Origin of the sequence: Halomonas sp. (genome assembly GCF_034520545.1) — a bacterium.
Classification (GTDB): Bacteria; Pseudomonadota; Gammaproteobacteria; order Pseudomonadales; family Halomonadaceae; genus Halomonas.
This window is the reverse complement of sequence record NZ_JAXHNN010000003.1, coordinates 225,747-282,886: the sequence shown is the minus strand read 5'-3', so window position 1 is coordinate 282,886 and position 57,140 is coordinate 225,747. Positions and strand designations below refer to the sequence as shown.

At 63.8% G+C, this 57,140-nt stretch carries 52 protein-coding genes (2 of these 52 cut by a window edge); 14 read left to right on the top strand and 38 right to left on the bottom strand.

All coding sequences use genetic code 11. The annotated features are described in order from the left end of the window. From U5L98_RS03315 to U5L98_RS03270, 10 genes are all read left to right on the top strand, one after another. Nucleotides 1-234 carry the 3' portion of a hypothetical protein gene (locus tag U5L98_RS03315; protein ID WP_322556923.1) on the top strand. The gene continues 207 nt to the left of window position 1, outside the view, so 234 of the gene's 441 nt are visible here — the last part of the coding sequence; its start codon lies off the left edge, out of view; the stop codon is at nucleotides 232-234. Beyond that, nucleotides 231-800, top strand: a complete 570-nt coding sequence (locus U5L98_RS03310) for a cytochrome c oxidase subunit 3 family protein (protein WP_322556922.1) — start codon at nucleotides 231-233, stop codon at nucleotides 798-800. The genes U5L98_RS03315 and U5L98_RS03310 overlap by 4 nt, the downstream gene beginning before the upstream one ends. A 50-nt stretch (nucleotides 801-850) precedes the next feature. Further along, nucleotides 851-1,144: a cytochrome C oxidase subunit IV family protein gene (locus tag U5L98_RS03305; protein WP_322556921.1), complete on the top strand. Its 294-nt coding sequence runs from the start codon at nucleotides 851-853 to the stop codon at nucleotides 1,142-1,144. Between the two features lie 245 nt (nucleotides 1,145-1,389). Beyond that, nucleotides 1,390-2,250, top strand: a complete 861-nt coding sequence (locus tag U5L98_RS03300; protein ID WP_322556920.1) for a cyanophycinase — start codon at nucleotides 1,390-1,392, stop codon at nucleotides 2,248-2,250. Further along, nucleotides 2,247-4,877 carry a cyanophycin synthetase gene (gene cphA / locus U5L98_RS03295; RefSeq protein WP_322556919.1) on the top strand — a complete coding sequence of 877 codons (2,631 nt, stop codon included), beginning with the start codon at nucleotides 2,247-2,249 and terminating at the stop codon, nucleotides 4,875-4,877. Before U5L98_RS03300 ends, cphA begins: the two co-directional genes overlap by 4 nt. A gap of 14 nt (nucleotides 4,878-4,891) precedes the next feature. Further along, the gene (iadA, locus tag U5L98_RS03290; RefSeq protein ID WP_322556918.1) at nucleotides 4,892-6,058 is read left to right on the top strand and encodes a beta-aspartyl-peptidase; all 1,167 of its coding nucleotides are present in this window, start codon (nucleotides 4,892-4,894) and stop codon (nucleotides 6,056-6,058) included. 118 nt (nucleotides 6,059-6,176) lie between these two features. Continuing rightward, nucleotides 6,177-6,854 carry a Cupredoxin gene (locus tag U5L98_RS03285; protein ID WP_322556917.1) on the top strand — a complete coding sequence of 226 codons (678 nt, stop codon included), beginning with the start codon at nucleotides 6,177-6,179 and terminating at the stop codon, nucleotides 6,852-6,854. Beyond that, nucleotides 6,855-9,089 carry a putative bifunctional diguanylate cyclase/phosphodiesterase gene (locus U5L98_RS03280; RefSeq protein WP_322556916.1) on the top strand — a complete coding sequence of 745 codons (2,235 nt, stop codon included), beginning with the start codon at nucleotides 6,855-6,857 and terminating at the stop codon, nucleotides 9,087-9,089. Then, nucleotides 9,086-9,961 carry a DUF3034 family protein gene (locus tag U5L98_RS03275; RefSeq protein WP_322556915.1) on the top strand — a complete coding sequence of 292 codons (876 nt, stop codon included), beginning with the start codon at nucleotides 9,086-9,088 and terminating at the stop codon, nucleotides 9,959-9,961. The genes U5L98_RS03280 and U5L98_RS03275 overlap by 4 nt, the downstream gene beginning before the upstream one ends. 13 nt (nucleotides 9,962-9,974) lie before the next feature. Continuing rightward, nucleotides 9,975-10,415, top strand: coding sequence for a group 1 truncated hemoglobin (locus U5L98_RS03270; RefSeq protein ID WP_322556914.1), 441 nt, complete (start codon nucleotides 9,975-9,977; stop codon nucleotides 10,413-10,415). A gap of 106 nt (nucleotides 10,416-10,521) precedes the next feature. On the opposite strand, the gene U5L98_RS03265 is transcribed toward U5L98_RS03270, so the two are convergent. The 20 genes from U5L98_RS03265 to U5L98_RS03170 form a co-directional block, all read right to left on the bottom strand. Then, nucleotides 10,522-10,728: a hypothetical protein gene (locus U5L98_RS03265; protein ID WP_322556913.1), complete on the bottom strand. Its 207-nt coding sequence runs from the start codon at nucleotides 10,726-10,728 to the stop codon at nucleotides 10,522-10,524. A 23-nt stretch (nucleotides 10,729-10,751) separates the two neighbouring features. Continuing rightward, nucleotides 10,752-12,698, bottom strand: coding sequence for a nitric oxide reductase activation protein NorD (locus U5L98_RS03260; RefSeq protein ID WP_322556912.1), 1,947 nt, complete (start codon nucleotides 12,696-12,698; stop codon nucleotides 10,752-10,754). A 174-nt stretch (nucleotides 12,699-12,872) separates the two neighbouring features. Then, entirely contained in the window at nucleotides 12,873-13,685 is an 813-nt protein-coding gene (locus U5L98_RS03255; protein ID WP_322556911.1) for a CbbQ/NirQ/NorQ/GpvN family protein, read from the bottom strand. Between the two features lie 72 nt (nucleotides 13,686-13,757). Continuing rightward, nucleotides 13,758-15,113 (bottom strand): cbb3-type cytochrome c oxidase subunit I, encoded by a 1,356-nt coding sequence (locus U5L98_RS03250; RefSeq protein ID WP_322556910.1) that lies wholly within the window; start codon nucleotides 15,111-15,113, stop codon nucleotides 13,758-13,760. A gap of 28 nt (nucleotides 15,114-15,141) precedes the next feature. After that, nucleotides 15,142-15,594: a cytochrome c gene (locus tag U5L98_RS03245; protein ID WP_322556909.1), complete on the bottom strand. Its 453-nt coding sequence runs from the start codon at nucleotides 15,592-15,594 to the stop codon at nucleotides 15,142-15,144. 189 nt (nucleotides 15,595-15,783) lie between these two features. Continuing rightward, nucleotides 15,784-16,512: an amino acid ABC transporter ATP-binding protein gene (locus U5L98_RS03240; RefSeq protein ID WP_416208170.1), complete on the bottom strand. Its 729-nt coding sequence runs from the start codon at nucleotides 16,510-16,512 to the stop codon at nucleotides 15,784-15,786. A 64-nt stretch (nucleotides 16,513-16,576) separates the two neighbouring features. Beyond that, a complete protein-coding gene (locus U5L98_RS03235; RefSeq protein ID WP_322556907.1) occupies nucleotides 16,577-17,680 on the bottom strand; it encodes an amino acid ABC transporter permease in 1,104 nt (367 codons plus the stop codon). Between the two features lies 1 nt (nucleotide 17,681). Then, entirely contained in the window at nucleotides 17,682-18,860 is a 1,179-nt protein-coding gene (locus U5L98_RS03230) for an amino acid ABC transporter permease (protein WP_322556906.1), read from the bottom strand. An 82-nt stretch (nucleotides 18,861-18,942) separates the two neighbouring features. Beyond that, nucleotides 18,943-19,971, bottom strand: coding sequence for an amino acid ABC transporter substrate-binding protein (locus tag U5L98_RS03225; protein WP_322556905.1), 1,029 nt, complete (start codon nucleotides 19,969-19,971; stop codon nucleotides 18,943-18,945). Nucleotides 19,972-20,099: 128 nt separating this feature from the next. Further along, on the bottom strand, nucleotides 20,100-20,417 hold the full coding sequence (locus tag U5L98_RS03220; RefSeq protein ID WP_322556904.1) for a carboxymuconolactone decarboxylase family protein: 318 nt from the start codon (nucleotides 20,415-20,417) through the stop codon (nucleotides 20,100-20,102). Nucleotides 20,418-20,475: 58 nt separating this feature from the next. Beyond that, nucleotides 20,476-20,865: a SirB2 family protein gene (locus tag U5L98_RS03215; protein ID WP_416208167.1), complete on the bottom strand. Its 390-nt coding sequence runs from the start codon at nucleotides 20,863-20,865 to the stop codon at nucleotides 20,476-20,478. 18 nt (nucleotides 20,866-20,883) lie between these two features. Further along, nucleotides 20,884-22,098 (bottom strand): NnrS family protein, encoded by a 1,215-nt coding sequence (locus tag U5L98_RS03210; RefSeq protein WP_322556903.1) that lies wholly within the window; start codon nucleotides 22,096-22,098, stop codon nucleotides 20,884-20,886. 96 nt (nucleotides 22,099-22,194) lie between these two features. Then, on the bottom strand, nucleotides 22,195-23,766 hold the full coding sequence (locus U5L98_RS03205; RefSeq protein WP_322556902.1) for a cytochrome D1 domain-containing protein: 1,572 nt from the start codon (nucleotides 23,764-23,766) through the stop codon (nucleotides 22,195-22,197). Then, nucleotides 23,763-24,611: a uroporphyrinogen-III C-methyltransferase gene (gene cobA, locus U5L98_RS03200; RefSeq protein WP_322556901.1), complete on the bottom strand. Its 849-nt coding sequence runs from the start codon at nucleotides 24,609-24,611 to the stop codon at nucleotides 23,763-23,765. Before cobA ends, U5L98_RS03205 begins: the two co-directional genes overlap by 4 nt. A gap of 20 nt (nucleotides 24,612-24,631) precedes the next feature. Further along, a complete protein-coding gene (nirJ, locus tag U5L98_RS03195; protein ID WP_322556900.1) occupies nucleotides 24,632-25,834 on the bottom strand; it encodes a heme d1 biosynthesis radical SAM protein NirJ in 1,203 nt (400 codons plus the stop codon). Between the two features lie 36 nt (nucleotides 25,835-25,870). Continuing rightward, on the bottom strand, nucleotides 25,871-26,461 hold the full coding sequence (locus U5L98_RS03190) for an AsnC family transcriptional regulator (protein WP_322556899.1): 591 nt from the start codon (nucleotides 26,459-26,461) through the stop codon (nucleotides 25,871-25,873). Next, nucleotides 26,436-26,894, bottom strand: a complete 459-nt coding sequence (locus U5L98_RS03185; protein ID WP_322556898.1) for an Lrp/AsnC family transcriptional regulator — start codon at nucleotides 26,892-26,894, stop codon at nucleotides 26,436-26,438. The genes U5L98_RS03190 and U5L98_RS03185 overlap by 26 nt, the downstream gene beginning before the upstream one ends. Next, nucleotides 26,891-27,424, bottom strand: coding sequence for an AsnC family protein (locus U5L98_RS03180; RefSeq protein ID WP_322556897.1), 534 nt, complete (start codon nucleotides 27,422-27,424; stop codon nucleotides 26,891-26,893). Before U5L98_RS03180 ends, U5L98_RS03185 begins: the two co-directional genes overlap by 4 nt. Next, entirely contained in the window at nucleotides 27,421-27,921 is a 501-nt protein-coding gene (locus U5L98_RS03175) for an Lrp/AsnC family transcriptional regulator (RefSeq protein WP_322556896.1), read from the bottom strand. The genes U5L98_RS03180 and U5L98_RS03175 overlap by 4 nt, the downstream gene beginning before the upstream one ends. A gap of 56 nt (nucleotides 27,922-27,977) precedes the next feature. Further along, a complete protein-coding gene (locus U5L98_RS03170; protein WP_322556895.1) occupies nucleotides 27,978-29,720 on the bottom strand; it encodes a cytochrome D1 domain-containing protein in 1,743 nt (580 codons plus the stop codon). Nucleotides 29,721-30,082: 362 nt separating this feature from the next. Here U5L98_RS03170 and U5L98_RS03165 point away from each other — a divergent pair, with 362 nt between their 5' ends. Both U5L98_RS03165 and U5L98_RS03160 read left to right on the top strand, forming a co-directional pair. Continuing rightward, nucleotides 30,083-30,415, top strand: a complete 333-nt coding sequence (locus U5L98_RS03165; RefSeq protein ID WP_322556894.1) for a cytochrome c — start codon at nucleotides 30,083-30,085, stop codon at nucleotides 30,413-30,415. A gap of 30 nt (nucleotides 30,416-30,445) precedes the next feature. Continuing rightward, nucleotides 30,446-31,648, top strand: a complete 1,203-nt coding sequence (locus U5L98_RS03160) for a cytochrome D1 domain-containing protein (protein ID WP_322556893.1) — start codon at nucleotides 30,446-30,448, stop codon at nucleotides 31,646-31,648. Nucleotides 31,649-31,652: 4 nt separating this feature from the next. On the opposite strand, the gene U5L98_RS03155 is transcribed toward U5L98_RS03160, so the two are convergent. From U5L98_RS03155 to U5L98_RS03130, 6 genes are all read right to left on the bottom strand, one after another. After that, nucleotides 31,653-32,810 (bottom strand): cytochrome P450, encoded by a 1,158-nt coding sequence (locus tag U5L98_RS03155; protein ID WP_322556892.1) that lies wholly within the window; start codon nucleotides 32,808-32,810, stop codon nucleotides 31,653-31,655. A gap of 370 nt (nucleotides 32,811-33,180) precedes the next feature. Next, complete coding sequence (locus U5L98_RS03150) at nucleotides 33,181-33,348, bottom strand: hypothetical protein (RefSeq protein ID WP_322556891.1); 168 nt, start codon at nucleotides 33,346-33,348, stop codon at nucleotides 33,181-33,183. A 2-nt stretch (nucleotides 33,349-33,350) separates the two neighbouring features. After that, nucleotides 33,351-33,929: an SCO family protein gene (locus U5L98_RS03145; RefSeq protein ID WP_322556890.1), complete on the bottom strand. Its 579-nt coding sequence runs from the start codon at nucleotides 33,927-33,929 to the stop codon at nucleotides 33,351-33,353. A 10-nt stretch (nucleotides 33,930-33,939) separates the two neighbouring features. Continuing rightward, a complete protein-coding gene (locus U5L98_RS03140; protein WP_322556889.1) occupies nucleotides 33,940-34,404 on the bottom strand; it encodes a copper chaperone PCu(A)C in 465 nt (154 codons plus the stop codon). Further along, on the bottom strand, nucleotides 34,382-35,164 hold the full coding sequence (locus U5L98_RS03135) for a cytochrome c oxidase assembly protein (protein ID WP_322556888.1): 783 nt from the start codon (nucleotides 35,162-35,164) through the stop codon (nucleotides 34,382-34,384). Before U5L98_RS03135 ends, U5L98_RS03140 begins: the two co-directional genes overlap by 23 nt. Nucleotides 35,165-35,360: 196 nt before the next feature. Next, nucleotides 35,361-37,565, bottom strand: a complete 2,205-nt coding sequence (locus U5L98_RS03130; RefSeq protein ID WP_322556887.1) for a heavy metal translocating P-type ATPase — start codon at nucleotides 37,563-37,565, stop codon at nucleotides 35,361-35,363. 66 nt (nucleotides 37,566-37,631) lie between these two features. Between U5L98_RS03130 and U5L98_RS03125 the strand changes: the two genes are divergently transcribed. After that, nucleotides 37,632-38,111: a helix-turn-helix domain-containing protein gene (locus U5L98_RS03125; RefSeq protein ID WP_322556886.1), complete on the top strand. Its 480-nt coding sequence runs from the start codon at nucleotides 37,632-37,634 to the stop codon at nucleotides 38,109-38,111. 30 nt (nucleotides 38,112-38,141) lie between these two features. On the opposite strand, the gene U5L98_RS03120 is transcribed toward U5L98_RS03125, so the two are convergent. The 4 genes from U5L98_RS03120 to U5L98_RS03105 all read right to left on the bottom strand — a co-directional run bounded on the left by U5L98_RS03120 (nucleotide 38,142) and on the right by U5L98_RS03105 (nucleotide 40,830). Further along, nucleotides 38,142-38,924, bottom strand: a complete 783-nt coding sequence (locus U5L98_RS03120; RefSeq protein ID WP_322556885.1) for a ZIP family metal transporter — start codon at nucleotides 38,922-38,924, stop codon at nucleotides 38,142-38,144. Between the two features lie 125 nt (nucleotides 38,925-39,049). Continuing rightward, on the bottom strand, nucleotides 39,050-39,337 hold the full coding sequence (locus tag U5L98_RS03115; protein ID WP_322556884.1) for a hypothetical protein: 288 nt from the start codon (nucleotides 39,335-39,337) through the stop codon (nucleotides 39,050-39,052). Nucleotides 39,338-39,364: 27 nt separating this feature from the next. Then, the gene (locus U5L98_RS03110; protein WP_322556883.1) at nucleotides 39,365-40,042 is read right to left on the bottom strand and encodes a DsbA family protein; all 678 of its coding nucleotides are present in this window, start codon (nucleotides 40,040-40,042) and stop codon (nucleotides 39,365-39,367) included. A gap of 386 nt (nucleotides 40,043-40,428) precedes the next feature. Continuing rightward, entirely contained in the window at nucleotides 40,429-40,830 is a 402-nt protein-coding gene (locus tag U5L98_RS03105) for a diguanylate cyclase (RefSeq protein WP_322556882.1), read from the bottom strand. 199 nt (nucleotides 40,831-41,029) lie between these two features. On the opposite strand from U5L98_RS03105, the gene U5L98_RS03100 reads away from it, so the two are divergent. Then, nucleotides 41,030-44,671 (top strand): EAL domain-containing protein, encoded by a 3,642-nt coding sequence (locus U5L98_RS03100; protein ID WP_322556881.1) that lies wholly within the window; start codon nucleotides 41,030-41,032, stop codon nucleotides 44,669-44,671. A 39-nt stretch (nucleotides 44,672-44,710) separates the two neighbouring features. Here the strand turns inward: U5L98_RS03100 and U5L98_RS03095 are convergent, their stop codons facing one another. The 8 genes from U5L98_RS03095 to U5L98_RS03060 form a co-directional block, all read right to left on the bottom strand. Next, complete coding sequence (locus U5L98_RS03095) at nucleotides 44,711-47,533, bottom strand: BPTD_3080 family restriction endonuclease (RefSeq protein ID WP_322556880.1); 2,823 nt, start codon at nucleotides 47,531-47,533, stop codon at nucleotides 44,711-44,713. 398 nt (nucleotides 47,534-47,931) lie between these two features. After that, a complete protein-coding gene (locus U5L98_RS03090) occupies nucleotides 47,932-49,128 on the bottom strand; it encodes an AAA family ATPase (RefSeq protein WP_322556879.1) in 1,197 nt (398 codons plus the stop codon). 8 nt (nucleotides 49,129-49,136) lie between these two features. Further along, nucleotides 49,137-52,478: a site-specific DNA-methyltransferase gene (locus tag U5L98_RS03085; protein WP_322556878.1), complete on the bottom strand. Its 3,342-nt coding sequence runs from the start codon at nucleotides 52,476-52,478 to the stop codon at nucleotides 49,137-49,139. Nucleotides 52,479-53,105: 627 nt separating this feature from the next. Then, nucleotides 53,106-53,909, bottom strand: coding sequence for an ABC transporter ATP-binding protein (locus tag U5L98_RS03080; RefSeq protein WP_322556877.1), 804 nt, complete (start codon nucleotides 53,907-53,909; stop codon nucleotides 53,106-53,108). Then, the gene (locus U5L98_RS03075; protein ID WP_322556876.1) at nucleotides 53,906-54,916 is read right to left on the bottom strand and encodes an iron ABC transporter permease; all 1,011 of its coding nucleotides are present in this window, start codon (nucleotides 54,914-54,916) and stop codon (nucleotides 53,906-53,908) included. Before U5L98_RS03075 ends, U5L98_RS03080 begins: the two co-directional genes overlap by 4 nt. After that, complete coding sequence (locus U5L98_RS03070) at nucleotides 54,913-55,881, bottom strand: iron ABC transporter permease (RefSeq protein ID WP_322556875.1); 969 nt, start codon at nucleotides 55,879-55,881, stop codon at nucleotides 54,913-54,915. The genes U5L98_RS03075 and U5L98_RS03070 overlap by 4 nt, the downstream gene beginning before the upstream one ends. Before the next feature lie 19 nt (nucleotides 55,882-55,900). After that, the gene (locus U5L98_RS03065; protein ID WP_322556874.1) at nucleotides 55,901-56,791 is read right to left on the bottom strand and encodes an iron-siderophore ABC transporter substrate-binding protein; all 891 of its coding nucleotides are present in this window, start codon (nucleotides 56,789-56,791) and stop codon (nucleotides 55,901-55,903) included. A 115-nt stretch (nucleotides 56,792-56,906) separates the two neighbouring features. Next, nucleotides 56,907-57,140, bottom strand: the 3' end of a protein-coding gene (locus tag U5L98_RS03060) for a TonB-dependent receptor (protein ID WP_322556873.1). Its footprint extends 2,037 nt past the window's final position; only the last 234 of its 2,271 coding nucleotides appear in the window; the start codon falls outside the window, past its right edge — the gene reads right to left on this strand; it ends in the stop codon at nucleotides 56,907-56,909.

Sequence of the window (57,140 nt, the reverse complement as noted above, 5' to 3'; positions counted from 1 at the left end):
TGGCTGGGCATGCTGGGAGGCGGGCTCTTCGTTGCCGCCTGGCAGTTGCTGGGGCTATTGGGAGCCCCGGCCGTGGCACCTTGGGCACTGGGCTATATCTATTTCACCGCCTGCCTGATCTGGATGGTGGCACGCTGCGGCGTGGGCATCAGCCGCCTGACCTCGAACCAGCCGGTTACCAACCCGCGCAGCCTGACCTTCGGTGGCGCGCGGGTGACCCTGGCGGACGGATGAACGAACGCGAGTTGCCTAACCCCGGGTGGGGGCCACTCTCGGCACTGCCCGGTAACCCGTTGATGTGGGTGCTGATACTCAGCGAGATGCTGGTCTTCAGCGCCTTCTTCGCCCTCTATGCCGCGGAACGGGTGGCGGCGACGGCCCTCTTCGACGCCTCACAGCGCGAGCTTGACCCGCTCGTGGGCGGGCTCAACACCCTGGTGCTGCTGACCAGCGGACTCTGCGTAGCGCTGGCCGTGGAGGCCGTGAGTACCAAAAGGATCCGCCGGGCCCGTCAGTGGCTGGGCGCCGCCATGGCGCTGGGCGTGCTGTTCGGGGTGATCAAGATGGTCGAATATTCGAGCAAGTTTGCCGCCGGCATCACCCCGGAGACCAACGCCTTCTTCGGCTTCTACTACGGGCTCACCGCCTTCCACTTCGCCCATGTGCTGTTCGGCCTGGCACTGCTGGCCCTGGTGACCTGGCGAACTACCACCGAGAACGTGGAGACCGCCGCCGCCTTCTGGCACATGGTCGACCTGATCTGGATTCTGCTCTACCCGCTGCTCTATCTGTTGCGCTGAGGGCTCTCTATTACGCTGAAGGATCTTTACTGCGCTGAACCGGAGGCCGTATGACATCGCTGCCCGGCACCCGCCGCCTGCTGGTTACCTGGGCCCTGCTGATGGCCCTGACAATACTCTCGATGGTCTCGGCGCGCCTCGACCAGGGCGACTGGCAATCGCTGCCGCTATGGTCGGCGGGCCTGGTGATCGCCGCCACCGGCTTCAAGGCCCAACGGCTGCTGATGGTCTACCTCAATCTGCGCGCCGCCACTCCTGCCTGGAAGGGCGCCATCATGGGCCTGGTGATGCTGACGCTGGCGTTGATCGCCGGTAGCTACCTGGTGGCGCGACTGGCCGGCTGACGCCGATACCGGCCCCGGGCCCCCTGCCACGAATCGAACACTAATCTTCCCGGCGCCTCTCGCATCAGGTAACTGCGATTGCCCTATGCGATTGCCCTATGCGATTGCCCTAATAACGTGCCCCGCGCAAGGATGCCTGTTATAAGGGAAAGTGTAGGCGGCAAGGACTGCGCCGCTGGAAACGTTACATGCATAGATTCCACTTCCGCATTTTCTCAAGAGCGTCGCTGGGCGACGAAAGGATTATGATCTCGCCACCCTCCTCGCTACCTTCCTCGGCATCCGGCACCCTCGTGGCCATTGGCGGTGCCGAGGACAAGACATCCGATCTCGAGATCCTCAGACGGGTCTTCTCCCTGGCTCCTGCAGGCAACCACGAGGTTGCGGTCATCGCCACTGCCAGCAGCATTCCCGACCAGGTCCTGCCCGAATACGAAGCGGCCTTCTCTCGGCTGGGTGCCAGCCGTGTCCATTCGCTGGAGATACGGGATCGCCAGCAGGCCGCCGACACCGACACCGTGCGACTGATTGAGCAGAGCGGCGTCATCTTCTTCAGTGGCGGTGACCAACTACGCCTGACCAATGTCCTGGGTGGCTCCCGGGTTCTGACGGCCATCCGCGAACGCCTCGACGACGGCGCGGTGGTGGCCGGGACCAGTGCCGGGGCGGCGGCCATGCCGGGCACCATGATTTACAACGGCGCTGCCGCCGATGCCCTGCGCAAGGGCGCCGTCAACATGACCTTCGGCCTGGGTCTGGTCGATGGCCTGATCATCGACAGTCACTTTCTCGAGCGCGGGCGCTTCACACGCCTGATGGAGGTCGGGGCAAGCAACCCGGAACACCTGGGGGTGGGCCTTGGCGAGGATGCCGGCGTGATCATCCACCCCCACGGCATTCTAGAGGCCATCGGGCCCGGTCATGTCATCCTCATCGACAGCCGGGACCTGGCGAGCTCGAACATCGCCGACTTGTCCGTGGGCGAACCCGTGGCCGTCGAGCACATGATCCTCCATGCCATGGTCAGCGGTCATGGCTTCGACGTCGAGGCGAGACGCTATCTCGTTCCCCACGAACTCACCGCCCTTCTCGCGGAGAAACGATGAACATTCTCGAACACCGAGCCCTTCGCGGCCCGAACTACTACAGCCGCTATCCGGCCATCTTCATGCGCCTGGACATCGGGGCACTCGAGGAGAAACCAAGCGACCTCGTCCCCGGCATCGTCGAGCGCATTACCGACCTGCTGCCGACCCTGCAGGAGCACCGCTGCTCGGTGGGCCGCCCCGGCGGCTTCCTGGAGCGACTCGGGCGCGGCACCTGGGCCGGCCATGTGGTCGAGCATGTGGCCATCGAACTGCAGAACCTGATCGGCTTCTCGGTGGGCTATGGCAAGACCATCGATAGCTATGACGCCGGCATCTACAACGTGATCTACCGCTATCGCGACGAGGCCTGTGGCCTGGCCGCCGGCGTCGAGGCCGTCGATCTCGTCGAGCGTCTCTTCGCCGGCCAGGAGATCGACATGCCGGCGATCATCGACCGCCTTCGCCAGGTGCGCGACGCCCACATGTTGGGTCCCTCGACGGCGGCCATCGTCGACGCCGCCAACCAGCGCGGCATTCCTCATACCCGCTTGAGTGAGGAAAACAGCTACATCCAGTTTGGCCAGGGTCATCTGCAGCAGCATATCCAGGCCACGGTGACGGGCCATACGGACCTGATCGGCCACGGCATCGCCGACGACAAGGAGTGGACCAAGCAGCTGCTCGGCGATGCCGGCATTCCGGTACCCCAGGGGTGGGTGTGCACCTCCTTCGACGAGGCCCTCGACGCGGTTCGCCGCATCGGCTATCCGGTCGCCTTGAAGCCAGTGATCGGCAACCATGGCCGCGGCGTGAGCACCAATATCGAGGACGACCAGTCGCTTAAGGAAGCCTTCGATATCGCCGCCCATCGCAACCCATCGGTGATCGTCGAGCAATACATCCGCGGCGAGGACCATCGCCTGCTGGTCATCGACAACAAGCTCGTGGCCGCTGCACGGCGGCGTCCGGCCCATGTGGTCGGCAACGGCATCGATACCCTCCAGGCCCTAGTCGACGAAGAGAACCGAGACCCGCGTCGCGGCATCGGTCACGAGAACCTGCTGACCCAGATCCAGCTGGACGAGCAGTCGCTGCGGCTGATCGGCCAGCAGAATCTGACCCTGCAGAGCGTGATTTCCGCAGGTGAGATGGTCTTCCTCAAGCCCACGGCGAACCTCAGCACCGGAGGCACGGCCACGGACGTGACCGACGATGTCCATCCCGAGGTGAAGTACGCGGCGGAGCGCATCGCCCGCCTTGTGGGCCTCGACATCATCGGCATCGATCTGCTCGCCGAGACCCTGAGTCGGCCCCTCGAGGAGCAGTCCGCCGGGGTGGTTGAAGTCAATGCCGGGCCCGGGTTTCGTATGCACCTCTCGCCGACCCACGGCGAGGGCCGCGATGTCGGTCGCCCAGTGATCGACATGCTGTTCCCCGACAGTGAGACGACCGGGCGCATTCCCGTCACGGCGGTCACCGGTACCAACGGCAAGACCACCACGGTGCGCCTGCTCTCTCATCTGCTGCGCCAGTCGGGTCGCAACGTGGGCATGGCCTGTACCGGCGCCATCGAGATCGACAACCATGTGATCATGCGCGGCGACTACAGCGGCCCCCAGGCGGCCGCCATCGTGCTGCGCGAACCCACCGTCGAGACCGCCGTCCTCGAGGTCGCCCGCGGCGGCATCATGCGACGCGGGCTGGGGTTTGACGAGTGCGACGTAGGCGTACTGCTCAATATCGCCAGCGACCACCTAGGCGAGCACGACATCCATACCCTGGATGAACTGGCGCGCTGCAAGACAGTGGTGATCGATGCCGTCCGCCAGGGCGGCACGGCCGTACTCAATGCCGACGACCCCCGGGTGCTGGAAGGCCAGGAATGGGCCCGGGGCGACATCATCTTCTTTACGCTGGACCCCGACTCGCGGCCGGTCCGTCAGCACGTTCGCGAACACGGGGTGGCCTTTACCGTCCACAACGAGCGCATCGTGATGCGCCAGGGCCACGTCGAGGCCGAAGTGATCCCGGTGGTGGATGTGCCGATAACCTTCGAGGGTCACGCCAGCTTCAACGTCGCCAACGCCCTGGCCGCCAGTGCTGCAGCCTATGCCCTGGGGCTCTCCATCGCCGATGTGCAGATGGGCCTGCGCACCTTCCATCCCACCCCCGGGCAGAACCCCGGGCGTACCAATCTCATCGAAGCAGAAGGCGTCAAGGTTCTCATCGACTACGGGCACAACGTGCCGGCCCTCGAAGCCTTGAGCGAGCTGGTCGGCCGGATCCCCGCCGGTCGGCGCATCAGCGTGGCCAGTGCCCCGGGAAATCGCCGCGACGAGGACCTGTTCAGCCTGGGTATCCTGCTCGCACGCATGCATGACATCGTCTACATCTACGAGACCGATTCCCGCGGGCGCACCCCCGGCGAGGCCGCGGGCCTGCTGCGCGACGGTGCCGAATCGGTGGGCAATACCTGCCGTGTGGAAATCATCATGGAGGAGGCCCAGGCCGTTGACAGAGCCTTCGACGAGGCGAGCCAGGGCGACCTGCTGGTGCTGCTGATCGACGACGTCGCCGGTGCCATCGAGCGCTTCCGCGGCCGGCGCTTCACGCCCACGCACGAATCCGCCGGCGAATCGAACTGATGGGATTCGACCCGATGGAAAGAACAGCTAAGCCGTTGCTGACGCTGCTGCGGGTGGGGCGTATCCAGGCTCCGGAACCCCTTGCGGCCACCGACATCCTGATCGCCGACGGTCGCATCGCCGCCCTGGGACAGAATATCGAGGTCCCAGAGAGCTGGCCGATCGAGGTGATCGAGGCGCGCGACCTGCTTGCCGTGCCCGCCTTCATCGACCAGCACGTCCATGTGACGGGAGGTGGCGGCGAAGGGGGCTGTGGCAATCGCTGCCCAGAGATCACCGCCGAGGAGATTGCCGCCATGGGTATCGCCACCGTGGTGGGCGTGCTCGGCACCGACAGCATCAGCCGCTCCCCGGCGGATCTGCTCGCCAAGGTGCGCGGGCTACGTGCCGAAGGCATCGCGGCCTACATGTATACCGGCGCCTACCGCGTGCCGCCGCCCACCCTGACCGGCGACCTCCAGCGCGACCTGGCATGGATTCCCGAGGTCATCGGCCTGGGCGAGCTGGCGATCTCGGATCATCGCTCCAGCCAGCCCAGGCAGGATGAGATCGAGCGACTGGTCAGCGAGGTCCGAGTCGGTGCCATGCTGGCCGGCAAGCTGGGCATCTGTCACTTTCACCTCGGCGATGGCAAGCGGGGACTGGAGCCGCTGCGCCGGCTGCTAGCGGAGACCGAGATTCCCGCCGAACAGGTGATCCCCACCCACGTCAACCGCCACCGTGCCCTGCTCGAGGAGGCTGCCGACTATGCGCTGGGCTTCGAGGCCTGCGTGGATGTCACTGCCTTCGACGAAGTGGGCGAGGAGGACATTTCTGCCTTCGAGGCGGTGTCGTTCCTGCTGAAGCGCGGCGTGCCCGCCGAGCGCATCACCATGAGTTCCGACTGCAACGGCAGCCTGCCCGAGTTCGATGCCAAGGGCGCGTATCTGGGCATGCGGGTGGCCCGCAACACCGCCCTGATCGGCGACTGGCAGCGTCTCGTTCGCAAGGGCGTGCTACCTCTGGAACAGGCCCTCGGCCTGATCTCGGGAAACGTGGCGCGGGTGCTGGGCCTGCAGGATCACAAGGGTCGCCTGGCCGTGGGCCTCGATGCCGACGTCACCCTGATCGACGACGACCTCCAGCCACAACAGACCTTCGTGGCGGGAAGATGCGTCTATCGCGCCGCCTCGCCGTCTTGACCTGGTTGACGCATCGACGCGGCGTCCCTGTAAACGTCGCGCCGTGCTAGCATCGCACGGAAACCCGATCCGAGCCTTCCCGGCGACTGATACCTCCAGCGACGAAGACGAGGCGCAGATGATTAACGGCAAACCCGTCCTCGGATGCCTGGCCTGGCTCTGCCTGGGCCTTTTCCTGGCGAAGCCGGCGGGCGGCGCCCAGTTGCAGGTGATCGATGCCAGCAGCGGCGAGCCGCTGGAAAATGCCGTGATCGAGGTGCAACTTCCCAACGCGTCCCCGGCGGCCAACCACACTGCCCAGGTGACGCAGCGCGATGCCAATTTCATCCCGCATGTCTCGGTGGTAGCCGTGGGTAGCCGGGTCACCTTTCCCAACCGCGATACCACCCGCCATCACGTCTTTTCCTTTTCGCCGGCCAAGGTCTTCGACCTGGAACTCTACTTGCAGGAAACACCGCCACCCGTGATTTTCGACCAGGCTGGCGTGGTAGTACTGGGCTGCAATATCCATGACCACATGCAGGCCTTCATCGTGGTCAGCGACGCCCCCCGCATCGTCAAAACCGACGCCGACGGCCGAGTGGCTCTGCCTGATCTCCCGGCTGGTCGACATGCGTTGCGGATCTGGCATCCTCGCCTGGATGACACGCATCAACAGTGGTGGGAAGGACAGATCATCCAGGGAGAAACCCGTACCGTGGCGCTCGACCTCGAGGCCAGACTGCCGGTACCCGCCGAGCCCTCGGCATTACAAGAACGTTTCAAGCAGGCGCTCCAAGACCGCGAGGGGTCGTGAATGTCGTTTCGCCGCCGCCTTCTACTGGTAATGCTGGCCGTCGTAGTCATCGCTCAGCTGGTAGCCGCGGGAGCTACGCTGCGAACGCTTCAGCAGGACACGTTGGCAAGAGGCGAACGCGAACTCGGCGTGGGGCTTGACGTCACGCGTCAACTTCTCGAGGAACGCGGCCGCCAGCTACGCGACAACGTGGCGATACTCGCCTCGGACTTCGGCTTCAAGAGTGCCGTGGCCACCCAGGACACCGACACCCTGATCAGCGTGCTCGCCAACCACGGCGACCGCGCCAACGCCGACATGGTGCTGCTCGGCGACCCCGAGGGCCAGTTGCTGGCCAGCAGCCACCATCCGCCCGAGATCCCCCTGCCCTTCCCCGAACTTTGGCAACAGGCTCGCGAGGATGGAGAGGCAGTCGAGGTGGTGATGCACGAAGGGCGCCCCTATCAGTTCGTGCTGATGCCGGTGCGCGCCCCGGGTCTGATCGGCTGGGTCGGCATGGGCTTTTTGCTCGATGCCGACTTGGCCGAGGAGATCGGCGCCCTGACCCGCCTGGAAACCCGCTTCGTCAATGAAGATCAGCGCGATGCACTGGTCGCCGACGAGCGCTACCTGAGCCGCAGCCAATTGCTCTATGACGGCGAGGAAGGACAGGCCTATGCGGTGGCGCAGCATCGGCGCAGCGACCTGCTCACCGCTTATGCGGCGCTTCGCTGGCAGTTACTAGTCATCTTTGCCCTGACGCTGCTGTTGACTGCGGTGATCGCCGCACTGAGTGCGCGCAGCATGGCGCGGCCGTTGACCACGCTCGTCGATGCCGCCCGCCGCATCGGTCACGGTGAGCGCCTGAGCGACATCAAGGTATCGCCGAAAGGCGAGATCGGACTGCTCGCCGATACGCTACTGACCATGCAGGAGGACATCGCCAGGCGTGAAACCACGCTGCGCTATCAGTCTCGCCATGATCAGCTCACTAACCTTGCCAACCGCCATTCGGCGGTACAGGACATCGACGACGCCATCGCCCAGGATGAGGACTTTACCCTGCTGCGCCTCTCGATCACCGACTTTCGTACCATCAACGACACCTTCGGCTATGCCATCGGCGATCAGGTATTGAAGGTTCTGGCCGAACGCCTCGACCGCCTGCCTCCACCGCAGGTCGAGGCCTACCGCCTCAGCGGCGACGAATTCATGCTGTTCCTGGCAGCGCCGGCCGCCGAGCAAGGCTGGCTGGTGGCGCTGCAGGAGCGCCTGGCCCAACCGATCGATCTGGAAGGTTCGCCGATTCGTCTTACGCTGGGCATCGGCGAGGTGCGCTATCCCCTGCATGGCGACAATGCCACGCTGTTGCTGCGGCGCGCCGAAATCGCCCTGGACATGGCCCGCCGTGCCCGGCGTGGGCATCAGTGCTACCTGGAGGGTCAGGACGAACTGCATCTGCGCCAACTGACGCTGGTACGCGACCTGCAGGAAGCGGTGACCCAGGACCAGCTCACGCTGGTCTACCAGCCCCAGCTCGACGCCCGGACCGGGCGACTTTCCGGCGTCGAGGCGCTGATGCGCTGGCATCACCCCAACCTGGGCTTCATCCCACCGGACGAATTCATCGCCCTCGCCGAACACTCAGGGCATATTCATCGCCTGACCCGCTGGATGCTGAACAAGGTATGCGCCCAGCTCCACGCCTGGGACCACGAGGGCTGTTCGCTGGTGGCTGCGATCAATCTCTCGGCCAAGGACGTCACCGATATCGATCTGCCCGCCCGGCTGCGCAGCTGCCTGGCAGAATACGGAATGGGGCCGGAGCGTCTACGTCTCGAAGTTACCGAGAGCGCCATCATGCAAGACCCCGAACACGCCAGCCGACAGCTCGAAGAGCTGCGCCGTGCGGGTCTGCGTATCGCCGTGGATGACTTCGGCACCGGTTATTCGTCGCTGGCTCAGCTCAAGCGCCTGCCCGTCCAGGAGCTCAAGATCGACAAGTCGTTCATCCTCAAGCTCGAGGAGAGCGCCGACGACGAGATCATCGTGCGCTCCACCATCGAGCTCGGCCATAACCTGGGCCTCGAGATCCTCGCCGAGGGGGTGGAAACCGCCGACGCGCGAGCACTGCTCGAACGGCTTGGCTGCGACACTCTGCAGGGCTACCTGATTTCACGGCCACTGGCGGCCGACCATATCGTCGACTGGGCCACCCAGCATCAGGCCTCTCTGTCCGAGGAGCAGACCCCATGATCCACCCGCCGCGATTCGCCAGCCTTTTCTGCAAACGCCTCTTTTCAGGAATGGGCCTGCTGCTCTGGGTGATCATCACCACCTCCCCCACCCTGGCCGGTAGCAGGCTGCTGGGCACCGGTGGCGTAACGCAGATCGAGGGCGCCGCCGGGGGTGGTCTCTCGCCCTGGGGGGTGCTGGCCGGCACCGCCAGCGAGGGCGAATGGGCCATCACCGCGAACCGCACCGAGGCCCGGCTCGACGACTATCGGCTAGCGGTCAGCGGTGTCGCGTTCAACTGGCAGGACCGGCTCGAAGTGTCTTTCGCCCGCCAGCGCCTGGGCCTGGACACCCTTGGCGGCGACTTGGAACAGGATATTCACGGCCTCAAGCTGCGGCTGGTCGGCGACGTACTCTATCACCCCTGGGGCATCTGGAGCCTGGGCGTACAGCACAAGCGTCTGGATGACGGCAGCCTGGCCCGGGCGGTAGGCGCGGACTCGACCCAGGGCAACGACATTTACCTCAGCGGCAGCAAGCTGCTGTTCGACGCCGTGGCCGGTCGCAACCTGCTGCTCAACCTCACGCTGCGTTCGACCCGGGCGAACCAGGGCGGCCTGCTGGGCTTCGGTGGTGACGAGAAAGAGAGTCGCTCCCTGGTGGCGGAGGGCTCGGTGGGCCTGTTTCTCACCCCGCACTGGGTGGTGGGCATGGAGTATCGCCAGAAGCCCGACAATCTCGGCTTCGCCCGTGAGGATGACTGGCAGGATCTCTACAGCGCCTACTTCTTCAACAAGCAGGTGTCGCTGACCGGTGCGTGGCTCGACCTGGGCTCGATCGCCGGTCTGGACCAGCAGCGTGGCGGCTACCTGTCGTTACAGGTCGCCTTCTAGGCAGGAGCCCTCCATGAAACTCGTTCGCCACCTTGTCGTCCTCGCCCTGCTCGCCCTGTTGCTGAGCGGCTGCGTGCAGCGTCCCACCTCACCAACGCCGACCCTGTATACCCAGTTGGGCGGCGAGTCGGGCGTGGCAGCGATCGTCGAGGACTTCACCTATCGCCTGGCCGGTGACGACGAGATCGTGGTGTTCTTCGCCAATACCAATATCGACCGCTTCGTCACCTCACTGGAGGAGCAGATCTGCAGCATCAGTGACGGCCCCTGCGTCTACAGCGGACCGCCCATGGATCGCGCCCACCAGCACATGGGCATCACCGACGCCCACTTCAATGCCCTGGTCGAGCACATGCAACAGACGCTGATCGATCAGGACATTCCCCCCGGCCCACGCAATCAGCTGCTGGGCCGCCTGGCCCGGCTGCACGGAGAGATCATGTCGTTGCAGTAAGCGCGCTTACCGATGCTCACCCGCAACGAGAAGCATGGCGGCAAGCCGATAGAGACTTGATCCGAACCGCCCTGACCTAGACCAGGAAAAGTCGCGCCGCCTCACACTATCCCGACGGCGGCTCGCTTCCCCGAGCCCAGCCTTCCAGGGCACGCCCCAGGCGCAGCAGGCCGTAGACCACGAAGGGCACCAGCAACATCAGGCCGATGCCCCAATCGCGGTTGTTGATCAGCCACACCAGCGGCAGCATCACTGCCACGGCGGCCAGGCACCAGATCGCCACGGCGAGGATGAGTCGGGTCGGCGTCGTCATGACGAGGCTCCTCGAAGAGTGGCTCAGGTGGCGATGATCTGGCGATAGATCCCCGGCAGCGCCTGGGAGAGGTGCTCAGGACGCTGCACGATGGCATAGCCGCCGCGGCCAAACAGGTGCGGGATATAGCGCCCCGCCTCGCGATCAATGGTCACGCCGAACACCCGCACCTCCTGGCGGCGCGCCTCGAGCACCGCCTTGCGGGTGTCCTCGATGCCGTAACGCCCTTCGTAGTAGTCGTTGTCGTTGGGCTTGCCGTCGGTGAGGATCAGCAGCAAGCGGTGCCGGTTGGGGCGCTCGGCCAGTTGGCCGGTCAAGTGGCGGATCGCCGGCCCCATGCGGGTATAGGAACCCGGCTTGAGGGCGGCGATGCGCCGCGAGACCCGGTCACCCATGGGTTCATCGAACTCCTTGAGGGTGTTGACCCACACCTTGTGACGCCGCTGAGACGTGAAGCTATGGATCGAGTAGTCGTCACCGCAGCCGGCCAGACCGTGACCCAGCACAAGTAGCGCCTCCTTGGCCACGTCAAGCACCCGGCGATCCTCCAGCCAGGCCTCGGTGGAGAGCGAGACGTCCACCAGGATCGATACCGCCAGGTCGCGGGCCTGGGTGCGGCTATCCAGATAGAGCCGGTCGCTGGATTCGCCGGTGGCGGCCAGGTCACAGTGCGAGCGAATCACCGCGTCCATGTCGAGTTCGCTGCCGTCCAACTGGCCACGCAGGATCTCGCGCCTCGGGCGCAGGGCCTCGAACTCGCGGCGCACGCGGCGAATGCGTCGCCGGGTCGACTCGTCGGGGGTCCAGTTCTCCCCCTCCTCGCTCTGCACGTCGCTGAGCACCACGCAGTGATCCGGCAGGTAAGCCTGTTTGCGATGGTTCCACTCGGGATAGGTATGGCGCCCCTTCAGCCGACCCCCAGCGACCTCATCCGGGGCCAGGTCGAGGTCGAGCTTGAGCCGGGTGGCCGCCTTCTTGCGGTTGGGCGTCAGCACGATCTCGTCGATCTGGTCGGCGGCCTTTTTCGCTTCCTCTTCCTCATCGTCATCCACGAGGCGATTGAGGTTCACCATTTCGGCCCAGGAGAGCATCTTCTCCATGTTGTTGAGCATCAACGGGTCGTCGCGGTCGGCCTGGTCCTGCTCGCGACGGTCGGCCTTGCGCTTGCCCTGGTCGTCCTCGGGCGAGTCGCCTGCCGACGCCATCTCTTCATCATCGTCGACGGTGGCTTCGCGGGCCCCGTCACGGGTCCCCAGGGTCACGGCCTGGCCCCACAGCGGCACCGGCAGCGGCGGGCGGTAGCCGCGTGGCGCGTGGAACTCCTCGAGTGAAAAGTCCGGCTCGCGGATGGCGCGCTGCATGGCCGCGGCCCATCCCCCCTCGGGGTCGGGTGCGCCAAGCTCTGCCCGCACCGCGGCCTCCAGGTCCGCTTCGCGGGCAGGCAGCCGCATGCGCCGCGGGCGGATGGCGAGCAGTTCCCCGCAGAGGCGGACATAGCGATCCATCAGCCCCGGGAAGCGGGCCAGGGCGGCCCGTGTCGTGCGACGCGCCTCGCGCAGGCGCTGCAGATCGGCCTGCAGCGGGTCCGCGGAAAGCGTCACCGGCCGGGCTTCGGCGAGGAAGGCGGTTAGCCAGAGATAGAGGTCACGGTTGAGGGCGGCCTCCGGAAAGAGCGCCAGGCGTGGCGGCAGCAGCAGGTTCTCCTCGTCGCGGCGAGCCTGGTCGAGGTCCTCCTCGTCAAGTCCCAGGCGCTGACGCAGGCTTAGCCGGTGGGCCGAGGCGCGACGGGCGATGGCGGCCACCTCGATGCCCTGCTCGCCGCCACCGGCACGGAAAAAGACGCTGAGCATGGGGCGCAGGCTCTCGAGGCTAACCGCCGCCTCGGGGTGATCCGGATAGCTCTCCGCGCCGGAGGCCCAGCGGTGCCAGAAACGGCCGACGGTCTCCTCGACCTCAAGAAAGTCCAGCATGATCAAGCTCCCGGGTAAGGCGAAGCGGGTTCTCACAACTCGGGGCTAATCCGGTGGCAAGCCTGCGAGGAGGCGCTGTGAATACCTCCCTGTACGCTACCGACGCCATCCCTGGCGTAGGACCTCCTCTTCGGCTTACCCCCGGCGCCCCTTCCGTAATAACAAAGTGTCTCATTAGCCAAAGGTGGCCTGAATGGCTTCCATGAGTCCTTCCTGGACGTCGGTGTCGTCGGAGAGCGGCTCCACCAGGGTGGCGCGAGCGGCATCGAGGATCGGCATGCCGGCATGGATCAAGGTCGCGCAGTAGACCAGCAGGCGGGTGGAGACACCCTCCTCCAGGTCCTGGCCCTTCATGTCGCGCAGGCTGGCTGCCAGGTTGACCAAAGAAGCGCAGCGCTCCGCATCCAGGCCACTCTCGCGGGCCACGATGTCGCGCTCGACATGGGGGGGCGGGAAGTCGAAGGACATTGCCACGAAACGCTGGCGGGTGCTGGGCTTCAGGGACTTGAGGATATGCTGATAGCCGGGGTTGTAGGAGACCACCAGCATGAAGTCGTCAGGCGCCTCGAGCAGCTCACCGGTGCGTTCCAGCGGCAGCAGGCGTCGATCGTCGGTGAGCGGGTGCATCACCACGGTGACATCCTTGCGAGCTTCCACCACCTCGTCGAGGTAGCAGATACCGCCCTCGCGCACGGCGCGGGTCAGGGGACCGTCGACCCAGCGGGTCTCGCCACCCTGCAGCAGATAGCGCCCGGTCAGGTCGGCGGCGGTCAGGTCATCGTGGCAGGAGACGGTGAACAGCGGCTTGCCGAGCTTCGCTGCCATATGGCTGACGAAGCGGGTCTTGCCACAGCCGGTCGGCCCCTTGAGCAGCAGGGGCAGGCGTTGCTGGAACGCCTGCTCGAACATCGTGCACTCGTTGCCGACACTCTCGTAGTAGGGAATCTCTTGCTCGCTGGCCTCGGCGGCCACGGAGGAAAGAGGCATGAAGATCACTCCTGTCAGGGTGATGTACGAAGAACCGAACGAAAGAGGGCCCCGACCGGGGCCCTCTGTTGGTCAGGCGTGCTCGGGGCCTGCGGTCATCTGCGTGCCACCGGCGGGCACCTGCTCGCGGGCCGGGCCGAAGAAGGCGTAGAGCAGCATCACCGCACCGATGGCCACGGCGACACCGGCGCCCAGGCGCATCATGTAGAAGAGGCCGAGCTGGCTCTGTACCTCCATGAAATTCATGCCCAGCACGCGCTGCAGGTGAGTCTGGACGACACCGGCAAAGGTCAGCGTGAAGGTCATGAAACACATGGCACCGGTCATGATCCAGAAGCCCCACATGTTCAGCACCTGGTTGTAGGGCTGGACGCGGCGCAGATGCGGCATGGCGAAGGTGATGATGCCGAGAATCAGCATCACATAGGCGCCGTAGAAGGCCAGGTGGCCATGGGCGGCGGTGACCTGGGTACCATGGCTGTAGTAGTTGACCCAGTGCAGGGTGTGCATGAAGCCCCACACGCCGGCGCCGAAGAAGGCCACGGCCGGGCAACCCAGGGCCCACAGCATGGCGGCCTTGTTGGGGTGGTTACGGCTGCCCTTCCAGAACATGGTGAAGGCGAATACCACCATGGCGAAGAAGGGGATTACCTCCAGCGTGGAGAAGATGCTGCCGATGGGCTGCCAGTAGCTCGGCGCACCGATCCAGTAATAGTGGTGGCCTGTACCCAGCAGGCCCGAGAAGAGCGACAGGCCGACGATGATATACAGCCACTTCTCGATCACCTCGCGGTCGACACCGGTCATCTTGATCAGCAGGTAGCCCAGCAGCGCCGCCATGATCAGCTCCCAGACGCCCTCGACCCAGAGGTGCACCACCCACCACCAGTAGAGCTTGTCCACGGCGAGGTTGGTGGGGTTGTAGAAGGCGAACAGCCAGAACACCGCCGCCAGCCACAGGCCCAGCATCAGTACCAGGTTAATGGCGGTTCGGCGCCCCTTCAGCAGGGTCATGCTGGTGTTGAACAGGAACATCAGGAACGAGATGGTAATCAGCACCTTGACCCAGAACGGCTGCTCCAGGAACTCGCGTCCCTCGTGAATGCCGAACTGGTAACCGACAAGCGCCGCGGCCCCGGCGAAGGCGAAGATGGCCAGCTGGATATAGGCAATGGTAGGGCTGTGGATCTCTCGCTCGGCCTCTTCCGGCATCAGGTAATAGGTGGAGCCCATGAAGCCGAGCAGCAGCCACACGATCAGCAGGTTGGTATGGCTGACACGCATGATGTTGAAGGGCATGAAGTCGGCCATGAAGTTGGGCCAGACATAGACAGAGGCGGCCAGCAGCCCGAAGACGACCTGCAGCGCGAAGAGTGCCATGGCCACCATGAAGAATGGCAGTGCCACCTTCTGGGTTTCGTATTTCATCGGTGTCGTTCTCCTTGATTCATACGGCTCAGCCGGCGGTGTTAGGCGGCCAGTCCTGAGTATCGATACCGTCGGTCCACTCCAGGAAGTCGATCAGCGACTGCATCTCTTCCTCGCTGAAGTCGTAGGCCGGCATCTGGCGGCGTCCCTGGGCGCCCAGCGGCTGGGCCCGAATCCAGGCGGCGAGACCCGCACGTGCGGCCTCCGGATTCTCGTGGCCCCCGTAGCGCTCCCAGACATTGCCCAGCTCAGGTGCAAAGTAGGCACCTTCGCCTATAATGCTGTGGCAGTTGATGCACATGTTCTTTTCCCACACTTCCTTACCGTGCTTGACGGACTCGGTTAGCCCTGCACTATCGGTGGACGTGTTGACCATGTACCAGTGGCTGTGAGCCGTCAGCGCGGCAAACAGCAGAAAGAAGAACAGCGACCCGCCGTAGAAGATGTTGCGGGCCGCCGATTTGGTGAGACCATCGGCCATGGACCATACCCCCTTGCTCGTGTGGCAGTGCCGCAGCCCATCGTGGCATGCAGCGCTGCGTCCCCTTTTAAGATGCATAACAAATACATGTTAAGCGTAGCAGGGGAGCGCAGGGTTTGGCATTGACGCCGGTCAATTTCTGAGGAAGGAAGGTGGGCGACGACCGAACAGGACGTCGCCAGGCAGGACTCAGTGGCCGAGGATCTGACTGAGGAACAGCTGAGTGCGCTCGGACTTGGGGTGGTTGAAGAAGGTCTCAGGGGGCGCCTCCTCGATGATCTGCCCCTGATCCATGAAGATGACCCGATCGGCCACGGTCTTGGCGAAGCCCATCTCGTGGGTCACGCAGAGCATGGTCATGCCGTCGCGGGCCAGCTCGACCATGACGTCGAGCACCTCCTTGATCATCTCGGGGTCTAGCGCCGAGGTCGGCTCATCGAAGAGCATCACCTCCGGCTGCATGCACAGCGCTCGGGCAATGGCCACCCGCTGCTGCTGGCCACCGGAGAGTTGGCCGGGGTACTTGAGGGCCTGATCGGCAATCTGCACCCGTTCGAGGATTTCTCTCGCGGTGCGCTCGGCCTCGGCACGCGGCTTCTTCTGCACCCAGGTCTGGGAGATGCAGCAGTTTTCCAGCACGCTCAGATGGGGAAAGAGGTTGAAGTGCTGAAACACCATGCCGACGTTACGGCGAATCTGCTCGATACGCTTCACGTCACGGGTCATGGGCATGCCATTGACCACGATGCGCCCTTCCTGGTGTTCCTCAAGGTGGTTGATGCAGCGAATCAATGTCGACTTGCCGGACCCCGAAGGCCCGCAGATAACGATGCGTTCGCCCCGCTCCACCGTCAGGTCGATGTCGCGCAGCACGTGGAAGTCGCCGAACCACTTGTTGAGCCCGGTGATCTCGATCATCGGTGAGTCGGTCTGGGCGGCAGTTGCCTCGTTCATGAGAAGACCCCGTTCGTGATTGATTGTTCTAGTGGCCGGTGTGCAGGCGCCGTTCGATGTGTTGGCTGTAGCGCGACATGCTGAAACAGAACACCCAGAACACCAGGGCGGCGAACACATAGCCCTCGATGGCGAAACCCAACCAGTCGCTGTCGGTCAGCCCCGCGCGGATGATCGCCAGCAGGTCGAAGAGCCCGATGATCAGCACCAGCGAGGTGTCCTTGAACAGCGCGATGAAGGTATTGACGATGCCGGGGATGACCAGCTTGAGCGCCTGGGGCAGCACGATCAGCCCCATGCGCTGCCAGTAGCCCATGCCCATCGCCTTGGCCGCCTCGTCCTGCCCGCTGGGGATGGCCTGCAGGCCGCCACGAACCACCTCCGCCATGTAGGCACTCCAGAAGAACATGATGCCCACCAGGGCACGCAGCAGCTTGTCGAATTCCACCTGCGTGGGCACGAACAGCGGCAGCATCACCGAGGCCATGAAGAGCACGGTGATCAGCGGAACGCCGCGCCAGAACTCGATGAACACCACGCAGAAGCCCCGTACCAGCGGCATCTGTGAACGCCGCCCCAGCGCCAGCACCACCCCGATGGGCAGTGAACCGACGATACCCACGGTGGCAATGGTCAGGGTCAGCATCAACCCGCCCCAGTCGCGGGTCGGCACATGCTCGAGGCCGAAGCTACCGCCCACCAGCAGGAAGAAGGCCACCACCGGGAAGCCCACCAGGGCAAAGAGCCCTACCCAGCGCTTGGCGGGCAGGCGCGGGATGACCAGCCAAGCCACCAGCACCGCCATGAGCAGGAACACCAGGTCCACCCGCCAACGTGCGGATTCCGGATAGAAGCCGTAAATGATCGACTCGAAGCGTGCGCTAATGAAGACCCAGCAGGCCCCTTCGCCACTGCACGCCTCGCGGGAATCGCCTAGCCAGTCGGCCTGAAACACCGCCCATTGCAAGGTGGGCCAGAGCACCATGGCCAGCACGGCCACGGTCACCAGCGTCACCGCTCCGTTGAGCGGCGTGTTGAAGAGATTGAAACGCAGCCAGCCGAGAACGCCGCGACGCAGGTCGGGGGGCCGGCGCTCGGCGACCATCTCGGTCACAGTCTTGGAATCCACCATCTCAGCGCTCCTTGAGCAGCGTGCGCGCGTTGTAGAGGTTCATCAGCGCGGACACCACCAGGTTGATCAGCAGATAGACGCCCATGGTCATGGCGACAATTTCGATGGCCTGTCCGGTCTGGTTAAGCGCAGTGCCGGAGAACACCGCCACCAGATCCGGGTAGCCGATCGCCGTGGCCAGCGAGGAGTTCTTGATCAGGTTGAGGTGCTGGCTGGTGAGCTGCGGCACGATCACCCGCATCGCCTGAGGAATCACTACCTTGCGCAGGATGATGCCAGCGGGCAGGCTCAGCGCCTTGGCCGCTTCCACCTGCCCTTGGGGCACCGACTGGATGCCCGAGCGCACGATCTCGGCAATGAAGGAGGCAGTGTAGATAGAGAGCGCCAGCCACAGGGCAATCAGTTCGGGAAGCACCGTCACGCCGCCCTGGAAGTTGAAACCCTTGAATTCCGGGATGGACCACTCCAACGGCATGCCAGTAACCAGGAAGGTAGCGAGCGGCAGGCCGATCAGCAACAAGGTGCCGAGCTTGAACACCGGCAGAGGCCGGCCAGTCTGTGCTTGACGGCGCTTTGCGAACCGCACCATCCACCAGGTAGCGATCACCGCGACCAGCAGCGCCCAGGGGGTAGCGGCGAAGCCGGCCAGTGGCTGTGGGTCGGGGAAGACCACGCCGCGAACGTTGAGAAAGACCACCTCGAGCAGCGAATGGCTATCGCGCGGGCTGGGCAGGGCCTGCAGCACGGCGAAGTACCAGAACAGGATCTGCACCAGCAGCGGGATGTTGCGAAAGATCTCCACATAGACGTTGGCCAGTCGGGCCAGCAGCCAGTTGGGCGACAGCCGAGCGATGCCCACGGCGAAGCCGATCAGGGTCGCCGTCACGATGCCCATGGCCGAGACCAGCAGGGTATTGAGCAGCCCCACCACGAAGGTGCGGGCATAGGTGCTGTCGCCGGAGTATTCGATCAGGGTCTGGGGGATGGAGAAGCCGGCCCGGTCCTGGAGGAAGCCGAAGCCGGTGGTGATGCCTCGGGCCTCGAGGTTGGCCATGGTGTTCGATACCACCACGAAGATGAAGGCCCCAAGCGCCAGCAGCAGGATGCCCTGCACCAGCAGGGCGCGAAAGCTGGGGTCACGCCATAGCGGCCCCCGCTCCCGTGAGGAAGAACGCAGCATATCGAGCCTCGCAGACGTACCCGAAACGGCACCACGCATGTCGCCATGCGTGGTGCCCCGTCATTGAACGTTCAGGATGGGGTCAGCGGACCGGCGGTGCGTAGAGGATGCCGCCCTCGTTCCACAGCGCGTTAACCCCGCGGCTGATCTGCATAGGGGAGTCCTCGCCCACGGTGCTGGCGAACACCTCGCCGTAGTTGCCTACGTGCTTGATGATGTTGTAGGCCCAGTCCTTGCCGATGCCCATATCCTCACCGTAGTTACCCTCGACGCCCAGCAGGCGGGCCACCTTGGGGTTGGGCGGGTCGGCCTTCATGTCGTCGACGTTGTCGCTGTTCACCCCGAGCTCCTCAGCATTGACCATGGCGAAGATCGACCACTTGACGATATCGAACCACTGGTCGTCGCCCTGGCGCACCACCGGGCCGAGCGGCTCCTTGGAGATCAGCGTCTCGAGGATCTCGACGCTGTCCGGTTCCGGCAGTTGCAGGCGCAGGGCGCTGAGCTGTGAGGTGTCGGAGGTCAGGATGTCACAGCGGCCGCTGGCGAAGCCCTGAGCGGTCTGGTCGGGAGTATCGAAGGTGACTGTCTGGATATCGATACCCCGGGAGGGGAAGTAGTCGGCAAGGTTGAGCTCGTGTGTAGTGCCGGACTGGATGCAGATCGAGGCACCGTCGAACTGCTCGGGACCCTCGATACCCAGGTCCTTGGCCACCATGAAGCCCTGGCCATCGTAGAAGGTGGTGGCGGTGAAGTTCATGCCCAGCGAATTGTCGCGGGTCGCGGTCCAGGTGGTGTTGCGCGAGAGGACGTCTATCTCGCCGGACTGCAGGGCGGTGAAGCGCTCCTTGGCGGTCAGCGGCGTGAAGGAGACCGCCTCGGGATCATCGAAGATGGCGGCGGCAATACCACGGCAGGTCTCCACGTCCAACCCTTGCCAGGTGCCATCCTGATCGGGCGAGGAGAAGCCGGAGAGGCCGACGTTGACGCCACAGCGCAACTGGCCCCGCTCCTTCACCTCATCCAGGGTGGCCGCCGAGGCAGAGGAGATCATACCGACGCAGAGCGCAGCGGCAGAAAGAGATAGCAGTGTCTTGTTGTTGTACCGCATAAAAAGACTCCAGAATCTGTTGTGTCGAGTGTTGCTTATGTATCAAGTTCGAGACTAGCAGACCCTGGGACCTCATCGCCAATCGGAGATTAAACGCTTGTGTTAGCTGGTTCGCGGGATAGCAGTGGTCAAGACTCGGTGATGTCCTCGATCCAGGTCAGGGCCGCAACGCCGCTGGGCAGCCCCAGGGTGGGGATCGCCAGCATGGCCACCTGCTTGAGGGCCTGGGCAGATTCGCCTTCCTCCAGCCCGCGACGCACATGGGAATGCACGGCGCCTTCGGAGCGCGCCCCCACGGCCAGTGCCAGCTTGACCAGGCGGCGAGTGCGCGCGTCCAGTGGGCCGGATTCAGCACAGGCCCGGCCCAATTCTGAATACGCGTCCCAGATCTCGGGATACTGCTCGGCCACCTGGCCGGCACCGGCGGGAAGTTCCTGTTGCGACATGTTGTGCTCCTTGATTCGTGGGTGAGTGGTGAGTATAAGCCAGCCGCACGGCCTCTCGTCACGTTAGCCAGGAGAGCGGGCTATGGAGAATCGCGGCACCCAGCATATAGACGAAGGTGGCCACCGCGGCCAGGGCGGCAACGGCCCTCACCCGCGGCGTCCTGCCGCGCTTGATCGCCACAGTGCCCAGGCCGATATACGCCAGCAGGGCGATCAGCTTGGCCGCCAGCCAGGGATGCTGGTGCGGCCATAGCGATAGCATCACCATCAGCACCAGGCCCAGCGTCAGCAGCAGGGTATCGATGATATGAGGGGCGATCTTGACCCAGCGGGCCTGCAGCATTGGCACCTCGCGCACCGACCACCAGGCCCTCAGCAAGAAGAACAGGATGCTAAGGGTGGCTGCGGTGATATGCAGATGCTTGATCAGGGCATAGTGCTCGATCATGACGCCCCCTGGCCGTGCCTATCCATCCTTGCCGTCGGCTCGGGCCGACAGCAGCGGCCACGTGTAGTGGAACAGGAAGATCACGTAGGCCAGACACCAGAAGATGATGCCCAGGTTATAGGTCCAGTGGGTGATCTGCGGAAAGAGCGCCAGTACCGGCGAGCGCAACAACGCCGCGGCCACCATCAGCCCCAGGGCCACCCCAATACCGGGCAGGGCACGAATGGGGCGGGCCGTATGGCCGAGCGCGACCCTCGACATCATGGACAGCATCATGGTCCCCATGCCGCCGATGGTCAGGGCATGGAGCGCGGCGTCGGCGCGGCTTCCACCAAGCAGCGCCACGGCCCACATCGCCAGGCCTAAGGGGATGAAGGCGTAGCTCAGGTGCAGCCCCCAGAGCAGCGGCTCGCGCCAGCTATGGAGGCCGCCCCAGCGCGACAGCCGCACGGCGTTGGCGAGTGCCGCCAGGCCCATCAAGGCCGCCAGCAGTCCATCAGGCACCGCCACGCCGAGCATAATCAGCAGTTGGCTCAGCACCACCGCCATGACGCTCCCCAGGCTCAGATACTCCAGTGCAGGAATGGGTGGCTTGCGGGTCAGACCCAGGCGGTTGGCGGTGAACATGGCGATCACCCTGCCACCCACCACCACCATCAGCAGGGAGAACAGCAGCACCGCCAGATAGGCAGCCTGGCGAATCATCTCGGCATCGCCGGTCAACACCCCCAGGTGCATGGCCAGATTGGCGAGCGCCAGCAGCGCCAGGGCCGGCAGGAAGATCAGGTTGCGCCAGCGCTTCGCAGCGATCACCAGCCGGGCCATCACTCCCGCCACTGCCGGCAGGAACGCCAGATCGACCAGCACCGGCAGCCAGGGCGGCAGGCCCAGGGGAAAGGCCATCAGCACCCGCCCGGCCAGCCAGACCCCGACCAGGGCCAGCAGCGGACCACCCTTGATGCTGGGCAAGCCGGTCCAGTTCTGCACCGCCGTGAGCAAGAAGCCCGCCACCACGGCGGCGGCAAACCCGAACAGCATCTCGTGCTGGTGCCAGAACATCAGGCCACCGAAAGGGCGCAGCAGGATGTCACCGTGCCAGAAGGCGAACCAAACACCCAGAGAGAGCACGCTAAACAGTGCCGCCAGTAGGAAGAAGGGACGAAAGGCCAGCCGCGCCACCGGAAGACGCGTCAGCGTGGAAGAACGAACGGAAGAAGAGGAGGTCGATTGCATGGCGCTATACCCGACTAAAACGCTTGGTTATGGCCATTGTGCCCCACTCTCCATGCGCCTTCCATGACAAGCATCAAGAATACTTCTTATGACGCCTCAGTGGCTGGTGCCCTCCTCGTAGCGCGTCTTGTTCCAGACGTTGTACTTGCCGGAGGGCTTGCTCATGGGAATACGCTGCTCTTCCTCCAGGGTATCGCCGTCATAGACGATCACCGCGCCGTCCTCTTCCCACAGGCTCAGCAGCAGCTTGTCGCCATAGCGGTCAAACTCCACGTGGGCGGCGGTCTTGCCGGGTTCGGGGATCAGCGTCTCGACGATCTCCAGGCTGGCCTTGTCGATCACGTGGACCCGATCGCGGTTGGGTCCGAAGAAGACGTCCACCCAGACGTAGGGCGAGTTGGCATGGCTGCGCATGAAGAAACCGGGACCGTCGGTCTCCAGCGTCTTGATCACCGTCCAGTCCGTCATGTCGATGATCGATACCGCCGCCTTGGTCAGGTGCGGCGTGGCCATGACGCGGCGCCCCTCATACTCCCAGGTAATGCCCGAGCCTAGATGAGGCATTCCCTCCAGGGGCAGGTCGGCTACCTTTTTGCCGCTGTCCAGGTTGACCACCATGCCACCCTGCCCCCCCCGCGAGGCGCCAATGACGTGCTCATACGCGAGGTCGAAGAAGAAGTCGTCCAAGTAGTCAGGCACTGGAATGCGCCGAACCTGGAAGTTGGGTGTGTCATGCCCGCGGCGCTGCTCGAGCGGCGTGGTCATGTGCCCGGTGGAGACCACCGGCTCGGTGGGCAGCGGCCAGGGGATCTCCCACACCTCCTTGATATCCTTGAGCGCGGCAATGAAGCTGCCCCGGGGAGGTGCCGCATAGACGGCGCTGACCCGCGAACTCTCGCCGTCCGCGCCCACCGCCGGATAGATCTTCATCAGGTCGAGGTTGTGGGCATCGAACAGCACCAGGCTATGGGGCAGGTAATTGGCGGCCATTACATAGCGGCCATCGGCGGAGACGGCGATATTGCGCATATTGATGCCGGCGCGCACCTCGGCCACCACCTCCATGTTGTAGATGTCGTACTTGGTGATCCAGCCGTCTCGGGAGCCGAAGAAGACATGGCGCCCGTCTGGAGTATATTTGGGCCCACCATGCAGGGCGTAGCGGGTCTCGAAGCGGTGGATACGTTCGAAGGTATCGCCGTCGAGCAGGCTGGCGTGGTGGTCGCCGGTCTCCACCACGATGAAGAGGTTGAGCGGGTCGGCATCGAAGAGAGGCTCATCTGGCAGCGAACCGTCCGGATGGATGACCTTCTGGCTGGCAAGAATCTCGTCGCGGCCCCAGGTGGGTTCGACCTCGGGCTCGCGGTAGAGCCACTCGGCCAGGGAACGGATCTGATCGTCGTCGAGCTGCTCGCCGAAGGCCGGCATCTGGCTGGCCGCTCGCCCGTCGCGGATCACCGCCTCGGCGGCCTCCGGCTTGAGCCGCGAGAGGTTGCCGGGCAGCAGCGCCGGGCCGATGCCACCGAGGCGATCCTCGCCGTGGCAGGACGCACACTGGACCTGATAGAGATTGTGGGTATCGTCGGCACCGGCCGGCGCCATGGCCGTGAACAGCACCCCGGCGGCCAGGGCCCGCAGGAAGGTCCGGAAAGAAATGACGCATTTCACAGGGCAATTCGCTCCCGCACCAGTTCCAGGGTCTCGCCTTCGACGAAAGTCGCTTCTCGCGGCTTGGGCTGAGCCAGCGTCTCGGCCAGGCGCACTACCTTGCCCACCACGATCAGAGTTGGCGGCTTCAGCCCCTCCCGCGCGATAGTCTCGACCAGTTCGCTCAGGCAGGTAATCACCTGGCGCTGCTCGGGGGTGGTCCCCCGCTCCACCAGGGCCACTGGATGATGGGCGGGCAGACCGTGCTCCTGCAGCTGACGGCTGATCAGCTCGGCATTGGCGAGCCCCATATAGAAGACAACCGTCTGGTTCGGACTCGCCAGCGAGGACCAGTCCAGCGCCAGGTCACCGTCACCCTTGCAGTGGCCGGTGACGAAGGTGACGCTCTGGGCGAAGTTGCGATGGGTCAGCGGGAAGCCGCCGTAGGCGGCACAGCCCTGGGCAGAGGTGATCCCCGGCACCACCCGGAAATGGATGCCATGCTCGATGAGCACCTCGGCCTCCTCGCCGCCGCGACCGAAGATATAGGGATCGCCGCCCTTGAGCCTCACGACCCGCTTGCCCTCCTCGGCCAGGCGTACCAGCAGGGCATTGGTCTCGTCCTGGGTCAGGGCGTGACAGCGCGAGGCCTTGCCCACGTAGAGACGCCGGGCCTTGGGGTTGGCCAGGGCCAGGACCTCCTTGGAGACCAGGCGGTCGAAAACCAGGCAATCGGCCTGCTCGAGCAGCGACAGGGCCCGCAGGGTCAGCAGCCCTGGGTCGCCGGGCCCGGCGCCGACAATGGCTACCTCGCCGGGCGCCAGGGGCGCCTCGGCGAGATCATAGGAAACGCGACGTGACGGCATGGCGGAGATCCTCGTCAGCCTTACTGGATTTCGACGGCCTGGATGGCCTCATAGGGGGCCGAGATACGACGCTCGCCCTCTTCGGCGACCCCGATCTCGAGATTGGTCAGGTAGCAGCCGGGATCCTCCTCCCAGGGATCGCCGGAGACCTTCCAGGCACGAACCCGGGTGTTGCCGTTGCAGATCGACAGGAAATGGCACTCGGCACAGCGCCCCTTCACTGGCCGCGGTCGCTGGCGCATGCCCAGCATCATGGGGTCTTGGGTATCGCGCCAGATCGCGGAGAAGGGCCGATCGCGAACGTTGCCCAGGTCGTGATCCCACCAGAAGGTATCGGGGTGGACGTTGCCCAGATTGTCGATGTTGGCAATGTTCTCGCCGGAGGCGTTGCCCCCCCAGTTGATCAGCCGCTGCTCCAGGGCCTCGGCCTGCTCGGGGAAGTGCTCGCGAGCCCACATCAGCAGGAAGGGGCCATCGGCGTCGTTGTTGCCGGTGACGTACTCGCGCTCGATACCGCGCTCGAGTTCACTGCGGCAGTGGTCGAACAGGCGGGTCATGGCATCGCGGGTCATCTGATGCCAGGCGTCCTGCTTACTGTGGCGCCGTCCACGGCCGCCGTAGTTGAGGTGCGAGAGATAGAACTTGTCGACATCATGCTCGTCGAGCAGCGCCAGGATATCGCCGAGTTGCTCGTAGTTTTCGCGCGTCAGGGTGAAGCGCAGGCCCACCTTGATGCCGCGCTCCTTGCACAGCTTAACCGCATGCATCGACTCGCGGAATGCCCCCTGACGCTGACGGATGACGTCGTGGGTTTCCTCGAGGCCGTCGATGCTGATGCCCACGTAGTCGTAGCCAACCTCGGCGATGGCATCGATGTTGTCTTCGGTGATCAGGGTTCCGTTGGTGGAGAGGCCAGTGTAGATGCCAAGCGCCCGGGCGCGGTGCGAGAGCTCGAAGATATCAGGACGCATCAGCGGCTCGCCGCCGGAAAGAATCAGCGCCGGCACACGAAACGCATGCAGGTCGTCGAGAACGGCGTGTGCCTCGGCGTTGGAGAGCTCACCGGCGAAATCGATATCCGCCGAGGTGGTGTAGCAATGCTTGCAGGTGAGGTTACAGCGGCGGATCAGGTTCCAGATCACCACCGGACCGGGCGGCTTGCGGGCCGGAGGGATAGGTCCCGGCTCGATCAGCGACTTGATGTAGCGGGTGACGCGGAACATGGTGTTCTCCTGCTTGTTAGAGCAACCGGGCGAGGCTCAGTCTCGCCTCTCGATGTCTTTCCCGTGGGTGCCTGAATCGCCGGGACCGGCGGCCAGGCGCAGCCCTGTCTTCTTGAGGATGCGCGAGCTGTAGAGGATACGGTAGTCACGGCAGGCCTCGCCGAGCAGCTCGCGGATAGCCTCGGCCTGATGCTCGACCTCACCGAAGCTGCGTCCGTGAAGCATGGCAAAGAGGTTGTAGGGCCAGTGGGGCAGATGCCGCGGGCGTCGATAGCAGTGGCTGACGCCCTCGATGGCGGCCACCTCGCGTCCCAGCCGGGCGACATGGGTGTCATCCACGTCCCACACCGTCATGCCGTTGGCCACGTAGCCGAGTCGATAATGATTGGGTACCGCCGCGACTCGGCGAATCACCCCGCGTGCCTGCATCCGCTGCATTCGCGAGAGCACCTCCTCGCCGCTCATGCCTACCTCGCGACCCACCGCCTCCCAGGGCTCCGGGACCAGCGGGAGGCCGGCCTGAGTGGCCAGCACAATAGCGCGGTCCTGCGCATCGAGTCCCGATGCGTCGTGATTCTGTTCGTCGCTATTCGGGGCCGGCCTAGACGGGCAAGTGGAGACGGACATGGAACTCCTCCTCCTTGGGCATGTTGTAGACCGTGAGGCCGGTAGCGGACTCGATCTCGTCGATCACCTCGCCGATGCGCTCGGCGGTCTCGGTGGCCAGCACGAACCACATGTTCAGCTCGTGCTCGCGACGGTAATTGTGGGCCACCTCGGGGAAGGCGTTGACCGCCTCGGAGACCCGATCAAAGTCGACCTCTGGCACCGCCAGCGCCGCCAGGGTCAGGCCGCCGCCCAGCCGCTCGGCATGGTACATGGGGCCAAAGCGGCTCAGCACGCCGCCCTCGCGCAGGCGCGCCAGGCGGGAGAGAAGGTCGCCCTCGGCGATGCCCAGCTCCTCGGCGACAGCTGCATAGGGGCGCTCCACCAGCGGCAGGCCATCCTGCAGGCGATTGATCAGGTGACGATCGACGCCATCCAGGTCATCGAGGTTCATGCTGCTCCCTCCCGCGCATAGCGGCCACCGGACTGACGATAGGCGTGGGTACTGAACAGCACACGGTGTTCCAGGTCATCCAGATCCAGGCGCTCGACGATAGCCGTGAGCTCCGCCAGCACTCGCTCGCGACGGGCACCGTGGATCATGCAGAAGAGGTTATAGGGCCAGTCGGGCAGACGCCGCGGACGCCGATAGCAGAGCGTCACCGCGGCCTCTCTGGCAAGCCGACGGCCCACCAGGTCAACCTGCTCGTCCGGCACATCCCACACCACCATGGCGTTGGCCTGGATCCCCAGGCGGCGGTGACGCACGACCAGGCCCAGGCGCTTGATCATGCCATCGGCTTGCCAGCGACTCACGCAGGCCATCACCTCCTCCTCGGACAGGCCTGCCTGTTCGGCCAGGACCTGCCAGGGCCGCGGCGTGAGCGGCAGCCCCTGCTCAAGCAGCGCACGCAGGCGACGGTGAGCATCGGACTCCCCGGCCGAGTGGATAGCCTCGAGGGACAGCGAGGTGGCAGTGCTCATGCGTGCTCCAGTTCGGCCCAGGGAATGGGAAAGGAAAGGTCGATATGAAAGCCCTCCAGCATCGGCAACCGTAGGATGGGCAGGCCCAGGCGGGCTTCCAGATCATCGAGTCGCGCCTCGAGCTCGGGCGCGTCCGGTGCGGTCATCACGAACCAGAGATTGTAGTCATGCTCTCGAGCATAGTTGTGATTGACGCCGGGAGCGGCGTTGATGAGCTCTGCGAAGGCATCGCGCTCAGCCTCGGGCACGGCCACGGCAGCCAGCAGGCTGGCGCCGGCTCGGGCATGGTCGAAGATCGGCCCCACGCGACTGAGGACGCCCAGCGATTGCAGCCGCTCCAAGCGTGCGATCACCTCGGCCTCGGAAGTACCCAGGCGTTCGGCCACGGCGTGGAAAGGGCGTGCACAGACCGGCAGACCGCGCTGATAGTTGTCGATCAGGCGGCGGTCCAAAGTATCGAGGTCTTGAACGTGGCAGTTCGGGGCTTGGCGATGCATCGGCACAGCTCACTTGCGACGGGTGGCGGCGGGCGTGCGCCCGCCGCCGGTCCCGATCAGTAGATGTCTTTCTGCGTATTGATCACGTTGAACTTACCGGTCGGGGTGACCAGACGCTCATCCTTGATCACGTGCTTCATCTCGCGAGTCTCGTCATCCACGATCACCAGCGCGGATGTCTCTTCCATGGTGTTCCAGACGGAGAACCACACCTCGTCACCGGCCTCGTTGTACTCCGGCTGCACGACGCGCTTGACGCCCTCGCCCACATCGGCCCACTCGGCGATCGGCAACACCTCGTAGCCGGCCTCCAGATCGTTGATATCAAAGACGGCCACGCTCTGGCTGATCGCCTCGCTGGGGTTTAGAGCGGTGTCGACGTAGAGGTTGTCGGACTCCGGATGGGTCTTGATGAACAGCGAGCCGCCGCCCTGACCTTCCAGGGTGCGCACCACCTTCCAGGCATTGTCCGGATGCCCTTCCGGATCGGTGCCGATCAGCGAGATGGTATTGTCGCCCAGGTGGCTGGTGGCCCACACCGGCCCGAACTCGGGGTCGACAAAGTTGGCGCCACGCCCCGGATGGGGAATCTTGCCCACATCGATGATTTCCTCGAGCTCACGCTCCAGGGCGTCGATGACCACAATCTGATTCGACTCGTTGGCTGCGGTAAGGAAGTAGCGGCCGGTGGAATCCCAGCCGCCGTCATGCAGGAAGCGTGAGGTCTCGATCTCGACCGTGGAGAGCGCATCGAGGTCCTCATAGTTGACGAGCTGGACCTTGCCGGTTTCCTTGATGTTGACGATGAACTCGGGGTGCTGGTGAGACCCCACGATGGCCGCCACGCGGGGCTCCGGGTGGTACTCCTGGGTATCCACGGTCATGCCGCGGGTACTGACGATCCTGTTCGGCTCCAGGGTCTGGCCGTCCATGATCACGTACTGCGGCGGCCAGTAGGCACCGGCAATCGCATACTGGTCTTCATACCCTTCGTACTTGGAAGTTTCGACAGAGCGCGCCTCCATGCCGACCTTGATGGAGGCCACGATGCTCGGCTCCTCCATCCACAAGTCGACCATGTCGACCTTTGCATCGCGGCCGATGACGAAGATGTAGCGCCCGGAGGCGGACATCCGCGAGATATGCACCGCATAGCCGGTCTCGAGAATCTTGACAATCTCCTTGGAATCCCCATCGATCAGCGCGATCTGGCCGGCGTCACGCAGGGTGACCGAGAAGAGGTTGTCGAGGTTCAGATCGTTCATCTGCTCGGTGGGACGATCCTCGGGAGCGACCAGCACTTCCCAGGTATCCATCATCTCGGGCATGCCGAATTCCGGCGGCACCGGCGGCTCGTGCATGATGTACTTGGCCATCAGCTCGATCTCATCCTCGGTGAGATCGCCCGAGGTACCCCAGTTGGGCATGCCGGCCGGCGAGCCGTAGTTGATGAACGCCTTGAGATAGTCAAGCCCGCGTTCCTGGGTGATGTCGGTGGTCAGCGGCTTGCCGGTGGCGCCCTTGCGCAGCACGCCGTGGCAGCCGGCGCAGCGCTGGAAGTAGATCTCCTTGGCCTTGTTGAACTCGGCTTCGGTCAGGTCCGGCGCGCCGGGGGTCCGTACCGCCTTGGCAGAGCCGGGATCCACGGCGGACTCGGTGCCTTGATAGGCCGCCTGGGATTCGTCCACACTCTGATGTGGCTGACCCTCTTCGTTTTGAGCGTGAGCCGCACTGATGCCCAGCGCGACGGTGGTCACTGCCACGGCAAGGGGCTTGAGATACCAGTCTTTCTTCATCATTGTTTCACCTCTGTCATGATCCTTGAATGCGCTGTCGCCAGGTCATAAGCGAGTCATTGTTGTCGTTCACCGGATGACCGCCCGGCGTTACACGGCCGATGGCCCTCCTTGTTAGAGATTGGCTCATTAACGCGCATAATTCATGCATCTTTGACAGTTCTCCCCCTCTCTTTTCCGGCGAGGTTGACCTGCGTCAAGGAGATTCCGGCCTACCTCCAAAGAGACATTGCGAGCCTGGGGGGATCATGCTTGATGGGCACTGCGAGACGACACTTTGACCCCCGTCAAGGCGCGCCCGGCCGACAACGGTGACACTGCCACCAGTCACGACACTGGGACCCGCCGCGCCCCGAGGAGATACCATGCCCCTCCCGTTCCGTCTTTTCCTGCTGGTGCTGTGCTGGCTGCCAATGGCCGCCCTGGCAGAAGATTCACTCTCTGCGGAACGCGAGCAGGAGCTCGAGACGTTGCTCTACCAAGATTGCGGCTCCTGCCACGGCATGACCCTTCGCGGCGGCCTGGGACCAGCGCTACCCAAATCACGCATGAACGCCTACAGCCTCGACGGCCTGGCTGCGCTGATCCTCCATGGCGTTCCCGGTACTGCCATGCCCGGCTGGCAGGGCCTGTTGACCGAGAAGGAGGCCCGCTGGCTTGCCGACCATCTGCAGAACGACAACCCCCTGGATGAGTGAGCAATCTCGATGACACAACAAGGAATGGCCATGCTTCCCCCCGCCCTTCGCAAGCCCCTCGCCGCCGCCTCGCTGCTCGCCCTGCTGGCCGGCTGCCAGGCGACTCCCAGCGCCGAGCTGCGCGGCACCGGCGATCTGGGCGTGGTGGTGGAACGCGCCACTGGCAGCCTGGCGGTGGTGGACACCAGCCATCACCGAGTCCTCGAGCGGGTGGAGGAGCTGGGCGATCTTTCCCACGCTTCCGTGAAGTTCTCCCGCGATGCCCGCCACGCCTTCGTCTTCGGCCGCGACGGCGGGCTGAGCCGGGTCGATCTGCTCACCGGCAAGATCACTCACCGGATGATGCAGTCCGGCAACAGCATCGGCGGTGCCGTCTCCCAGGACGGCTCACTGGTGGCAGTGGCCAACTATGAGCCGGGCGGCGTGAAGATCTTCGATAGCGAGACCCTGGAGGAAGTGGCGGAGATTCCCGCGACGTACCGGGACGAAAACGGCGAAGAGCAGCGCTCCAAGGTAGTGGGCCTGGTGGACGCCCCTGGCAACCGATTCGTCTACAGCCTGTTCGACGCCGGCGAGATCCACCTGGTCGACATGCACGGCGAATCGCCCGAGGTAACCCGCTTCACCGATGTCGGCAAGAAGCCCTATGACGCCTTGATCGGCCCCAGCGGGCGCTACTACATCGCCGGGTTGTTCGGCGAGGATGGCCTAGCATTGCTCGACCTCTGGCACCCGGAAGCGGGCGTGCAACGCATCCTGCCCGATTACGGACGCGGCGAGGAACGCCTGCCGGTCTACAAGATGCCCCACCTGGAGGGCTGGGCGATGGCCGGCGACGCGGCCTGGCTGCCGGCAGTGGGACGCCACGAGGTGCTGGTTGCCGACACCGACGACTGGTCGCTGATTGATCGCATCCCGGTCCACGGCCAGCCGATCTTCGTGATGCGCCGCCCGGATGAGCGTCAGGTGTGGGTCAACTTCGCCCATCCCGACAACAACGTGGTTCAGGTGATCGACACCGAGCGCCGCGAGATCGTTGCCACCCTGACACCGGGCGAGGCGGTGCTGCACATGGAGTTCACCCCCAAGGGCGAGCAGGTATGGATCTCGGCCCGGGACAGCGACCGGGTGGTGGTCTATGACACACGCACCCTGGAGGAGGTCGCCCGGCTCGACAGCGAATCGCCCAGCGGCATCTTCTTCACCAACCGGGCGCACCGTATTGGGTTGTGAACGACTAGCGGCGCACGTGCAGGGGTACCTCGGCGTAGCCGCCGGCCGGATAACGGGCTCGCACCGCGGGGCGGCCCGGCAGCGGGCGGATGTCCAAGGTGGCGTCGAGCAGTGCCGCCATGAAGTCCCTTAGCTCCATGCGCGCCAGGGGCGCTCCCGGGCAGACATGGATGCCGGCACCATAGAGCAGATTGTCTTGGGGGTCTCGATCCAGGCGCACTTCGTCGGGGTCGCTAAACACCGCCTCGTCGCGGTTGGCCGAACCCCACAGGATCGTCAGGCGCTCGCCGGCCTCGAGGCGACGTCCGCCGATCTCCACCGGGCAGGTGGTGATACGCCGGTTGGACATCAGCGGCGCATCGAGGCGCAGGATCTCGTCAATGGCTGCCGGCAACAGGCTGCGATCGCCACACAGGCGCCCTTGCAGCTCAGGGTTGGCCGCCAGGTAGCGCATCAGGATGCCGATGCTCGCCGAGATGGTGCCCAGTTCCCCCACGGTCCAGTTACGCAGGATGCTGACGATCTCCTCGTCGGTCAGCGCTCGCCCTTCGACGGTCTCGTTCATGATGCGGGTGGTGACATCATCCGGCGCCAATTCGCCGGCTTCGCGGCGGCTGGCCAGTAGCTCGCGGATCACCCCGTCGAACTCGAGCGCTAGCTCCCCCAATGCCTCGCGATCGCCCGCCAGAGTGGCGGCCTGCTGGCGCTTCACCCAGGCACGCAGCGGCTCGTGCAGACTCGTCGGCCAGCCCATGAAGGCGCACTGGATCTGCAGGGCGAAGTCCTGGCCCATCTCGGTCATCGCCTCCACCTCGCCGTCGGCAGGCAAGCGATCCACCACGCCCTCGGCGATGGCGCGGCACTGCGGGGCGAAATCGGCCATGGCATCGGGGCCGAAGTAGGGCTCGATGAGGCGACGGAAGTGGGTATGCTCGGGGGGATCCATGGCGTTGGGCACCGACAGGTGACGGCTCGCGGCACTGCTGAAGGTCTCGTGGTCCTCGAGCACGCGCATCACGTCCGCGTGCCGAAACAGCGACCACTGCAGGTAGTCGCTGTAGGCGACCGGGCAACGGCTGCGCATCTCATCGTAGGCGGCGATCTGGTCGGCCTGGACGGACTCAGACCGGGGATCCCAGTCAGGGGTCGGGGTATCGCTCATCATGCCTCCTTGTCGGCACCGGCCGCCGGATACAACGTCCGGCTCTCGGCCGTATCGATCATGGTTCGGATGGGCGCTATCCGACCACATACCGACCGAAGGCATGTTGATGCATGTCATCCACTTCATAAGCTACAAGGTGATAAGTATGCCGCCACTGGCAAGGATGACTACTACCGCCCAGGCGAGGTGCCATCAACATCGTCTCTGAGGACATCGTGGACGAGGCGCCCCGCCGGCTACCCGACAAGCAGGCGTGCTCAAGGCGCTCAGGTATAGCGCGGTTGAGATGGCAGCCACGCGACGTATTTTCGCGGCAGGCTCGAGCTTCCAGACCAACTCGATGACTTGCGGATAGCACATCACACGGCTACCTCAGCATCTGATCAAGCGACCCGGCACCCAGCGTTTCCGGAGACCGCCAGCCGATGGCCGTGCCGATCACGATGGCGATAAGATAAATCCAGACCTGATGCTGCTCCAGTTTGGCGCGCATGGCGTAGCTGATGACCTCGTTGGAAAGCTGATACGAAGGCATGACTAGGCATCGTCGGCAAGCCTTTCAAGGTCGGCCACCACGGCCTCCATGGGGTCGCTATCGCGGATCAGCAGGCGTGCCTCGCCTTGGCCATTGAAGGCGAAGACGGCGCTGGAGTGCGAGACGTCATAGTTGCCGTTGTCGTCTTTATCGCCATAGCCGTAGGTCACGCGATAACGGCGCGTCAGGGCATCCAGGGCCTCCTTGTCTCCCGTTAATCCCACGAACTGGGAGCCGAAGGCGTCGGTATATTCCTTCAACGTCTCGGGGTCATCGCGTGCCGGGTCGACCGACACGAACAGCACTTCCGTGTCTTCGCGAATCTCGTCATCGAGCTGTCGGATGGCCGTTCCAAGCCTAGCGAGCGTGGTCGGACAGACATCGGGGCAATGGGTGAAGCCGAAGTACAGCAGCGTCGACTTGCCACGGAATCGCTCGGCATCCACGGTATTGCCCTTCTCGTCGGTCAGGGTGAACTCGAGGGGAGGCATCAGCCCCGAGATATCCTTGGTCTGCCATTCCTGCTCGCCGCAGCCTGTCAGCCAAAGCGATACGAGTACTGGAACTACCCACTTGCCCATGCCTTCCCTCCTACAGGCTCGCCGGTGATACGGTCTGGAATGTCACGGTCAGCCGTCGCGCGTCTTCGAACAAGAGGGTGATCTCGACCTCTTCACCGACAGCCAGCGGCCGCGCTCGCTGCATGAGCATCAGGTGGTACCCCTGCGGGGCAAATGCGATCTGCTCGCCCGCGGCCAGCTCAAGCTGTTCGACCGGTTGCATGCTGGCGACTCCGTCCCGATCGACACTGCGATGCATCTCGACGTTGCCGAAGGCGGGGCTTTGTGCACCCACCAGGATGAGGTCAGTATCACCGGTGTTACGTAGCGTGAAATAGCCTGCGGCTGGGAGGTCGCCCGGTAGCAGGCGTATGCGAGCTTCTTCTGTCGTCAGTGTCTCGGCAGCAAGCGCTGGAGGCACGGCCACCAGGAATAAAGCGATGCCGCACACCGTGCGAATCAGGGACGGTAGTTTATCGAGCGGGATGGTTAGCACGGGCAAGGTCCTCATTACGCGCCTCACGGAAAAGAAAGCTGAGAATGATCAGTACCCCGATGGCACTCATCATCGTGGCCGGCACCCAGGTGATAAGGCCGCCAAGCCGCTGGTCATCCAGGGGGGCCAGGGGCCAGGCTCGGCCGCACACCTCATAAACATCGAAGATCACCTCCCGACTGAAGGCGATATAGGCCCCCAGGAGAATCTGCGGCGGGATCACCGCCAGCAGAATGGCGATGCGCTTACCATAGCCGAGACCACCCTGCTGCGGCGTGCGGCGATCGAAGATCAGCCACCAGAACAGCAGGCCATCCAGTGCCATGCTCCAGTTCATCACCTGGTAGAGGTCGGCGCTGAGCATCGCGTCGAAATGGATCTCGGGAACCAGCCAGAAATAGATCAGCCCGACGAACAGCACCGGTGCGATCAGCGGGTGCTGCAGTAGCCGGTAGAGTGGGCTCAGCAGGTCGACCGCAAGCCCCTTGCCCGGGAAATGTCTGATTCGGGTTGGCAAACCATCCGCCAGTACCGGCAGCGGAGCGGCCAGGGCGATCAGAAAGGGGCCTGCATGGTGCAGCACCAGGTGCTGGGCGCGATGGGTAAAGAACATGTACTGGGCGAGGTAGTCGTAATGGGTCTGAGTGACGACGTAGGTCGCCGCAACGCCCAACAGGTAGGCCACCGATCGCCCCACCCCCGTGGCGTCACCACGCAACCGGCGCTGCCGTAGCCCCCGCAGGTAGAGCAGGATGGCCATCAGGCAGGCCGCCGACCAGGTCAGCGAGAACTCCCACGGCAGCAGGTAGCCCAGAGCATCTTCGAAGTCGATAGTCCTTCTCCCAGAATAAACGGGCCCCGTTGACGTTAGGTGCCACGCTGTTATGCGGCAAGGACGAATGGTAAACGCTGCCTGTCCAGGTCGGTCGTGGACAGGCAGCAATGCGTCATTTTCACTACCTGGCTTCGCTGTAGTGCGGGCTTGCCGAGCTGGCCGAGGTGGTACCGGGCGAGAAGCGATAGCCCAGCAGCCGCATCGCGTTCAGGGTCACCAGCACGGTGGCGCCGGTATCTGCCATCACGGCGATCCACATGCCGGTGATGCCCAGTGCCGTGGTCACCAGGAAGATCGCCTTCAGGCCCAGCGCCAGGGCGACGTTGGTCTTGACGTTGCGCAGCGTGGCCCGTGAGAGGTCGATCAGCTCGGCAATGCCGGTGACGCGGTTCTTGAGCAGAGCCGCATCGGCGGTCTCCAGCGCCACGTCGGTGCCGCCGCCCATGGCGATGCCGACATCGGCCGCCGCCAGTGCCGGGGCATCATTGATGCCGTCGCCCACCTTGCCGACTGGCCCGCGTCCGGTGGCCTGCCATTGCTGCACGCGCCGGGCCTTGTCCTCGGGCATCAGCTCGCCGTGGGCCTCGATGCCCAGCGAGCCACCGATGGCCGCCGCCGTGCGCGCATTGTCACCACTGAGCATGACGGCCTCAACGCCGAGACGTGACAGGGCGGCGAGCCCCTCGCGTGTATCCTCACGGGGCTCGTCGCGAACGGCGATCAACCCCAGCGGTCGTTCACCCTCGACCCCCCCATGTTCGACAAGAATGGCGAGGCTCTTTCCAGCACCCTCCAGCTCGGCGATCCGGGCGCACAAGTCGTGATCCAGGGTGACTCGCTCGGCCAGGTGGCGAGGCGTGACCAGGCCCAGCTCGCGCCCTTCGACCCGACCGGCGACGCCCAAGCCCGACAGGGCGCGGCTCTCGCTGGCCAGGGGAAGCGACAGGCTCCGCTCGTTCGCATGGGCGAGGATGGCCGTGGCAATGGGGTGGCTGGAATCACGCTCCAGTGCCGCCGCCAGCCTCAGGACCTCGTACTCACTCGGGGCGGTCCAGACCTCCACGTCGGTCACCCTGGGGGTGCCGGCGGTGAGCGTGCCGGTCTTGTCCAGCGCCACCAGCCGCAGCTTGCCCAGCTGTTCGAGTACCGCCCCGCCCTTGATCAGCAGCCCACGCCGGGCCCCCGCGGAGAGGCCGGCGGCGATCGCTGCGGGGGTCGAGATCACCAGCGCACAGGGGCAGGCGATCAGCAGCAGCGCCAGGGCGCGATAGATCGACTCCGACCAGGCCAGGGTCGAGACCAGCGGCGGCACCACGGCCATCAGCAGGGCGAGCCCCACCACCGATGGCATGTAGTAGTAGGCGAAGCGGTCGATGAAGCGGGCCACCGGTGCCTTGGCGGCCTGGGCTTCTTCCACCAGGCGAATGACCCGGGCGATGGTGTTGTCCTCGGCGCCGCGGGTGACCTCCACCTCCAGCGCGGCATCCAGGTTCACCGTGCCGGCGAAGATGTCATCCCCGGGTGCCCGCGGGCGGGGCACGGATTCGCCATTGACCGGGGACTCGTCGAGGTCGGACTCGCCGGCCAGGATACGGCCGTCGCAGGGCACGCGGTCGCCCGGCCGTATCATTACCCGCTGCCCGGGCGTGAGCGAGGCGGCCGAGACCTCGCGGGTGTCGCCACCCACTATCAGCCTCGCCGTGGACGGGGTCAGGTCCGCCAGGGCCGAGATGCTGCGTCGTGCCCGAGACGAGGCCACTCCTTCCAGCAATTCGCCCACAGCGAACAGGAACACCACCACCGCCGCCTCGGCGGCGGCATTGATCGCCAAGGCGCCGAGTGCGGCGATGCTCATCAGCATCTCAATGGTGAAGGGGTTGCGCTGCTTCAGCGCGCCCCAGGCGGCCTGCACGATGGGCACCAGCCCCACCAGGGTGGCGGCGACGAAGGGCCAGTTGCCCAGGGCCGGCCAAGCCAGGCGCAAGGCAAAAGCCAGACCCAGTAAACACCCGGTGACGAGCACCAGGCGCCCCTTGGCGGTCTGCCACCAGGCGGTCGGTGAGGTGGCGGACTCACTCGCCACCGCCTCATCGACCAGGCGGTAGCCGAGGGTGTTGAGGGCTCGCTCGATCGCCTCTTGAGAGGGTGTCGCATCTTGCTTGGGGTGGACCTTCACCGAGCCGGTGACCGAGCTGGCCGACACCTCCTCGATACCCGCCAGCCGTCCCAGCGCGGACTCGACCTTGCGCTCGCAGCCGCCACAGTCCATGCCCTCGACACGCAAGGAGAAGGCCGAGGAAGATGCCTGGTGCGTCGATTTGCCCATGGTGTCACTCCTTCGAATGATCTATCGTCAGGAGCATAAAGCCTGTAGCGACTAGAGGTTCAAGCCATGTCCGGCGATACCCCGCCTGCGCCTATCGATTCCCCCGCGCTCGGCATCGGTGAGCTGGCCCGACGTGCCGGCTGCAAGCCGGAGACGGTGCGCTACTACGAGCGCATCGGGCTGCTTCGCGACGCCCCGCGCACCGAGGGCGGTCAGCGCCGCTACGGCGAGGCGGCCGTCAAGCGGCTGACCTTCATTCGCCATGCCCGTGACTTCGGCTTCTCGGTGGAGGCGGTGCGCGAACTGCTGGAGATGGCGGACCATCCGCAGATGCCCTGCCACGAGGTCGATGCCATCGCCAAGCATCATCTGGAGGAGGTGGAGTCGCGTCTTCAGCGGCTCTCCGCCCTACGTGAAGAGCTCAGGAGAATGGTGGGCCAGTGTGCCGGCGGCAGGGTCGAGAGCTGTCGCATCATCGAAGTGCTGAGCGATCATCAGCTGTGCATCAGCGAAGATACGCATGGCGGCGCCCACGATCTGGGCTAGTCAGCCTCAAGCACCTGCCGACCCACCGCCTCAGCCCAGCGAAACATCCAGAAACAGCATGAGCACCAGCCCGACGGACAGCCCCAGCGTTGCCTTGTTCTGGTGGCCACTGCGATGGGTCTCGGGAATGATCTCATGGCTGATGACGTAGAGCATGGCCCCAGCGGCGAATGCCAGGCCCCAGGGTAGCAGCGTCTGAGAAACGGTCACGATGCCCGCGCCCATCAGGCCGCCCAGTGGTTCGATCAGGCCCGTCAGGGCGGCGATACTCCACGACCGCCAGCGGGAGTAGCCCTCACCGAGCAGCGACACCGCAACGGCCAGGCCTTCCGGCGCATTCTGCAAGCCGATGCCGATGGCGAGAGGCAGCCCGCCCTCGCGGCCCCCAGCACCGAACGCGACGCCGACCGCGAGGCCTTCCGGCAGGTTATGAATCGTGATGGCGATGATGAACAGCCAGACCCGACGCAAAGACGCCGCTTCGGGGCCCTCGCGACCCTGCTGGAAGTGCTCATGAGGAAGCCGTTCGTTCATCAGCGCGACCATCCCGATACCCAGCAGGATCGATAAGCAGGCGATAGCGGCGGGGATGACGCTACCTCCATAGCGCAGCTCGGAGGCTTCCAGGGACGGGATGATCAGAGAGAAGAACGACGCCGCGAGCATGACCCCGGCGGCGAACCCCAGCGCCAGGTCCCGGATCGCCCTATCGGGCGTTTTGCTCACGAGCACTGGAAGCGCCCCGACAGCCGTCATCGCGCCAGCGGCCAGGCTACCCAGAAAACCCAGTGTGACCGGGGAAAGCGCTTCCATGAGTTCTGCCTTTGCAGGTGAGTGTCTAACGCAGGTGAATGACGAATGCTGTGCCGGTGGTGGCTCGACGTGCCTTGTAAGCGCGTGACCTCACATGGCTTGCGATCTGGCAGATTGCTATAGGCCTATCGGCGGTCCACTGCCGCCAGGTCAGAGGCGACGGGGTCACGGATCGCCTCCTCTAGCTGTGCCCGCGCCTCGAACAGGGCCACGCGATAGTCCTCACGCCTCGGCGGGTCGCTTTCTTGCAGCAGGCGTTGCCCCTCCTTGAGAGGATCGACCGGTCGATCATTCACTCTCACTTCGTAATGCAGGTTGGGGCCGGCCGACGTCTGGGATGCCGCCGGTGCTGCCGAGGCGAGCCAGGTATTCTCTTGCCAGTTCGCTTCCGCCAGCAGGGGGCTCAATCCCAATAGCCCCCTCCAGCCACCAGCGTCGCGTCATAAGTCCCCCTCTTCAGCAGGGAGCTTGGCTACCTCACGCTGTACGGCATCGACCAGCTCCTGCATGCCGAAGGGATCCAGCTGTTCCCCGTTGATGAAGAAGGTCGGTGTCTGGCGGATCTGGTTGGCCTTGACGTCTTCCCTGTCCTGCTCGAATACCGCCTGAACCTCAGGGGAGTCGAGCTGCTCCTGCGCCTTGGTGCTGTCCAGCCCGGCCTGGCTGGCGATCTCCAGGATGGCGGCCTCATCGAAGCTGCCGTGGGCCGCCCACTGGTTCTGTCGAGCCAGCAGCTCCTCCAGCACCGGCTCGAAAACCCCCTGCAGCCTGGCGGCTTCCAGCACGCGAATGGCCGTTTCTGACACCTCGCCATGGAAGGGGGTATAGCGCACCACCAGGCGCACCTGGTCCGGGTAGGTGTTCAGGATCTTCTTGGTGAGCGGATAGAAGGCGCGACAGGCCTCACAGGCCGGATCGAAGAACTCGAGGATGGTGACCGGCGCGTCATCGGGCCCCAGGATCGGCGAATGGGAACGGACGAGGCTGTTGTCGGCCTCGCTCCCCTCACGACTCGTCGACTCCGAGGCGGCCCCCACCAACGAGGGATTCGAAACGGCAACGATAAGGGCCACCAGAACCAGCGCGCCCACCAAGATAACAGCCGCACGTCGTATCATCTTATTTCCTCACGAGATCATCGAGTTAACCCACGAACCTCGGCGCGCAGCAAGTAGCCAGGGCCACGCGCCGATAAAGGCGCCGAAGATGAAAGCGTTAAGCTTACAAGCTCTAGCAGGTACAGGTTCAATACCTGCTTCCCCCTCCCCCCTAACAATTCGATGCCGCTGAAGCGCCATATCCATAAGGGGCTGTACGTTGCCTTCATCCTCGACCCCGATCCAAGACGGCATCCCGAGCACAAGCGGGTGGCACGTTCGCGCCTGCTCGGCAGCTAGGAGAACGCGCGTTGCCAGGAGTTCGTGATAGTGATGAGTGGCTTCGACACCAACTTCGACGAGGAAAACGAGATTTATGCGGTCAAAACGGTGGCGGTGCCAATCACCTAGCAAAGGTCGCGTTGTTCAGGCTTCAATCTGTTCAGGCCGCTCGCCGACTCGCGACTGTGAAGCAGGGCCTGGGGAACTGACTGTGCGTGCTCCGTTAAATTCGGAACACTTCGACCCGATTGCGTCCGTTCGCCTTGGGCTTCGTAAAGTTTCTGGTCAGCTGCCATGATGACGCTTTCCTGAGTAACGCCCTCGAAGTTTTCCACGACAGCGACACCGGCGCTGATGGTGACGGCAAGCCACTCTTCACCAAACGCGATATTTTCACCGGCAACAACCTGATTTAACCGCTCGGCCGCTGTTGTGGCCATCTCATGGTCAACATCACTAAGCACAACCAGAAATTCTTCGCCGCCATAACGCCCAATCGGTGCCCGGAAACGCTGATTGATATCCACGAAGGCCTGTGAACATACTGGTGGTATCACACCGACTACTCCCAGCGATCAGGACGCAACTCACCATGCGGATTCGACAACCGTGTGCTTTGCCACGGCGCTGGACACGAAAACGCCACACTGCGAGCCTGCAGCGCCTGCTCGATCCGTCCCTGGTCGGAATACCCGACGACGGCGGTGCGGATGTGGAGTCCCGGCCATGAAACTGATTCACCTCTCCGTCGCCAGCATCATTGGCTGCCTGCTCGGGCTGGCGGTCCTCATCGGGATCACGTTGAGCGGCCTGGATGAGATCCGGGTGAAGCAAGAGCAGGTCGCTGACTTGCTCGACCTGAAGGCCCGGGAAGACGACTTCTCCGTCGCCAGTGATCGCCTGCTGTTGTTCGGGGCCGATGCGGAGTTGTTGGCGGACTATCGGCGCGAGGGCGAGGCCCTGCAGCAGCACCTTAGGCAGGTGGGCGCCGAAAGCACGGCCGAGCGTAAGGCCGTGGACCGGGTTGAGGCGCTGCTCGACCGGGTAACGGCCGAAGTCGAGCAGTCGGCCGACACGAGCGCCACCGCACCGGAGACCTCCCGCGGCGCGCTCGACATACCCACTCGCAGCCGCATCGTCATGAACCAGGTGGCGGAACTGGGAGGCGCCGTCGACTCGGCGCTCGACGCCCTGCTGCGTGAACGGCAGCGCGCGATTGCGAGCGATGCCATGTGGATCGGCGGAAGTCTCGCGGGGGCGGCGGTACTCTTCGGCATCCTGTCCGTGATCGCGTTCCTGCTGATCCACCGCCGGGTGGCAGTGCCGGCGCGGGCGCTCGCCCACACCCTGAACGCCATCCGGGCCGGCGATGCAGATGCGCGCGCTCCCGTGCATGGCGATGATGAACTGGCCGACCTGGCCATGACACTGAACCAGACGCTGGACGAGCGCCAGGCCCTGGATGCTCGACTCCGCGAACAAAATAGGCGTCTCCATCAGTTTCATGACCTCCTGGAAGGCAGCGACGATCTCTGTGCCATCTTGGATAGCGACTATCGCTATATCTGGATAAACCGAGCCTACCAGAACAGATTCAGCCTGGAGGAGGATATCGAGGGCCGCACCCTGCCGGACATCGTCGGCGAGCGCCTTTTCAGGGAACAGATCAGGCCACGCCTTGATCGCTGCCTGGCCGGGGAGCCGCAACGCTTCGAGCTAGAACGAGAGTTCAAAGGGATTGGCACCCGGCGTCTCCTCGCACGTCAATATCCGATCGACCTGCCTGGTAGGGCTTCCGAGCGACGGGTGGCAGTCGTGATTACCGATATCACCGATATTCATTCTGCCAAGGCCGACTTGGTGCGCCATGCCAACTTGCTCGAGCTGGCAGGGCGAGTCGCCCGTTTCGGCGGCTGGTCGGTGAACCTGGTGAGCGGTCGGTGTGAGTGGTCGAATGTCGTGGCCGAGATCCACGGCAAGCCCCACGGCTACGCACCGCCTGTCGGCGATGGTATGGCTTTCTATGCACCGGAGTATCGCGAACGCATCCGCGAGTTGTTCACCGCCTGCGCCGAGCAGGGGGTGCCCTTCGATGATGAGCTGCAGATCATCGATGCCCAAGGGCAACGCCTATGGGTGCGCGCCTTGGGCGAGCCGGTGCGCGATGAGCAAGGCAACATCGTGCAGGTGCAGGGCGCCTTCCAGGACGTGACGAGCCGTCGCGAAAGCGAAAAACGGCTGCGCAAGCTGGCGCACATCGTCGACCAGAGCCCTGCTGCGGTGGCGGTCACCGATCTCCAAGGGCACATCGAGTACGTCAATCCAGCGTTCGAAGCAGTCTCTGGCTACCCCCGCGAGGAGTTGCTGGGCGACACCCCGGCGCGTATCAAGAGCGGCAATACTCCGGAGGCCGTCTACCGCGAGCTCTGGGAGACGATTACCGCCGGCCAGGTGTGGGCGGGTGAGCTGCTGAACCGGCGCAAGGACGGCTCCCTTTACTGGGAATCCGAGGTCATTTCCCCGCTCACCGACGAGCGGGGCGAGATCACCAACTATGTCGCAATCAAGCAGGACATCACGGCGCTTAAGGAAGCCGAGCAGGCACTGCGCGCGTCGCGTGACGAGCTGGCGTCATTGCTGGACGCCAGAAAGGCGCTGATCAACTCGCTGCCAGCCCACATCGCCCTGCTTGATGCCGATGGCAAGATCATCGACGTCAACGAGCAGTGGCGTCACTTCGGGGAGGAGAACGCCTACGCCGGCGATGACTTCGGCCTCGGCGTCGACTACATCGGCCTGTGCGAGGCCGCCAGCGGCGACTGCGCCGACGAAGCATCGGAGATGGCCGCGGGCCTGCGCGACGTGCTGGCCGGGGAGCAGGAGGTATTTGCGCTGGAATACCCCTGCCACTCGCCGGAGCAGTTTCGCTGGTTCCGCGTCATGGCCAACCGCCTGGTGCCTGGCGAAGAAAATAGCGCACACCACGGCGCGGTGGTGATGCACATCAACATTACCGAGCGCAAGCTGGCCGAGCAGGAGCTCAGTCGGATCGCCTTCGAGGACCCGCTGACCGGCCTCTATTCTCGCAACGGTTTTACCCGACAGTTGCAGCAGCACATCGCCCAGCATGGCTGGCAGGCACCGGGATTGGTGGTGGTGATCGACATCGTCGGCCTTCGGGACGTCAACGACGCCTTCGGCTACGAGGTCGGGGACCGGCTGCTGGTCGAGATGGGCCGGCGATTCCGCGAACAGGCCGGCGCGCATGGGTTGGCCGGCCGTATCGGCAGCGACGAGTTCACGCTCTTCCTGTTGCCGGAACGCGGTGAAGCGCTGGAGACACACCTGAGCCGGCTGATCGAGTTCCTGTCCGCCCCGTTCGAGCTGGACGGGAGCAACATCGAGATATCGATCCGGCTGGGCCACACGCGCCTGGGCGATCAACGTCGGCCGGCCGAGAATCTTCTGCGTGAGGCGGAGCTGGCTCTGTTCCGGCATCGCGCGGAATCGTCCATGCCCTGGGTCGCCTTCAGTAACCGGCTGCAGGAGGAGAGCCAGCAGCGCATCGAGCTGACCCGCGACCTGCGCCGGGCACTCAACGAGGACCAATTCGAGCTGCACTTCCAGCCCAAGGTGGCGCTTGCCAGCGGCACGCTCGTCGCGTGTGAGGCGTTACTGCGCTGGTACCACCCAGAGCGGGGGCTGATTTCACCCGGCGTATTCATCCCCATCGCCGAGCAAAGCCAGCTGATCGCGCCGATCGGCGATTGGGTGCTGCGTCGCGCCTGTCAGCACCTGCGCGACTGGCGTGATGCCGGACTTGAGCCGGTGCGCGTGGCCGTCAACGTGTCGCTGGTACAGTTTCAAAAGAACGATTTCCCGAGCCGGGTCCGAGCCGTCCTTGATCAGTTTGGCGTGGCGCCGGAGGAGCTGTCGCTGGAGATCACCGAAAGCGTGTTCGAACGGGAATCCGAGTTGCTGCTGACGCAGATGCGCACGCTGCGTGAGATGGGCGTGCGGTTGTCACTGGACGATTTCGGTACCGGCTATTCGTCACTCTTGTACTTGCAGCGCTATCCCTTCGACGAGATCAAGATCGACCAGGGCTTCGTGTTTCACTTGCTTGATGACCCCCTCAGCCGTCATATCGTCGAGACCGTGGTGATGCTCGCGCGGGCGCTGGATGCCGAGGTGGTGGCGGAGGGCATCGAGTCGGCCGCGGTCAGCGACGAGTTGATGGCGATGGGGTGCCGTTTCGGTCAGGGGTACTTCTACAGCATGCCTCTGGAAGCGGAGGACTTTCGCTGGTTGCTGGAGCAGCGAAGCCCCCTGCCACTTACCGATGACGGTGCCGCAACGCGTTTGTAGTGCCCATGTTGAAAAGGCATTTCTTGAGTCATCCGTGGATTACGCATGGCGCTCGATGACGTCCCGCGTCTGCGCGGGATCGAACACCGTGGCGAAGGCCCATTGGCCGAAGCCGCCCTGTTCATTGACGGCCTTGACCCAGGCTTCCATGGCGGCGCGCTTCTCGGCATTCTGCTGGCTGTCCTGGCCCTTCACTTCCAGCACCAGGGTCTTGCCGCTGGTCAGGCGGATCAGGTAGTCCGGCACGAAGTTGCGTGACGAGCCGCGCCACAGGTAGCGGATCTTGAAGTCCAGGTGGTCGTTCTTGGCCCAGGCGGCGATATGCGGGTGGCCCTCGCAGATATCGGCGGCCAGTTTCTCCCAGGTGCTGTCGTAGACCACATGGCTGATCTGCGAGCGCTGAGTGGCGGCGCAGGGCTTGGTGGTCAGCCAGGCGCGCATGGTGGCGGTGGAACCAATCGGGCGGTGCTCATCGAAGATCAGCTCCTGGCGCTCGACGTTCTGCTCGGTGACGAAGTGGCTGACGTGCGCGACCACCGTGTCCATGTTCAGGGCGAACAGCAGGCGGCGGCGCACCGGGTCCTGGTGCCACAGGCTGGGGATATCCAGCTTCCGGCTTGCCAGGAACTCCTCCACCAGCCGGATCAGCTGCACGGCCAGGTACTGCTTGTCGCCGCCGAAGGTGGTCGCGTTCTGCAGGTAGAGCTTGCGTGCCGCCCGGAAGATTAGGTTCTGCAGGCGGAAGTCCTCCACCGACTTCTCCAGGTCGATCTCGGTCACCATGCCCAGGTTGGGCGAGCCGGTCAGCGATGGGGCGATATCGGCGTTCAGCGGCGTCTGTCCGGGGTCCAGCTTCAGCGGCTCCACGCCCTGCCAGTCCATGACAAGCTCGGGCTTGAGCACGTTGTCGATCCGGTCGACGTTGGGCCAGCGGATCTCCAGGTGATTCCTGCCCGGCTCCACCTCGATGCGGATGCTGGGCTTGGGCGGCGGCGGCGCCTCGCCGCCTTCGCTGTCGTCCTGGAAGATCGACAGCGGCACGCCGAAGACATTGACGTACTCGGGCAGAAACTTGCCGTCGGCGTCCATGTCGTGGGCCACCCGGCGCAGCCCGCGGCCGATCACCTGCTCGCACAGCAGCTGGCTGGTGAAGGCCCGCAGCCCCATGATGTGGGTCACGTTGGCGGCGTCCCAGCCTTCGGAGAGCATGGCCACCGAGATCACGTTCTGGAGATGCTGCCCCGGCTGGCCGCGCTTGCCGACCGTGTCCACCAGAGCACGCAACTGCTCTTCCTGCTTCATGGCCAGCAGGTCATCGCGCTTGTCGCTGGGCAGACCGGCGGCATTAATGATCGACTCGAGCCGCTTCGCGTATTCCTTGTCCTTGATGACGGTCTCGCCTCGCTCGGCCTTCTCCAGCACCCGGGAATCGACCCGCAGGGTGGCATCCGGGGAACGAGTCCCCTGGATCAGGCAGTCGCCGTTGTTGAAGAAGTGCTCGATGCGGGCGGACGTCTCGGTGCGGTTGCACACGGTCAGCATCACCGGGGGAATGGTATGGCCGCTGTCGCGCCACTGCTGGGCCGTCTCCTGCCAGTCGTAGGCCAGCAGCGCGTAGGCCTTCTGCACCAGGTCCGGCAGTGGCGCATGGAGCTCCGCCCGGCGGTTCAGATCATCGCGCACCTCATCCTCGCGGTAGAGGTGATAGAGCTTGCTGGCGTAGGTCTTGGCGTTGGCCAGGGCGTCGTCACGCACCACCACTCGCGGGGTCTTCACCAGCCCGGCCTCGATGGCATCGTTGAGCCCGAAGTCGGAGACCACCCACTCGAACAGCCCGGCATCGGTGTTGCTCTTGCCGGTGGGGGCGAAGGGGGTAGCGGAAAGGTCGAAGCAGCGGCGTATGCGCCGGGTCTTGTGGAGCCGGTCGAGCCCCTCTATCCAGCGGGTGGCCTCCTCCAGGTCGATGCCCAGGGCCTCGGCTTCTTTCTTGCTTACCTTCATCTCGGCGCGCTGGCGATAGGCGTGGTGGGCCTCGTCGTTGATCACGATGAGGTCCTTGTGGCCCGCCAGTTTGCCCAGCACCCGGCGGGTGAAGGCCTCGTCGCTCTCCTTGCCCTTCTTCACCACCGAGCGCGCCTGCTCCTTGAGCGGCATCAGGGTGTGCCAGTTCTCCACCGCCAGCTCCACGCGGTTGAGCTGTTGACGCATGGATTCGTTGGGGCACAGCCGAAACTCGTCGTAGACGTTCTTCTCGTTGCCGGGGTAGAGCACCTGCAGGCGGCTCTTGACGGTCAGCCCGGGCGTAACCACCAGTACCGCCTTGGAATAGCGGCGATCGTTGGGGTACTGGATGGCGTTCAGCGTCTGCCAGGTGATGATCAGCGCCATCACCGAGGTCTTGCCCGAGCCGGTGGCCATCTTGTTGCAGATACGCTCCCAGGGGCCGCCGTCGCCGGGCAGGAAGATGCCCTGGCGGAAGGACTCCTGAGCCTCCAGCCACCAGATCAGCGTCTCGATGGCCTCGAGCTGGCAGAAGTAGAACGGGTACTGCCGCGGGCCACCTTCCCAGCGTCGGCCGTCGGGGTCCCAATCCCCACGCGCCTGCCAGTGCTCCAGCAGCTGCCGCGTGACGCTGGTCACGCCCGGGTAGCCGGCGGTGCGCCATTCATCGACTCGTTGGCGAATGCGATTCACCAGCTCCAGCGGCTCGCTGCGCCGCGTATTGTTGCGCGTGTCGAAGATCTCGTAGGCCGCAGGGCGCCGACCCTGACGCTGGGTCATCGCCTTGCCGGCGCCGTCCTGCTCCCAGTAGGCGGAAGGGCGCTCATACGGAGAGTTGATGATCAGGGATGTGGCCGTCATTCAGGCGTTCCTTCTACCGTGGTGTACTGCTGCCTTCCAAAGCTGGTTGGCAACTTTCGTACCAAAACATTCGGCCAGCTTAGCCAGAAATATGGTGGAAACTTCGTATGTTGGGGAGCGATCACCAAATAGTGGGGAGCAATCGTCGTATATTGGGGAGCTATATAGCGATAGCGGGTATGAGGGAAGCTTGCATCGCTATGAGGGGAGCTGGCATCACTATGGGGGGAGCTGGCATCACTATGGGGGGAGTTCGCACCGTTATGAGGGGAGCTGGCAGTGATAGCTGAGAGCATCGTATTGATGCCAATCGGATTGACGCTTGACTTGGTCGATAAGGACTTCAACGGCCTGGATGCCAGGTAAACCATGTTGCCGCTCCTTACTGGCAAGCCAGCTCACCGATCCGATGGCGCGTGCGTGCCAGGCTGTCTGAGCGCATAGAGGCTTCTTTCGGGTCCCAACTGCTCGATCCCTTTGGGCCGAGTCCTGGGCAAAACCACCTCGGCTACGCTCAAGCCAGCGTCCAAACCCTGAGCCTCGATCTCATCGACCGCGCGTACAGTCGTTCCTTCCCGGCTGGGTTCGAGCACGGCCACGCCACGCGGATCGATGCCCGGGTTGTCGAGCAGTGCCTGGCTATGGGTGCTGATCAGCACCTGACGCTTGGGTTTACGGCCACGCTGCACACGATCGATCATCGCCGGGGTCTGCTCCACCACAGCCTGATGCAGCGAGAGTTCGGGCTCTTCGAGCAGCAGCAGGCCACCGCCATCCAGTAGCGACCAGAGCATGCCCAGCAGCCGCAGGGTACCGTCGGAGAAGTGTTCCTCGCCCTGCCAACCGGCGTTGGGCCGGTGGTGTTCGTATAGCGCCTGAAGATGCGGATGCCCCATGTCATCTTTCTCGAAACGCAGCTCCTTGAACTGGGGAACGGCCACGCTCAGTGCAGCCTGGATACGTTTCAGGCGCGCATCTCGGGTCTTCTTGGTCGTCTTGGCCAACCGCTCCAGGAAACCTTGGCCAAAGGGGTCATCCTCCAGCCGATGGCCGCCGATCTGCTCGCCATACTTGAGTAACTGCGGCACAAGGTGCAGATAGGTGATATCCGAGAAGGCCTCGACGAGCTCGCGGAAGTCACGGTTGGCCAGGGTCTGCTCCAGATGAGTCTCGGTGAGCAGCATGGGGTCTTCTTGCTCAGCGGCCTGGGGCCGAGACAGGATCTTCTTCCCGCTCCGCCACACTTCTTCAGTGGTGATCAGGCTTCGTTCAGCCCCCTTTCCCTTGAAGCCCAGCACGTACTTCCAAGTGGCAGCGTCGTCTCCGAAGCCATCCGCCAGCGTCACCTCGATGCGTACCTCCGAGTCGGTGCGATGATGCAGGCAGCGTAGCTTGGTGATACTGCCGCGATCCTTGACCGCCTTCTGCAGCCCGCCACCGTCTGGCTTGCAGATATCCCGCAGGAAGCGGAAGACATCCAGCAGGTTGGACTTGCCTGAGGCATTGGGGCCGATGATGTAGGAGACGCGCGCCAGGTCCATCTCGGCCTGGCGGAAGTTGCGCCAGTTCTTCAGTTTCAGGTGTGTGATGACCATGGTGCCCCTTAATCCAGCCGAACGACTTTCAGCGATTCGATGCCGCGGTTATCGACGATCTTCACCGCCAGGCAGCGGTTGTCGCCGGGCGCGAAGGGCAGCGATTTGGTGCCGTGGAACCTGTCCAGCAGCTCTTCGTTGAGCTCGGCGCGGATGTCCTTCTTGAGCTTGTACCAGCCATCCTGCTTGCCGGCCATGGGGAAGAACACCTGGCGCGGGTAGAGCGAGCGGTCATCGTAGTCGGTATCCAGCTCCCACACCGCGATATCTCGCTTGCCACCGGACTTGAGCTCGCCAGTCTTGGTATCGAAGTAGTCGAAGCCGTGCACCTCGACCTGCAGCTTGCCATCCTTCAGCTCGTGGATCTCCACGTCCGGCTGGCCCATCAGCCAGAAGGATTCGTTGCTGCGGCTGTTCTTCTTCAGGTCTTCGGTGAGCAGGTCGGTATTCATCTGCACCCGCAGCGCCTGGATGCCGCGGATGCTGTCGATGTCCTTGGCGGCCTCCGGGTCGAAGGTGAAGGCGCAGAACACCAGCAGCTTGGGCAGCGGGAAGAGGTCGCCGGCCTCGTTCTTGGCGATCTCCACCTGGCGCTGCTCGAGTGCGGCGTACTCGGGGCCGAAGCTGACGGCCACGCGCTCGCCCCACTTCGATGCGCTCTGCGCATCATGTGAAGAGCCGGCCACCGTACCCACGGCATGCAGGTACTTGGCGCCGGGCAGTGTCTCGAGGTCCATCAGCTTGAGGTGCTGGCCGCCCTTGCCGCGGATACCGGCCTTGAGCAGCTCGTCGCGCCACTGGGCATGGCGAGAGGTCGCTCCAGAGCGCGCAACGGCCACGTCGGCCTCCTTGGGCTGCTCGGCCTCGTCCAGGCCCAGCACGGTGGCGAAGGGCACCGCCTCGACAGTGAAGGGGCCGGTGATGCGTAGTTTATCCTTGCTGACCTGGGGCTGATCGTAGAGCACCTCCTGGCCGGCGTGATTGGCGATGCTTTCGTCCATGCGGCGCTGCATCGTCTGACGCGCCGCGTGGAAGGCTTCGAAGCGCGGCTTGGCGGCCTCCGGCCACTCTTCCGGGAAATCGAAGGGGACCTCCCACTCGAGCAGCGCGTTGACCTGGGCGGTCTCATCCGAGGGAAGCGTGACCGTCTTGCTGTCCGGAGCCGAGAAATCGACCTTGTCGCCCTTGCGGCCGCCCTCGGAGACGGTAAAGGTGATGGGTTCGCCCTTGCGCGACTGATCCTGGAGCGATTGGTTGAGCTCGGCCAGGGCACGCTCGATGGCCGGGTGATCGCGTTCGTAGATCTCGTCGATCTCTGGATTGTTGGCGATCGACTTCAGGGTGATATGCGGCACCGTCTTGTAGATGAAGCCGCCGCCCAGGCCCTCCTGGGGATACTTCAGCTCGTAGTAGTCATAGCTGGCGGTCATCAGCCGCTGCTTGGCCAGGGTGACGGCCACCCGGGAGGTATCGCAGGTGACCCAGCGGCGGCCCCACTTCTCGGCCACATAAGCGGTGGTGCCGGAGCCGCAGGTGGGGTCCAGCACCAGATCGCCGGGGTCTGTGGTCATTAAGAGGCAGCGCTCGATGACCTTTTCATTTGTCTGAACCACATAGACTTTATCCGCTCCATAACCCCCGCTGGCAGTATCAATCCAGCTATTGGAATGAGGGAAATATGGGAAGTCTGTGGTAAATCTCCGATAGGAAAGAGTGGTGCCGTAGTACTCACAACGTCCTGCTTTTAAAAGCTTTTCAAGGCCTGCTCCATTCGTCTTCCAGCCACCTTTTCCGGGCGAAAAAACCATACCTTCAAACTGAAATTCTACAAGAGTCGACTCACTGCTAGATGCTGATGTAAGAGGTGACCTTCTGTATATAACTCCTCCCTCAGCAACTGCTTTTTCGGGTTGGCGTGACTCCTGAGATGTTAGCTTTCTATAGCACCCCTTCTGATCTTTAATAAAGTTGTAATTGACCCATCCATAGCCATCTCGTTTCAGGTGTAGCTGATTGAATTTAGCTTGAGATTTTTCCTTTGCGAACCAAACGAGGTAGTCATTAGTGTCGGGGAGAAAGTTGCCAGCCTGACCAGTAGTTTTCCTAAATGAAACTATTGAGATAAAATTTTCTTTCCCCAATATCTCATCCATCAGCTCACGCACATGGTGCAAGTTTTCATCCGAAATCTGCACAAATACCGAACCACTATCACTTAGCAACTCTTTCGCGAGCAGTAGCCGATCACGCAGATAGGTCAGGTAGGAGTGGATGCCCAGCTCCCAGGTATCCCGGAAGGCCTTGATCATCTCCGGTTCCTGGGTCAGGTCCTCGTCCTTGCGGTCCTTCACATCCCGCTTGTGGGTGAACGGCTGGAAGTTGGAGCCGTACTTGATGCCGTAGGGCGGGTCGATGTAGATCATCTGCACCTGCCCGGCCATGCCCTCCTTCTGCAGCATGGAGTTCATCACCAGCAGGGAATCGCCGGCGATCAGGCGGTTGGCCCAGTCGCGCTCGTGCTTGTAGAAGTCGATGGCTTCGCGCAGCGGCAGGTTCTCGAAGGGCGCATGGAAGAGATCGGACTGGAAGGCCGGTGACGACTTGCCCTTGCTGTCACGCAGACGCTTCTGCACCGCGGCCAGGATGGTGGCCGGGTCGATTCGCTCGTGAACGTGCAGCGAGACGGTATCCACCTCGAAGCTGGTGCGCTCGGCCTTGCCGCTCCACTGCAGGTAGGGCGACTGCAGCCGCTTGAGCTCTTCGAGAGCGGCCTTCATCTGCGCTTGGTCACCCGAGGCCAGGGCATCGTCGATCAGTGTTTCTACCTGAGCACGGGTCGCGGAGGAATCGAACTGCAGCTCCGGGTCCAGGTGGGGGTCGTAGGCCCATTCGGTCTTCTCTTCCACGCCGTCGCTGGCGGTATCCACCATGCCCACGTGGGGGTTGTTCTTGCGCTTCTCGTCGTAACGGTAGGAGAGCACCTGGGCATGATCCGCCTTCTTCTGGCGTGGTGCCGAGGGCTTGCTCGGTGCTTTCGGCTTCGCCGGCTCGTTCAGCGGCAGCTCGGCGGGAACCTCCTGCATCTGCAGGGTGAGGTCGGGGGCTGCGGGCTCCGGGGATTCTTCTGCAGGTTGAGGAGAAAGGCGATACACGGAACCACCCCGGCCGCGCCCCTTGCCCAGCAGGCCTTCTGCCACCAGAGCATCCCGTACCCGCTCATAGTCATCCTTGTCGATTTCACCCGCCTGGGCCGAGAGCGCCTTGAGAAGCTTGGTGTTGCCGATGGTGCTGCCGTCGTCGGGTACGAAGGAAAGGATCAGCTCACGAAGCTGGGCATCGGTGTGGCTCATGGGGCGTCCTTGTCGTTCTGGCGGCGATGAATGCGCCTAGCCTGCTGATGATACAGGCCATCATGGTGAAGCGGCAGGAAGGCCGCAAGGCGCGGGGGCAACACGCCTCACCGACCCGCCGAGATGGCTTGGTGCTGCCTTGGCCACTGTTGCAGCGCACATCAAGGCAGAGCACGCACAACGTGCACGTAAGCAGCTTCAGCGGTGGTTTGGCTGAGCCTCAAGACCATCCAGCTCGAACAAGGCTATAAGGAGTAGCCCATGACCCGCTATTTCATCAGTCGCCACTCAGGGGCCAGATAGTGCCTTGCCGGAATGCTCAATCATCGTGGTAACAAGGAGGTGTCCACGTTCCCTATCTCTATCGACCAACGCGAGCCTGTCATGGCCGAACATTGCGTAAGCGCCAGGTGCGCCTGGCTGTCGATGCCAGCGATCTCGAGGCACCGCCCGATGATGGATAGCCCGGCGTGGCTGGTGAGGGTGCGGCGACTGGCACGGAACTTGACGTTGGGTATGGAACTGTCCGGGTGAACGGCGATATCGGCTATATTGCCATACATATCAGTTATTTAGAAGCTTCCTGGGGCCTGGCCTCACGGATTCAGGATAGTGAAAGATCAAAAGTCAGGGTTCGAGATCGGGCCCACTGGAGTATGCAGAATAGGGTAAACACAGAGGTGTTCCCCTGCGCGGGTCTGAAATGACGTCCGACTCGACCCCGAAGACCTGGCGCAGCATCTGCGCCGTCATTACCTGCGCTGGATTGCCATCGGCGGCAATCGATCCTTGATCAAGCACAACCATACGATGCGCGATTCTCGCGGCCTGATTGAGATCGTGTAACACGATGACAATTGTTCGTCCCTCTTCGGCATTCAGCCTCTCGACAAGCTGCATCAGCTCGACCTGATGGGCCATATCCAGAAAGCTGGTTGGCTCGTCAAGCATCAAAACATCGGTATCCTGCGACAGCGCCATGGCAATCCAGGCACGCTGTCTCTGGCCACCCGACAGGGATCCAAGCATGCGGTCTGCGAATGACGTCATCCCGGTGAGTGCCAGCGCACGATCCACCGCAGCGCGATCCTGTGGACCCGAGCCCTGAAAGGCCCGGCGCCAGGGGTGGCGACCATAGCCCGCGAGATCGCGCACGCTGAGCCCCATGGGGGCTTCAGGAGATTGTGGCAGCAAGGCCAACTTTCGGGCGACAGCCCGTGCTGACCATGACCCAATCGGCTTGCCTTCCAACAGCACTTCGCCACTTTGTGGGCGCAGAATGCGCGCCAGGGCCTTAAGCAGAGTTGATTTACCCGATCCGTTCGGCCCGACGAGCGCGGTGATTTCGCCCGGGATGATCGAAAGCGACAGATCGTTGATCACTGTCTCGCTGTCGTAGTGAAAGTGAAGGTGGCGGGCTTCGATCGTCATCCTTTCTGGTCCTTTCCATTCCACATGAGCCAGATGAACCACGGCGCGCCCAGAGCAGAGGCAACGATCCCGGCTGGCAATTCTACCGGCGCAAAGGCAGTCCGGCCGATAAGGTCAGCAGCAACCGTTATCGCTGCCCCGCAAAGTGCTGCCAGCGGCAGCGCCACCACATGTTTCGGCCCAACCATAAGACGCGCCATATGGGGCGCGACAAGGCCGACAAAGCCGATCCCGCCGGAAAACGCCACCCCCGCCCCGGCAAGACCCACCGCTATTGCAGCAACACGCAGCCGGCAGGTATCGACCGCAAGCCCTCTGCCCGCCGCTGTTTCATCACCAAGCGATAACAAGTCAAGCTGCCGGGTCTGCGCCGCCAATGCCAACGCCAATATGGCAAGCCAGGGGGCCAGTGTGGCGCTCGCAGACCAGCCAGCCCCCGATAGGCTGCCGGATAACCAGACCGCTGCCGCACTGTAAAGCTGTTGATCAAGCCCCATGGCGATCACTAACGTTGCCGCACCAATCAGCGCATTCATGCCAATCCCGGCAAGCAGCAGGCGCACGGGTGCAATCACACCGTCCCGCCGCGCAGCGATAGCGGTGATGAACGCCGCGAAGGCGGCTCCCGCGAAAGCGACGGCCGGTCGCCAGTGGGGCTCGACTGCAATGCCATTGGATTGGAGCCAGATGAGACCCGTTACCGCGAGACCCGCCCCGGCGGTCAGCCCCAGAATGCCAGGATCGGCAAGACCATTTCGGGTAATCCCCTGGAGAATCGCCCCCGCGAGCGCCAGCGACGCCCCGGCAAGCGCTGCCAGCACCAGACGCGGCAACCGTATCGACCAGACGATCAGGGACGTGCCCGAATCACCCGTGCCCAAGAGCGCGCTGAACAGCGCAGATGGATCAATGTTCATTGATCCGGTCCCAAGCGATAACGTTGCCAAAGCCAAAAAGACCAGCCCGACGATGACAATAGGCGACGCTGTTTTCATGGCTTTCGTCATAATACCCGCGCGCTGCGTCGCGCAATCCAGATCAACACGGGCGCGCCGATGAGCGCGGTCAGAAGGCTCACCGGCGTTTCGTGGGGCGGGTTGAGCGTCCGGGCAGCAAGATCGGCCGCAACCAGGAGGGTAGCCCCGATAAGGCCGGCCACTGGAATGATCCGGCGATAGTCCTGGCCAACGGTGAAGCGGGCCAGATGGGGAGCGGCCAGCCCGATAAAGCCGACCTGTCCGGCGATGGCGACTGCTGCCCCGGCAAGTAACAGCGTTGCGACTGCGGCAACGGTGCGCGTCAGAATGACTCGCGCACCCAGCGAAGCCGCCACATCCTCCCCTAATGACAGAAGCGACACAGCAGGGCTTGCCAGCAAGGCAATCAGCAGCCCGATCACGATCCAGGGCGCTGCCAGGCCGAGTTCATCCCAGCCAACTCCCTGCACACCGCCGGCTGTGAAAAAAAGCACATCCTGGGCGATTTCGCCAACGATCACCACACCACTGCCTATCGCTCCCAACAACGCTGACACCGCTGCACCGGCCAGCGCCAGCCGCAGCGGTGCTGACGCACCACCCGCTGCCAGCCCCAGCCCGAGTGAAAGCCCCACGCCGATACCTGCGCCCAGGAACGCACTGGCGATCAGCGCAACAAAGGGCGCTCCGGGCGCAACGACCAGTACGCACGCCAGCCCCAAGCCAGCCCCCGCATTCAACCCCATCAATGTGGGACTGGCCAGCGGGTTGCGTGTCACCCCCTGCATCAACGCCCCGGCAACGCCCAGAGCAGCCCCAATCATCAGCGCAGCCAGTGCACGGGGCATGCGCAGATCGCGCAGAATCAGATGATCCGTTTTCTGCGGATCAAAGCCGTTCAGCACTTCCAGAAGCGTTGTTGCGTCGGCGCTACCTGCCCCCTGTACAAGGGACAGGGCACAAATGCCGATCATCGTCACCAGCACCAGTGACACGCGTAGGGGTCCTGACGCATCACGCGGACAATCCGAACACCTTGCCGATATCATCGAGAACTCGCCCAAAGCTGATAGGCCCAACGGACCGATTCCACCACGTCATGTTAACTCGGTGAACCCGCCCGGCCTGCACCGCCGGCAACCGTCGCCACAATTCGGATTGCTCGATTGAACTCATACGCGCCTCGTCTTCGGCCATGAGCAACAGAACATCGGCGTCGATCTGCGGCATGATCTCCATTGAAATGGTAATATTCTTGTTATCTATCGGGGTCAGCGCGTGGGGCTCCAGCCCAAGATCGCGATACATCACTAATCCTGCCCGCCGCTCACCACCGTAAATCCGAATGTCCTTCTGGCGCACCCGCAATAGCAGCACCGTGGGCCGGCGCCCGCGACTGGCAAGGGATTCACGCATGTTCGCGACTCGCCGATCATAGGCGCTGATCGCCTGTTCAGCCTCAGCCCGCCGGCCAAGCCCATCCGACAATGCCGTCATGAATTCACGCCAGTCATCTGCGGGCTCGTTCAGCAGCAACGTTGGCGCTATAGATCCCAGCAAGGAGGCCTCGCTGGCAAACCGAGCAGCCTGACCGACAATGAGATCGGGCCGCATACCAATAACCGCCTCGTAATCAGGCACACTGTGTAATCCGACCGAAGCAATATCGCCCAATGCGTCTGCCAGGTGCGTTGGTGGTGTGCCGTCGGCACGCATCGTCATGGCAACAGGCGGCAGTCCCATCGCAGCAAGCATTTCCGCAAAGAAAGCGTCGAGGGCAACGATACGCTTTTGATTTTCGGAAACGTCCAGATCACGAGGGTCGCGGAGAACTCGGGCATAAGCCCAGGGGGCCACGAGTCCGAGAGCCAATGCCTGAACCAGGGAGCGACGAAGAGTATTCAAAATGAAATCAACCCTAGACTGTCCATAAAAAAATTTCGGGCAAGATTAGGCAGAAATCTTGCCCGAAAGCGGTTTTGATCGCCCACTTCAAACTGTGAGACTGTAATAGCAGCTGTCAATAAGTCCAGGTCAGACGGGCAAACGCCGCCTGATAAGTGGGTTCGCTTGTGCGGGTAGTAGATATGACCGCACCATTGCTATCCAGAATCCGGTCGACACGATCTTCGGTCTCGCTGAGCAGATTGGTGATACTTAACGTCAAGTCCAGGCCATCGGACAGTTTGGTACTACTGGACAGATCCAGCCGCGTACGCGACTCAATCGACTGGTCGAGGAAACCGCCACCGGT

Bases quoted from the DNA above. Each gene is read 5' to 3' on its own strand.
- U5L98_RS03230 (WP_322556906.1), bottom strand. From the start codon at position 18,860: ATGCTGCGTTCTTCCTCACGGGAGCGGGGGCCGCTATGGCGTGACCCC.
- U5L98_RS03215 (WP_416208167.1), bottom strand. From the start codon at position 20,865: ATGATCGAGCACTATGCCCTGATCAAGCATCTGCATATCACCGCAGCC.
- iadA (WP_322556918.1), top strand. From the start codon at position 4,892: ATGGAAAGAACAGCTAAGCCGTTGCTGACGCTGCTGCGGGTGGGGCGT.
- U5L98_RS03240 (WP_416208170.1), bottom strand. From the start codon at position 16,512: ATGATCGAGATCACCGGGCTCAACAAGTGGTTCGGCGACTTCCACGTG.
- U5L98_RS03305 (WP_322556921.1), top strand. From the start codon at position 851: ATGACATCGCTGCCCGGCACCCGCCGCCTGCTGGTTACCTGGGCCCTG.
- U5L98_RS03275 (WP_322556915.1), top strand. From the start codon at position 9,086: ATGATCCACCCGCCGCGATTCGCCAGCCTTTTCTGCAAACGCCTCTTT.
- U5L98_RS03220 (WP_322556904.1), bottom strand. From the start codon at position 20,417: ATGTCGCAACAGGAACTTCCCGCCGGTGCCGGCCAGGTGGCCGAGCAG.
- U5L98_RS03285 (WP_322556917.1), top strand. From the start codon at position 6,177: ATGATTAACGGCAAACCCGTCCTCGGATGCCTGGCCTGGCTCTGCCTG.
- U5L98_RS03180 (WP_322556897.1), bottom strand. From the start codon at position 27,424: ATGAGCACTGCCACCTCGCTGTCCCTCGAGGCTATCCACTCGGCCGGG.
- U5L98_RS03165 (WP_322556894.1), top strand. From the start codon at position 30,083: ATGCCCCTCCCGTTCCGTCTTTTCCTGCTGGTGCTGTGCTGGCTGCCA.
- U5L98_RS03310 (WP_322556922.1), top strand. From the start codon at position 231: ATGAACGAACGCGAGTTGCCTAACCCCGGGTGGGGGCCACTCTCGGCA.
- U5L98_RS03280 (WP_322556916.1), top strand. From the start codon at position 6,855: ATGTCGTTTCGCCGCCGCCTTCTACTGGTAATGCTGGCCGTCGTAGTC.
- U5L98_RS03300 (WP_322556920.1), top strand. From the start codon at position 1,390: ATGATCTCGCCACCCTCCTCGCTACCTTCCTCGGCATCCGGCACCCTC.
- U5L98_RS03255 (WP_322556911.1), bottom strand. From the start codon at position 13,685: ATGCCTCTTTCCTCCGTGGCCGCCGAGGCCAGCGAGCAAGAGATTCCC.
- U5L98_RS03160 (WP_322556893.1), top strand. From the start codon at position 30,446: ATGCTTCCCCCCGCCCTTCGCAAGCCCCTCGCCGCCGCCTCGCTGCTC.
- U5L98_RS03155 (WP_322556892.1), bottom strand. From the start codon at position 32,810: ATGAGCGATACCCCGACCCCTGACTGGGATCCCCGGTCTGAGTCCGTC.
- U5L98_RS03150 (WP_322556891.1), bottom strand. From the start codon at position 33,348: ATGCCTTCGTATCAGCTTTCCAACGAGGTCATCAGCTACGCCATGCGC.
- nirJ (WP_322556900.1), bottom strand. From the start codon at position 25,834: ATGTTCCGCGTCACCCGCTACATCAAGTCGCTGATCGAGCCGGGACCT.
- U5L98_RS03260 (WP_322556912.1), bottom strand. From the start codon at position 12,698: ATGCTGGACTTTCTTGAGGTCGAGGAGACCGTCGGCCGTTTCTGGCAC.
- U5L98_RS03170 (WP_322556895.1), bottom strand. From the start codon at position 29,720: ATGATGAAGAAAGACTGGTATCTCAAGCCCCTTGCCGTGGCAGTGACC.
- cobA (WP_322556901.1), bottom strand. From the start codon at position 24,611: ATGCCGTCACGTCGCGTTTCCTATGATCTCGCCGAGGCGCCCCTGGCG.
- U5L98_RS03125 (WP_322556886.1), top strand. From the start codon at position 37,632: ATGTCCGGCGATACCCCGCCTGCGCCTATCGATTCCCCCGCGCTCGGC.
- U5L98_RS03075 (WP_322556876.1), bottom strand. From the start codon at position 54,916: ATGACGAAAGCCATGAAAACAGCGTCGCCTATTGTCATCGTCGGGCTG.
- U5L98_RS03175 (WP_322556896.1), bottom strand. From the start codon at position 27,921: ATGCATCGCCAAGCCCCGAACTGCCACGTTCAAGACCTCGATACTTTG.
- U5L98_RS03085 (WP_322556878.1), bottom strand. From the start codon at position 52,478: ATGAGCCACACCGATGCCCAGCTTCGTGAGCTGATCCTTTCCTTCGTA.
- U5L98_RS03110 (WP_322556883.1), bottom strand. From the start codon at position 40,042: ATGATACGACGTGCGGCTGTTATCTTGGTGGGCGCGCTGGTTCTGGTG.
- U5L98_RS03185 (WP_322556898.1), bottom strand. From the start codon at position 26,894: ATGAACCTCGATGACCTGGATGGCGTCGATCGTCACCTGATCAATCGC.
- U5L98_RS03080 (WP_322556877.1), bottom strand. From the start codon at position 53,909: ATGACGATCGAAGCCCGCCACCTTCACTTTCACTACGACAGCGAGACA.
- U5L98_RS03090 (WP_322556879.1), bottom strand. From the start codon at position 49,128: ATGGTCATCACACACCTGAAACTGAAGAACTGGCGCAACTTCCGCCAG.
- U5L98_RS03120 (WP_322556885.1), bottom strand. From the start codon at position 38,924: ATGGAAGCGCTTTCCCCGGTCACACTGGGTTTTCTGGGTAGCCTGGCC.
- U5L98_RS03145 (WP_322556890.1), bottom strand. From the start codon at position 33,929: ATGGGCAAGTGGGTAGTTCCAGTACTCGTATCGCTTTGGCTGACAGGC.
- U5L98_RS03225 (WP_322556905.1), bottom strand. From the start codon at position 19,971: ATGCGGTACAACAACAAGACACTGCTATCTCTTTCTGCCGCTGCGCTC.
- U5L98_RS03130 (WP_322556887.1), bottom strand. From the start codon at position 37,565: ATGGGCAAATCGACGCACCAGGCATCTTCCTCGGCCTTCTCCTTGCGT.
- U5L98_RS03235 (WP_322556907.1), bottom strand. From the start codon at position 17,680: ATGGTGGATTCCAAGACTGTGACCGAGATGGTCGCCGAGCGCCGGCCC.
- U5L98_RS03135 (WP_322556888.1), bottom strand. From the start codon at position 35,164: ATGGCCATCCTGCTCTACCTGCGGGGGCTACGGCAGCGCCGGTTGCGT.
- U5L98_RS03100 (WP_322556881.1), top strand. From the start codon at position 41,030: ATGAAACTGATTCACCTCTCCGTCGCCAGCATCATTGGCTGCCTGCTC.
- U5L98_RS03265 (WP_322556913.1), bottom strand. From the start codon at position 10,728: ATGACGACGCCGACCCGACTCATCCTCGCCGTGGCGATCTGGTGCCTG.
- U5L98_RS03095 (WP_322556880.1), bottom strand. From the start codon at position 47,533: ATGACGGCCACATCCCTGATCATCAACTCTCCGTATGAGCGCCCTTCC.
- U5L98_RS03210 (WP_322556903.1), bottom strand. From the start codon at position 22,098: ATGCAATCGACCTCCTCTTCTTCCGTTCGTTCTTCCACGCTGACGCGT.
- U5L98_RS03245 (WP_322556909.1), bottom strand. From the start codon at position 15,594: ATGGCCGATGGTCTCACCAAATCGGCGGCCCGCAACATCTTCTACGGC.
- U5L98_RS03270 (WP_322556914.1), top strand. From the start codon at position 9,975: ATGAAACTCGTTCGCCACCTTGTCGTCCTCGCCCTGCTCGCCCTGTTG.
- U5L98_RS03250 (WP_322556910.1), bottom strand. From the start codon at position 15,113: ATGAAATACGAAACCCAGAAGGTGGCACTGCCATTCTTCATGGTGGCC.
- U5L98_RS03190 (WP_322556899.1), bottom strand. From the start codon at position 26,461: ATGTCCGTCTCCACTTGCCCGTCTAGGCCGGCCCCGAATAGCGACGAA.
- cphA (WP_322556919.1), top strand. From the start codon at position 2,247: ATGAACATTCTCGAACACCGAGCCCTTCGCGGCCCGAACTACTACAGC.